Here is a 57671-nt window from a genome sequence, read left to right as displayed (position 1 = left end):
AATCCTTCTTTGAGTAGGCGCTGTGATTAGCATCATGCATAATGGAAAGGCCAATACCTGAAAGCCCCAAACCCATTACGACCACAGATAAGATCAATGCCAGCGTTCCAGTTACAACACCTGAAACGATTAAAGCATATGGAACAAAATAAAGCGAAAACATAAAAACCGTTTTTACAATCATTTCCCCGTTGGCATGTTTTGCAAGCTTATTTCTGGTGAAATACTCGTTAACACGCTTATTAAGCGTTGCTGCGAATTCACGTTGCGTTCCGGCGAAGGATATGGTCTTTAAAGCTGACATTCTTAATTGATTCTTGAGAATTACGATAGAAAGGGAGAAAACAGATGTGTATATACAACGAATATAATGGAACAAAATTGCATTTCTGTCATGACACAAATTTAAGCTATTGGCACCTTTTCTTACGTATGTTTAAATGTTAAGAAATTGTACCCATTCACTCTGATCGTATAAGATGGGTTAACAAAAAAATTACACAAAAAATTCAGTTGAGAAGCAGATGAATCTAAAGCAATGTGATGTCAATCCATCCATTGAGTCCATCCGAAGTCTTTATATATCTGAACTGCTTATAGGATGCGAGACCTTCTGCTGTTCCGGTCACAGTGCCGATGGGTACGGCTTGGCTGTCAGCTTCGGTCAGCAGAGATGCTGGATTTCTTATTACAAATTTGTTCCCCTTTTCAGCGGTGATCACTTTGCTTTTTTCAATGAACCCTTCCCGATTGTTTGCTGTGCTCACCCGATACCAATCGCCACTTTGTCCAATCACTCTCACGTAATAATCTTTTGATAAGCTTTCCCGGACTGCAAGTTTGGTGGAAGGTCCGCTATGAATGGAAGTAATTTTTTGCTTTGTCCTGAATACAATGGATTGAAAAGAGGTATCAGGAGCAAGTTCGTTGACAAGTTTTTCCATCGTCCTGATATAAGCAATTGGATTAATGCTTTTATTCTGAAAAACTCCGAAGTGAAGATGCGATGGTGTGGTGATTGCATTTCCGGTGTTGCCAACAGTTCCCAGAACATCACCCTGTTTTACTTTCCTTCCTGCAATTGCTATCTGTGAATCAAGGTGAGCAAAATAGTATGAGTGACCTCGTTTGGTATCATTCATCCAAACAGTTTTCCCGCCAAGCACACTTGAGCTTACTCTCGTAACAACTCCATCGGTGGGGGCAATCACAAATGTTCCTTTAGGAGCAAAGATGTCAATACCTTCATGCTTCCTTTTCCCTCCATCACGTGGATCGCCATAGAAACTTCCAATTGATTTATTGGAAGCACCCTTTACCGGATTCATCAGCACAGGCGTCACACTTAACGTGATGGAATAATAAATATTGACCAATAGTTCTGGCTGAAGACGAACGATGCAGCTTCCACTTTTTGGAAGTTCGTAGGTCAGGGAAAGTGAATCACTGTAGGCGACTGTCTCCCATTTATTTTCTTTAAGTAAGAAGACGTCAATAAATAATTTTGATTTTTCTTTCGCCTTAATGGCAGAGGTCAAAGTAAGCACCTGCCCGTCTTTCACATCAAACCGATAAAACCTTGCGGATGGTTCGGAAGAAGCAAAGTAACCAGTTTCCCTAAAAGGCAGCGTCACAATAATTGAATCGTGAAGCGCCACATCTCCGGCATTCATCCATGTCTGAGCTAAGGAAGATGAGAGAAGACCTGTTTTAGTCAGCGCGTTGACATATTTTTCTCTTGGAGAAGGGTTCATTGACGTGAACGTTTGTAAAGCATTACAGCTTCCCAGCACAATTGCAATGGATAGAATGATACTACTGTTAATCGATTTTTGAATTGCCATGAACATATTTGCGCAAACAGGATGCCACTTAAAACGCTGTTGTTTACTTATTTGTTGTAGAAATAAGTCCACGGTATCGCTTACAGGAATATTGGAAAAGGAATAATTTGATTAAAAGCTCATGGAACACTGTTATCTATATATGAATTGTAAAAAAATCGTTTTATGAAAGCAAATATTCCTTTACCAGCATTATTCCGCGCATTGATTTTAATGATCGCGATGACAGCTGTTTTTATTTTTGCTACTTCCTGCAGTAAAAAAGAAGATCCCGAACCAGGCTTGACTATTACAAGTTTTCTTCCATTAACAGGAACGACTGGAACTGTTGTAACAATTTCAGGCGCAAGCTTTGACGAGACAAAAGAAAATAATACTGTTTCCTTCAATAAATTTCCTGGCGTTGTTACAGCGGCTACGGCAACGCAACTAACTGTAACGGTTCCTGATGGAGCATCTAGCGGGAAGATTGAGGTTACGACGAACGGCAAAACAGTCACCTCCAAGGAGGATTTTACGATTACACCATAAGGCCGGAACATCGGAAATTCACCGCTTATAAATCATTCAAAAAATAGACTTCTCATCTGATTTCTATTTAACTTACCAGTCTGTCCACGTTGGTTAATACCCCGATCGCGTGTTTTCACATTAAACTGCGTAATGAAGATATTGATGCTTGGCTGGGAATTTCCCCCGCTTTTTACCGGAGGCTTGGGGGTGGCAACGTATGGCATCGTGAAGTCACTGAATCAATATTCTCAGATTCGACTGATCATACCAACAGCAGGCGATGCTTCTGATCTGGAAGATGTTAACATCATAGGTCTCAACAAGCTTACAAAAGAGGAAATTGATATAGAAAGTATTCAATTCGAAATTGAATTTGACAATACCCGTGTTGAAAAAATCCCTCTTCAGATAAGTCCTTATCATTTCACAAATGCGTCATTCAGTGGTTTTTTTGGTTCGAATGACCATCCGGAAAGCGATCAGAAAATCGATGTAATCAGGTCAATATTCTCCGGACGTGACATGTATGGATTTAACGTCATGCACAAGGTTCATTTGTTTGCATTGCTTTCAGCTGAAATCGCTTCGGATGGAGACTTTGATATTATCCATGCGCACGACTGGGTGACATATCCTGCTGCAGTCAGAATTAAAAAGCAAAGTGGTAAGCCATTGGTAGTTCATGTCCATGCTCTCGAAACAGATCGCGTTGGAGACACCGTTCGCAATGATATTTATTGGATGGAACGCGATGGATTGCTTGAAGCAGACTCCATCGTCGCTGTCAGTGAATACACAAAAGAGCAGATCGTTAAACATTATGAAATAGACCCGTCAAAAATTTCTGTCGTTCATAATGGAATTGAACCCATACCAGTAAAACGATCCGTTCATAAACTAAAGGATAAGCTTGTGATTTTTCTGGGAAGGATTACTTCTCAGAAGGGCCCTAATTTTTTACTGGAGACAGCTGAAAAAGTTGTTCGTGTCTATCCAAGAGTGAAATTTGTAGTGGCTGGTACGGGCGATCAGTTTGGGCATTTACTGGAATCAACTGCTTATAGAAAGCTGGGGAGTAAATTTATCTTCACTGGATTTTTATCAAAGACAAAAGTGAATGAATTACTCTCCATGGCAGATGCATACTTTATGCCTTCCGTATCAGAACCTTTTGGATTGACTGCCCTGGAAGCTGCGCATCATAAAGTTCCTGCTGTAATATCTTCTCAATCAGGAGCAGCAGAAGTAATGAAGGGATCCTTGCAGGCCGATTTCTGGGATACGGATAAGTATGCCAACTATATTCACGCAATACTTAAATACCCTGCTTTGGGCAAAATTTTATCAGACCGCGCAGCTCTTGAGTTGAATGATCTCACCTGGGATCATGCTGCCAAAAAACTAAGAAACGTTTACGATACACTTTTACAGGAATCATAATTCATTTTATATGCCTTCGATTTGTTTTTATTTCCAGGTACATCAACCATTTCGTCTCACAGATTATGATGTATTTAAAATAGGACACAATCATTTCTATGAAGACGAGTCAAAAAATGTTGAGATCCTGGATCGCGTTGCAAGAAAATGTTACCTGCCTGCGAATGAGACGATGCTGCGACTTATCGATCAGCATAAGGGTGATTTCAAAATCTCATATTCATTAAGTGGCGCTGTGATCGAGCAATTCGAAAAGTACCGTCCTGATGTGCTGCAATCTTTTCAGGAATTGGCAAGAACCGGCTGTGTTGAATTTCTTTCCGAAACATACTACCACTCATTAAGCTACTTGTACTCAAAGGCAGAATTCCTTCGTCAGATTGCGAGACACAGAGCCAAGATCAAGGATCATTTTAATCAAGAACCGGCAGTATTCAGAAATACTGAGCTAATCTATAATAATGAGATTGCCAATTTTATTTCAGAACAGGGTTACAAAGGAATTATCTGTGAAGGACTTGATCATCACCTCGGTCACCGAAGTCCTAATTTTCTTTACCATCCTCCGGGCAATCCCAATATTAAATGCTTATTGAAGAATTATAAACTCTCTGATGACATTGCCTTCCGATTTTCAAATAAAGCCTGGGATGAGTGGCCTTTGACGACTTCAAAATTTGCAAAGTGGGTTCATCAGGTTGCGGGCAATGGAGAAGTAATCAACTTGTTCATGGATTACGAAACTTTCGGTGAGCACCAATGGCCAGAGACAGGCATCTTCGATTTTCTTGCTCACCTTCCCAGAGAGATTATTCAGCACGGTGATTTTAATTTCAAGACACCTTCTGAAGTTATTCAGATGTACGATGCAAGAGGAGAGTATGATGTTCATCAGCTAAGTTCCTGGGCAGACATGGAGCGGGATCTTTCAGCCTGGTTGGGCAATGGTTTGCAGCACGACGCCATGGAAAGGATATATAAACTTGAGGAGGCTATTCACACAACAAAAGACGGAGACCTGATGGATCGTTGGGCGAAACTCACTACCTCAGATCATTTCTATTATATGTGCACAAAATACTGGAATGATGGTGACGTGCATAAGTACTTCAGTCACTACAACACGCCATACGATGCATATATTAATTATATGAATATCCTGACAGATCTGGAGCATACACTGGAAATTCATAATTCAGGGAATTGAAAGAATTTTGGGCATTACACAACCATCATAGCAAATAGTATCGTATGTCATTTGGGTGACACTAAAATACGCTCTGATTTTTCATTTTTGACGTAAACCTCCGAAATGCCGCTCCGAATAATATTTATTGTGTTATCAGTGATTTTGAGTTCGCAAGCGTTCTCACAGTCTAAAGCAGAAAATAGTCTTGATGCTACCATAGCATTTGCAAAATTTCAGGGTAGTGTGGCCATCCATTACTCTCATATGTGGAAACTGGGAAAGGCCCAGAAATTTTCAATGGGAGTGGGGGCCCGGTTTACATCCTATCTTGGAGCCAATCAATACTATGTAACAGCTCCAGCCGAACTTACATCTGAAAGTACAAGTCCTCTTATCTTTTTCAAGGACAACATTGAGAAGAATATGGACACTCTTTTGATCAGCTCGCCGCAGGTGAATATGATTAACATCAGTATAAATATGCAATATCAGGTTTCTTCAAGGATGTCAGCAGGATTTAATATTGATGCACTTGGTTTTTCTTTCGGTGGATCCAGGAATGGAAACTATATCAATGGCTATACTGGAAAGAATACCCAGGCAAGCCCCACAGCATTTAATGTTTTATTGATAAGTGACAATGATCGTGGAAGTCTTAACTCTGAGATTTTTGCAAAATATAAGGTGAATGATAAGTGGGGTATAAAGGCGGGTTTGCAGTTCCTGTTTACAGAATATACGACAGATACAAAGGTTCAGCAATTCCCTTCAGAAAATGATCGCTTTAGAGTTAAGTCGTTTATGTTTGGATTGGGAGTAAGTTATAAGCTTTAAAAATACACTATGAAGACAAGCTGCATTATAATTCTCATCGCTTTGCTCAGTGCATGTCAACCTGAACTCACGACACCTGTTAATCCTGCAGATGCATCCAATGTGGATCTTACAGGTCTTACTCCTCTGAAGTCAGGAATGTTTGTAGGTATTGGAGGACATACTGCAGCGGGCACTGTTCTTATTTATGAAAAGAATAGTAAAAAGTATATTGTTTTTGATCCGTACTCATCTCAGGCTGGTCCTGATCTAAAAGTCTATCTTAGTAAAGACGAGAATGCATCTGACTATATCAGAGTGGGTAAGCTTCAATCTACTACTGGAAGACAAACCTATGAAGTGGTCGGCAATCCTGAAATTGACCAATACCCTTTTGTGCACATCTGGTGCGAACAGTTTTCTGTTGAATTTGCCAGAGCTCCTTTGAATTAAAACACGCAAGTTCTCCTTGTTTCTTTCTGAATTGTGAATTCTCTTCACCAGGGAAATCGTATTCTTTTTGTTTGTATTTTTAACAACGCTGGAATTGAATAATCGATAGCGTTAACAAATGCCATACAGAAGTTCCGAATGGTTTGGGAAAAAGGATAAGATGGGATTCATCTATCGAAGCTGGATGAAGAACCAGGGTTTTCCGGAAGATATGTTTGATGGGCGACCTGTAATTGGAATTTGTAATACATGGTCTGAGCTCACACCCTGCAATGCTCACCTGCGTGACCTTGCGGAATCTGTTAAGCGTGGAGTGTTGGAAGCTGGTGGCTTTCCTGTTGAATTCCCAATTATGTCATTGGGGGAAACACTTCTCAAACCAACGGCAATGCTGTTTCGAAATCTCGCCAGTATGGATGCGGAAGAATCTATTCGTGGAAATCCAATAGATGGCGTTGTACTATTGACGGGTTGCGATAAAACCACTCCTTCTACATTAATGGGTGCGGCGAGTGTCGACCTGCCAACGATCGTTGTTCCTGGCGGTCCGATGCTGAATGGGAAATATCGTGGTAAAGATATTGGCTCCGGCACAGACGTATGGAAATTTACAGATGATCTTACTACGGGTAAGATGTCATATGAAGATTATGCTTACGCTGAAAGCTGTATGTCCAGAAGTCACGGGCATTGTATGACGATGGGGACCGCATCAACAATGGCGTGCATGGTGGAAGCATTGGGCATGAGCTTATCAGGTGCTGCGGCAATTCCTGCTGTGGATGCCAGAAAGAAAGTTCTCGCCCAGTTGTCAGGAAGAAGAATTGTAGAGATGGTGAAAGAGGATCTCCGGATTTCAAAAATATTGACACGTGAAGCGTTTGAAAATGCTATTAAGGTAAATGCAGCCGTTGGAGGATCGTCAAATTTTATAATTCATCTTACTGCTATTGCCGGTCGAATTGGAGTTAAGCTTGATCTTGAGGATTTTGATAAGCTTGGAAGTCGCATTCCCTTGCTGTTAAATCTTATGCCTTCCGGAAAGTTTCTCATGGAAGATTTTTATTATGCTGGAGGATTACCTGTTATCATAAATGAACTGAAGGCTCAACTTCATATGAACGCCGTTACAGTAACCGGCAGGTCACATGCGGAAAATGTTAAGGCAGGATGTGAATGCTATAATCATGAAGTTATTACTTCCTATGATCAGCCTCTTATCAAGGAGGCGGGCATAATAGTCCTTAAAGGAAATCTTGCTGTCAACGGTGCTGTTATGAAGCCATCCGCAGCAACGTCAGCGCTCATGCAGCATAGGGGACGTGCAGTTGTATTTGAAAATATCGAAGATTACCATGCGCGTGTGAATGATCCCAATCTGGACATTGATGAAACATGTGTGATGGTGTTGAAATCAGTAGGCCCTGTTGGCTATCCTGGAATGCCGGAAGTTGGGAATATGGCATTGCCTAAAAAATTGCTTGATAAAGGAATTACTGATATGGTCAGAATTTCTGATGGAAGAATGAGCGGCACTGCATTTGGCACCGTTATTCTTCACGTCTCACCGGAGTCTGCCATTGGTGGAGATCTTGCCCTCGTTAAGAATGGAGATATGATAGAGCTTGATGTGAAGAAAAGACTCATTCAACTTGATGTTTCGGAGGAGGAACTGGCAAGAAGAAGATCCTTATGGAAAAAATCTGAACAGGTGGTTGAGCGGGGTTATGTTAATCTTTATGTCAATCACGTACAGCAGGCAGACAAAGGTGCTGATCTTGATTTTTTGGTGGGCGGATCAGGAAGTAAAGTAACGAGAGACTCTCACTAAATATCTTATGATTGCAACGCTGGATATTCCTTTCGATTCAAATTCATCTTTTCTCAAGGGGCCTGCCCTTGCGCCTTCCAAAATTCGTGAAGCATTTCATTCTGACTCAGCAAATTATTTCTCAGAGAATTTTATTGACTTGAAGAGTCATTCTGGCGTAAAGGATCTCGGGCCTCTGAATTTTTCAGAGAATACTCATTTCTCTGATGTTATTACCAGTGCAGTTAAGGAAGTGCTTTCGAATTATGACAAAATTCTCTCCCTTGGAGGTGATCACTCCATTACTTACCCTATTATAAGAGGAGTTGCCAGCAAATACAAAGACTTAACCATTCTTCATATTGATGCACATCCCGATCTTTATGAGAATTTCGAAGGCAATAGATTTTCTCATGCAAGCCCTTTTGCCCGGATTATGGAGGAAGGACTTGCTACAAGATTGGTTCAGGTTGGAATTCGGACCATGAGTCAGCACCAGCGGGAACAGGCCGAGAAGTATGGGGTTGAAGTTATTCATATGAAAAATTTTAACCCACAGCATCGCTTTAACTTCAGAGGGCCGGTATATGTTTCCCTTGATATTGACGCTATCGATCCTGCTTTTGCGCCAGGAGTTTCTCATCATGAGCCAGGAGGACTTTCCTCGAGAGAGGTTATTTCCATACTTCAGAATCTTTCACCAACCGTCATAGGAGCGGATCTTGTTGAGTTTAATCCAATACGCGATCCATCCGGAATTACCGCAATGCTTGCTGCAAAACTTTATAAAGAATTACTCGATCTTTTGCTGCGCTCAGAGCAATAGGGTATTTTGCCTTTATGTCCCGAAGATTATTTTTCCTCTTAGTAAATCTTTGCAGTGGGGCAGCTTGCTTTGCGCAAACAATCGAATACGATTTAATACTCAGGCATGGAACTGTTTATGATGGTTACGGTGGAAATCCAATTGTAACTGACATAGCGATCAATGCTGATACAATCGCCGCCATTGGTGATCTGTCTTCAAAAAAAGCAAAAAAAGAAATTGATGCAACCGGACTAGCGGTTGCTCCTGGATTCATTAATATGCTGAGTTGGGCTGATGGAACCTTGCTGGAGGATGGAAAAGGTGTCAGCGACATTAAGCAAGGAATCACTCTTGAAGTTTTTGGTGAAGGATTAAGTCCAGGACCACGAAAGAGAAAGCCGGGAAGCAAACTCTGGACAACCCTCAATGGGTACTTTGAACATCTCGAAAAAGAAATGATTAGTCCCAACGTTGCATCGTTCGTCGGAGCAACCACAATCCGTGATTACGTTATTGGTCAACAGAACAGAAAGCCGACTGCTGTCGAAATGATTCAGATGAAGAATCTCGTGAAGCAGGCAATGGAAGAGGGTGCGATGGGGATTGGCTCTTCACTGATCTATGCTCCCGCTACATTTGCGACCACAGAAGAGCTGATTGAATTATGTAAGATCGCCTCTCAATATAATGGGATGTACATCACACACATGAGAAGTGAGAGTGATAAAGTTCTTGAAGCCATCAATGAGGTCATCAGAATTTCCAAGGATGCAAAACTACCCGCAGAAATTTATCATCTTAAGATCAATCAGCAGCGTAACTGGCCAAAGATCGATGCTGTTCTTTTTAAAATAGACAGTGCTCAGAAAAGGGGATTGAACATTACGGCCAATATTTATCCATACGCTGCAAGTGCTACTGGTTTAAAGGAAAGAATTCCAATATGGGCACAAGAGGGAGGAATTGTTGAACTCCGTGCAAGAATTCGGAAGCCCGATCTGAGGAAAAGAATATTATATGAAATGGAAAATGGAATTCCCTCAAAAAATTCTGACGCAAGGGATGTTATGTTATTGAATTTTAAGAAAGACTCACTTAATATTCTTTACAAAGGTAAGCGCCTTGACCAGGTGGCAATGCTTCATGGAAAGAATGCTGATGAAACGGTGCTTGATCTGTTGCTGGCGGATCAATCATCCATCGGTGCGGTTTATTTTCTTATCTCCGAATCAAACATGAACAGGATGCTGCAGCAGCCTTATGTGAGTTTCGGAACAGATGCCGGCGCCATTGCTTTGACACCAAATTTCACAGACAAAGGTACTCATCCCAGGGCATACGGGACCTTTCCACGAGTGCTTGGAAAATATGTTCGTGACGAGAAACTTTTGACTCTTCAGGAAGCAATCAGAAGAATGACCACTCTTCCTGCAGTCCATTTAAAAATAAAAAAGAGGGGAGCATTGAAACCTGGAAACTTTGGAGACGTTGTAGTGTTCAATCCAGAAAAAATTCAGGACCACGCGACTTTTGAAAACCCGCATCAATATTCCACAGGAATGATTCATGTGTTTGTTAATGGTATTCAGGTTTTAAAAGATGGCGAACATACTGGAGAAAAACCAGGTCGTGCGGTGAGAGGCCCTGGGTGGAAGAAAAATAAAAAATGAAAGACCTATTCTCAAAGCAAGCCAGCTGTTATGCCGCTTTTCGTCCGACATACCCAAAAGAACTTTATGATTTTATTCTCAGCAATGTAAAGCTGAAAGAATGCGCATGGGATTGTGGAACAGGCAACGGACAAGTCGCAAGGGATCTGGCACCATACTTTAAAAATGTAAAAGCCACCGACAGTAGCGTCAAACAGATAGAGAAGGCTTTAAAAGGTCCTGATATAGATTACTCAGTGTCAGCTGCTGAAAGAACTCCATTTAAAGATTCGGTTTTTGATCTTATTACTGTGGGGCAAGCTATTCACTGGTTTAATATTGATGAATTTTATAAAGAAGTTCAGCGTGTGGGAAAGCAAGACGCATTATTGGCAGTATGGGGATATAGTCTATTGAAAATCGACAAACCCATTGACGAACTTGTCCTGGATTTTTATGTGAATATCATTGGACCTTATTGGGATTCAGAAAGAAAGCTGGTGGATCAGCATTATAAAACAATTCCCTTCTTAAAAGATGAGATCAGTTGTCCAGAGTTTTCATTTAAATTCTCATGGACGATTTCTGAATTACAGGGATACTTGTCAACTTGGTCATCGGTTCAGAAATATGTCCAGGTCAATCAGATGGATCCGGTAGAGGATCTGATAAGAAAGATAAGGCCATTATGGAAATCTGAAAAAGTGGAAATTAGATTCCCGCTTTTTATGCGATGTGGCAGAATAAGAAAATAATTCAGATTGGTTTAAGCATAAAGAGCTTCCTTTTGCTCCGCGACTCTCTCGCTTTCAATATATTCATCGTAAGTCATCAGCTTGTCGATAAATCCATTGGGTGAAATTTCCACGATACGAGTGGCTACAGTCTGGGTAAACTCGTGATCGTGAGAAGTAAACAGCACAGTGCCTGGGAAATCTTTCAATGCATTGTTAAATGCAGTGATGGATTCCAGATCAAGATGATTGGTTGGTTCATCCAAAATTAGAAGGTTCCCCTGGGCAAGCATCATGCGTGAGATCATGCACCGCATTTTTTCTCCTCCTGAAAGTACCGATGATTTTTTGAATACTTCTTCTCCTGAGAAAAGCATCTTGCCAAGAAATCCACGAATATAAACCTCATCTTTATTCTCCTCGGCGGCAAATTGCCGAAGCCAATCCACAAGATTTTCATCTGATTTGAAATAGGCCTCATTGTTGGATGGAAGAGAAGCTGTTGTTATGGTTTGACCAAATTTAAATTCTCCCGCATCTTGTCTTTGCTCCCTGGAAAGGATTTGAAATAAGGCAGTTACTGCCTGGCTGTCTTTGCTGAGAACGGCGATCTTTTCACCCTTGTTTACAAAGAGATCAAGGTTTTTGAATAGTACTGACCCATTGCCAGAGGCACTCAGATTTTCAATCTGCAAAATCTGATCACCTGCGGTACGAGCTTGTTGGAAAATAATTGCTGGATATCTTCTTGTTGAGGCTTGAATATCATCAACATTGATCTTCTCAAGTAATTTTCTTCTGCTGGTTGCCTGTCTTGATTTTGATGCGTTTGCACTGAAGCGGGCAATAAACTCCTGAAGCTCCGCTTTCTTTTCAGTTGCTTTTTTATTTGCAGATGAACGTTGAGCCAATGCAAGCTGACTGGATTGATACCAAAAGGAATAATTTCCGGTATATAATTTTACTGCATTGAAATCGATATCAACTATGTGTGTACAAACGGTATCCAAAAAGTGACGATCGTGAGATACTACAATGACGGTGTTCTTGAATTCCAATAGAAAATCCTCAAGCCAGGTGATCGTCTTAAGATCAAGATCATTGGTAGGCTCATCCAGAATAAGAATGTCAGGATTTCCGAAAATAGCTTGTGCAAGGAGTACTCGCACTTTTAAATTTCCACTTAGCTCTTTAAGAAGTTTAGTGTGATCATCTTCTGTGATTCCAAGGCCACTTAAAAGTGCAGCTGCATCTGATTGTGCATTCCAGCCATTCATTTCTGCAAACTCACCTTCGAGTTCGGAACTGCGAATTCCATCGGCTTCAGAGAAATCTGGCTTGGCATAGATAGCATCTTTTTCCTGCATGATGCTCCACAATTTCCCATGGCCCATCATTACAGTATCCAGCACAGGAACTTCATCGAATTCATAATGATTCTGTCTCAGTACAGCCATCCTTTTTCCAGGGTCGATACTCACGCTTCCTCTGGTGGGATCAATGTCCCCTGCAAGGATTTTTAAAAAGGTCGACTTGCCGGCACCGTTTGCACCGATGACTCCGTAGCAATTTCCGTTGACGAACTTCAGGTTCACCTCATCGAACAGCACGCGTTTTCCAAACTGAAGAGATACGTTATTGGCAGCAATCATGGCTTTTTAAAGAAATTAGGGCGCAAAAATACAAAATTTTTCTCCTTTGATGTGATGGAATTGCGATGCGTCCTCTTCTTATTTTAACAGGGAATTTAATTGCCTAATTTTTCTTTCCGACAATCTCACGGAAGCTCTCTTTGCCTTCTAAGGTCTTCTTTAAATTCTCAATAAGCCTAATAGCACGGTCAATACGGAGCTGACTGACTTTGACCTGAGATACATAGTAAATGATGTATCTCTGCTTGCCCATTGGGAGCATATGAAACCGTCGGCTGCCTTCTTTATCCTGTTTCAGTAAACTTTTCAATTCCGCTGACATCTCCATGCCATACTTACTCTCATCTTTTACCAGTGTAACGTTGATCTCGGTTCCAACTTCGGCATTCAGTTCTTTTAATATCTTTTTATTGAGACTTATGTATGCACTTCCTTGTTTGAGAGCAACCAGTCCACATTGCCATGATACTGTTTTATTCACGGTACAGATTAGCCGAAGTTTAAAATTACCTCCAAGTTTTTCGACTATCGCTTTTGACACCTCTATGTAAGACATCTTTAAATGCTCAAGAGGCTTGATGCGTGTTTTGAACTTGACAGAAGATGGCATAGCACTAAAATTACATGAGCTTCGCGAATCTTCAAATCCTGAACCTTCAAATTCATTATAATATTCACTATCTTCATTCACCTCAAATGAATCCATATGAAACCTCTATTCTTGCTCCTTGTCTTAACTGTGATGTTCTGCTCCTGTCAAAAGAAAAAGTATGACCTTATCATAAAAGGAGGGACTGTTTATGACGGTTCAGGAAACCCAGGAGTCGTTTCAGATATAGGTGTTAATGCAGACACCGTTGCTTTTATTGGTGATCTGTCTGGCGCGATAGGTACGATAGAAACGGATGCGAGAGGATTAGCCGTCGCTCCTGGTTTCATCAATATGATGAGCCATGCAGAAGTTTCTCTATTGATCGATGGCAATTCTCAAAGTGATATTCGTCAGGGTGTAACACTTGAGGTGCTGGGAGAAGGATCAATGGGGCCGTTAAATGATAGAATGAAAAAAGATTACATGGATCAGATGAAAAGAAATCCTGACTGGAAGTTTGACATTGACTGGACAACGTTTGGTGAATATCTGGAATCACTTCAGCGAAGAGGCATAACACCTAATGTGGCTGCATTTGTAGGACTGAATACAATCCGTATTAATCAGCTTGCTTACGAAAATCGTGCTCCTAATCCTGAAGAGCTCGAAAAGATGAAAGAGCTTGTGAAACAGTCAATGAAAGAAGGTGCAATGGGAGCTACCTGTGCTCTGATTTATGCTCCCGATAATTATGCTACAACAGAGGAACTTATTGAGTTGAGTAAGGTAGCAGCTTCATATGGTGGTATGTATATTTCCCACATGCGAAGTGAAGGCAACAATATTCTTGCTGCGGTGGATGAAACTATTCGAATAGCAAGGGAAGCAAAAATTCCGGCTGAGATTTATCATTTGAAAATGGGAGGGAAGTCAAACTGGGGAAAGCTTGATTCTGTTATTGCAAAAATTGATAAAGCAAATAAGTCCGGACTTCGCATAACCGCTGATATGTATAACTATACTGCCGGGGCAACAGGTTTGGACGCATCTATGCCACCATGGGTTCAGGAAGGTGGTATTAATGAATGGATCAAAAGATTAAAAAACCCAACGATTCGTAAGAAAGTCCTTCTCGAAATGCGAACACCAACTGATCAATGGGAAAACCTACTGCTAAATGCAGGCAGTGCTGAGAGGGTATTGCTACTAGGATTCACAAATGATTCTTTAAAGCGCTATACCGGCAAAACTCTGGCAGAGGTAGCTAAGACATATGGAAAAAGTCCTGAAGAAACAGCGATGGATCTCGTGATCACGGACAGCACACGTGTAGAGACTGCCTATTTTCTGATGAGTGAGGAAAATATCAGGCGCCAGATTGCGTTGCCTTACCTGAGTTTTGGATCGGATGCTGGATCCCCAACGGCCGAAGGAATGTTCCTGAAGTATAAGGATCACCCAAGGGCATATGGAAATTTTTCAAGGTTACTTGCCAAGTACGTAAGGGATGAGAAAGTCATCTCCCTGGAGGAGGCAATCCGGAAACTCACATCGCTGCCTGCTGGAAATTTGAAAATTAAGAAACGTGGATTGTTGAAGCCCGGTTATTTTGCGGATGTAGTTGTTTTTGATCCTGCAAAAATTCAGGATCATGCTACCTTTGAGAATCCCCATCAATATAGTACGGGTGTTCAACATGTTTTTGTGAATGGAACACAGGTATTGAAAGAAGGTCAACATACAAATGAAAAACCCGGCATGATTGTTCGGGGTCCTAGTTATGCTAAGTAGTTCAACAAGTGATTAAGAAAGTCCGAACCTCAAGCCATGCTTCATTGCATGTTGATATTTCTTAGGATTGAAGCGATATAAGAATGGTGCTTTATGTGCGCCACCTTGCCGTTGTTCAGAGAGTCGTTCAAGAATGCCTAATGCAAGAATTTTTTTCTGAAAATTACGACGGTCAAGTTTTTTATCCAGAATCGTTTCATAAAGATTCTGCAAGTCGGGCATGGTGAATTTTGATGGCAGTAGTTCTTTTCCTACCGGAAATTCATTGAGATTTTGTTGAAGAGAGCTCAATGCTTTTTTTAGAATATCATTGTGATCAAGTACCAGCTGTGGAATCTTATCAATATTATGCCATTCGCATTTGCTTGAAAGCTCATCCGGTGAAGGCACTACCTTTGAAAACTCAACCAAAGCCCAATATCCAATAGTGATAAAACGTTCCAGAAACCAACTGTTCTCTTTTATTTTTCTAAGATTCTTGATTTGATGCTTGCCTCTTTCGCGATCGGGATCACCAAAAGTATGGAACTGCTGAAGGTGAATGTGATCTAAACCCGTTCTTGAATTTAGAATGCGATTAGCAGCTTCATCAATATGCTCGTCTTTATAAATAAAGCCGCCCGGTAAGCACCATTGTTTTGTATCCTTCCATTCTAATAAAAGAACCTTAAGCTGACTATCGTGGAATCCAAAAATTACGCAGTCAATGGATAGATGAGAAAGCAAATACTCGTGCCCTTTATCATAGAACGTTTGCGTATCCAGTGTAATTCGGGGCTTTTTCATTTCGCTAATATAAAAAGATAGGATGGGTGAAAGGCGTTTTAATTGAAAATGTTTATCATTGTGTCAGATTAACACAATGATAATATGAAACTGGTATTGGCCTTTATTTTTTTAATCGTGGTAACCCTTGCTATGAATTCTTGTAAAACGAAACCTGAGACTCCCTATCGAGATCTCAACAAGAATGGCAAAAAGGATGTCTACGAAGACATTACCCAATCTGTGGAAAATCGTGTGAGTGATCTTTTGAGCCAGATGAATGTTGAGGAGAAAGCCGGCGTGATGTTTATTTCTGGTGTTCGTATTAATGAAGATGGCTCTCTGGATGATATTCCGGGAAAAGGAATGTTTGCAAAAATGCCACAAGCCAATAAACTCCTTGAGGAGAAGAATATCAACAACGTTAATTTCTGGGTAGCTCCTAATACAAAAGCTCTGGCTACCTGGTACAATAATATTCAGAAGGCAGCTGAGAATTCGCGATTAGGAATACCATTTACCGTTGCCTCAGATCCACGACATTATTTCAGTAGCAATGTTTTTGCAATGGCTGCCAACGAATTTTCACAATGGCCTGAACAACTTGGCTTTGCTGCGATTGGTGATGAAAAACTGATGCGCCAATTCGGAGATATAGCACGTCAAGAGTATAAGGCCGTAGGAATAACAGAAGCTTTGCATCCCATGGCGGATCTGGCTACTGAACCTCGCTGGCCCCGCGTGAGTGGTACTTTTGGTGAAGATGCAGATCTTGCTGGCAGAATGGTTAAGGCGTACGTTCTTGGATTTCAGGGAGATCATCTTGATTCGAACGGTGTTGCCTGTATGACAAAACACTTCTCTGGTGGTGGTCCTCAAAAAGAAGGATTGGATTCTCATTTTGAATTTCATAAAGGACAGATCTATCCGGGAAATAATTTTAATTACCACATTCTTCCTTTTGAGGGAGCCTTTGCTGCTCACACTGCCGCGATGATGCCTTACTATGGCGTGCCAGTGGATCAGACCAGTGAGAATGTTGGGTTTGGTTTCAATAGAGACATCATCACAAAACTCCTTCGCGAAAAATATGAGTATGATGGAGTTGTTTGTACTGACTGGGGACTCATTACCGATTCGGATATGGGCTTTACGGTTTGGCCTGCACGCGCATGGGGCGTTGAAGGTCTAAGCGAAGAGGACAGAGTGAAGAAAGTGATTGATGCAGGTTGCGATCAGTTTGGTGGTGAAAGTCGTCCAGAGCTTGTTGTTAAGCTTGTTAAGGAAGGAAGGATCACGGAGCAGCGCATCGACGAATCTGTAAGAAGAATTCTTCGGTTGAAATTCACACTTGGTCTTTTTGATAATCCTTTTGTAAACGTTGAGAAAGCTACTCAGATTGTTGGAAAGCCTGAATGGAAAAAGCTAGGTGAAGAAACGCAAAGACGTTCACTGACTCTCTTGAAGAATGAAAACAATACTTTGCCTTTGAAAGAGGGTACGCTGAAAATTTATATACAGGACATTGATCCTAAAGTTGCTGCGTTGTATGGAACCGTTGTTGAAAATCCGAAGAGTGCAGACATTGCCATTATTCGTTTGAGAACTCCATGGGTGCCCTTCGATACAAAAAATCCAATGGCGAGAGGCTTTCATCATGGTGACCTTGACTTCAAAGGCACTAAAAAAGATAGCATCATTCAGTTGCTGAAAACTGTCCCTACGATCGTGGATATTTATATTGATCGCCCTGCAGTCATACCTGAAATCAGTCATTATGCAAAAGGATTGTTAGCCAACTATGGAGCAAGTGATGCCGCTTTACTGGATGTTGTTTTTGGAAAGGCGAAGCCGGAAGGAAAGTTGCCATTTGAATTGCCATCCTCCATGGAAGCTGTGCGTAATCAGAAGGAAGATCTGCCACATGATTCAAAGAATCCATTGTTTAAATATGGCTTTGGATTGAGTTATTGAAGCAGTATATTTCTTTAACCAAACGTACAAATCATGAAAAAATGGACTCTTTTATTCGTGCTGGCAATTTCTTTTCAATTGTCAGCTCAGGTGGTTCCTGATTCGCTGCTTGACTTAACATTATTCCAAAAGCGGACCTATGTGAATAAGGATGAAAAGATGCTTCCTTTCAGGATTTTGTATCCGGAGAATTATGATAAGAAAAAGAAATATCCTCTCGTTCTGTTTCTGCACGGTGCAGGAGAACGTGGAGATGATAACGAATCTCAATTGACTCACGGAGCGCGTTTGTTTCTGCGCGATGAGAACAGAAAGAAATTTCCTGCTATTGTTGTTTTTCCCCAATGTCCGGCTGAGAGTTTCTGGAGTACGGTGAGTGTAGATCGGTCAAAGATGCCAGTAGGTTTGGTTTTTAATAACAATAATCCGCCTAACGTCCCCTTGAGTTCTTCCTTTGAACTGGTAAAAAAACTGATCCTTGAGGAAGGGGCAGATGCTTCACGCATTTATATCGCTGGCCTTTCCATGGGTGGGATGGGAACCTTTGAAGCAGTGTATCTATATCCAAATATGTTTGCAGCAGCGATGCCTATTTGCGGAGGAGGAGATGCGGCAAATTATGATTCACGTGTTCTGAAAACTCCGTTCTGGATTTTTCATGGTGCAAGTGATCCGGTGGTGGATGTAAAAAATTCCCGTGAGATGGTTGACAAGCTGAAGAAACTGAAAGCAGACATAAAATATACTGAGTACCAGGGCGTGCAACACAATAGCTGGGACAATGCTTTCGCTGAACCGGATTTTCTTTCCTGGATGTTTTCTCACCAAAGGCGTTAATAGCAGATTAAAGACCTCCCAGAAATTCAAAGGCTCTCACTTCCATCCAGTTCTCGTCTTTTCCTGCCAGGGTAAATCCTGTATGACCTCCTCTTTCAGGTGTTTGTAAATAGACGTGCGGATGATCTTTTGCGATATCATAAGGATAGCATGCCTCTGGTAGAAAAGGATCATTGAGTGCATTTACAATCAGTGTGGGTGTTTTTATATGAGGAATGTGTGGCAGGGAGGCTGCTCTTTCATAAAAATCTGCAGCGTTTTTGAATCCATGAAGCGGTGAAGTGTACCGTGTATCGAATTCTTCAAATGATTTTATTTTGTCAAATCCTTTGTAAGAAACCCGATCAGGAAATTTTTCTGACTTCTGCTTAATCTTTTTACCAAGTTTCTTTAAGAATCGGTTGAGATAAAATCTCTTATTCGGTTTATCAAGCTCTTTTGCACTTGATCCCAGATGACAAGGGACTGAGAAAGCTGCCCCACCTTTTACAACAGAAGGTAAATGATCACCGTTTTCTCCAAGATACTTTAATGTGAGACTTCCGCCCATGCTGATGCCAACCAATACAATGGAATCATATTGATTTTTTTCAATCGCATGTTGAATAACTTCATTCAGATCTTCCGTCGCTCCATGATGATAGAATCTTTCCAGCCTGTTGATCTCTCCGCTACAACTGCGGCAATTCCATGCTAATGCATCCCATCCACGATTGAAAAAATAACTAGCCATTCCCTTTGAGTAATGGCGTTCACTATTTCCCTCAAGTCCATGAGAAACAATCATTAGTTTTTTAGAATCCTTTCGAAGCCAATCAAGATCGATGAAATCGCCATCGCTAAGTTCTAATCGCTCGCGTTCATAGTGAACACCTTTTATTTTCCTGAAGGCACTTGGAATGATTGTTTCAAGGTGACCATTAAAAAGATAAAATGGTGCTTTATAATCCGATGATGGAATGATGGGCATTTTAAAGAACGTCTGAGTATTCCTTCACCTTGTCAAATACAGATCTCGCGAAAGGGCAAAGGGGAACAATCTTGATATTGTTTTTCCTCGCATGCTCTACTGCGGCTGCAACTAGTTGTTTGCCTGCATTTTTTCCTCTCAAAACGTTATCTACCTGAGTATGACTAATGATAATTCTATCATTGCCTGCTTTTGAGAATTCCATAAATGCAACACGCTTGCCTTCCTGTTCGATATAGAAAGCTCCACGTGTTTCCGATTGTTCTAACTTGATTTCCATAGAATTGGTCTTGCAATATTATTCCTAACACCCTGTAGATCAAACTGGTTCCACCTTGAAAAGGTAACTATCTTTGACGTTGTAACATATTGCTATGAAAAAGTTCTTCTTATTTATCCTGATAGTAATCTCAGCTCACACTGTTCTATCCCAGAAAACTTCAGGCAATCCGCTTTTCCCGGGATGGTATGCTGATCCGGAAGCAATGATCCTTAATAATCAATATTGGATATATCCCACCTACTCTGACAAGTATGAGAAGCAGGTTTATATGGATGCATTTTCATCATCTGATCTTATTGTATGGAGGAAACATTCTCGTATTCTGGATACCTCAAATGTTAAGTGGGCAAAGCGGGCAATGTGGGCTCCATCGGTAGTGGAGAAGGATAAGAAATTCTATTTATTTTTTGGTGCCAATGACATTCAGAACAATTCTGAGGATGGGGGTATTGGGGTAGCGGTTGCTGATAGGCCGGAAGGTCCATTTATTGATTTACTTGGGCGTCCATTAGTGGACAAATTCTATAATGGAGCTCAACCAATTGATCAGTTCGTATTTAAAGATGGTGAAGAGTACTATCTGATCTATGGGGGATGGAAACATTGCAACATCGCAAAGTTGAACAAAGATTTTACAGGCTTTAATAATTTTTCAGACGACGCTACTTTTAAAGAAATTACCCCTGAAAGTTATGTGGAGGGTCCGTTTATGTTTAAGAGAAATGGAAAATACTATTTTATGTGGTCAGAAGGAGGATGGACGGGTCCTGACTACAGCGTGGCTTATGCTATCGCTGACTCACCGCTTGGCCCATTTAAAAGGGAGAGCAAAATACTTCAGCAAGATCTTAAGATTGCAACAGGAGCAGGACATCATTCTATTCTTCATCCAGTCAATAGTAACCAATGGTACATTGTATATCATCGACGACCTCTTACAGAAACGGACCGAAATGCGCGGGTGATTTGCATTGAAGAACTCTCGTTTGATGAAAAAGGACTTATTAAACCTGTTGTCATTACAAACGAAGGCGTGAAGGAATTCAGAATCAAATAAATCTTGATATAGAAGAATTATTTAGGCTTGTAATTCAAGCTTAGTGCCGTCATTAGCACAAATAGTCCGACGGCCAGAAGCAACGCCAATCTCAGGGTAAATTGTTCTGCCAGCAAACCAATTATGGGAGGGCCAAAGAGAAACCCTGAATATCCTACCGTTGTAACCATTCCAAGCCCAACTCCTGGTGGAAGATCTTTAGTGTGACCTGCAATACTATAAGCAATGGGAACAATAGCCGAAAGTCCGATTCCAACAATAAACAATCCAATAATCACAGTAACAGGGTCAATGAAAATGATCGCAATCATTAGTCCTATGGATGCAATGATTCCGCAAGCGATCATAAGAGGTCGGTCTCCGAAACGTATACGTGCACCATCACCAAATACCCGACCAATTGTCATAGCCAATGCAAATGCAGATAAGCCTAAAGGAGCCAGACTCTGATCGGCTTTCGCAATATTCTCCATGTAATTAGTACTCCAGTCTGCCATAGCTCCTTCACCGAGCATACTGCAAAAAGCTATAATACCAATGCTTACCATGGCTGCATTTGGTAAGCGGAATGCAGGACCATCGGAATCTTTGCTTTCAGGCCTATCGTGAATGAGGTAATATCGTGCAATGAGCACAACGATTACGCTGATCGCACTTACGGTTATAAAATGGATAAAAAGGCCAGTTGATATTTTTGAGAATAAAGATCCGCCAAGAGCTCCCATCATCATTCCTATGCTAAAGAGAGCATGAAATGAAGTCATAATGGGTTTGCCATATTGCTTCTCAACCATCACGGCTTGTGAGTTCATCGCGACATCCAGCATGCCTGATGAGATACCCAAAAGAAAAAACGTGATCATTAAGGGAATGAGGGTTGTAGTTGGTAGCCACGGAATAAACGGGATGAGTATGCAGTAAAAGAAGGCTGCAAAGAGCGTGATCCTTCTGCTTCCATTGCGAATGATCGCCCAACCTGTGAAGGGCATTGCAATCAGTGAACCAATAGAGGAGGAGAGTAATACAATTCCAACAATACCGTCATTGATGTGAAACTGGTCCTGAATTCGCGGCAGACGGGAAAAGTAGTTTGCGTGAACGAATCCATTCAGGAAGAAAATGATATTTACAGCAAGACGGGCTGACGGCACAGTTCTGATTTAATTAGATTACAAAATTAAACAAATGAAAGGGTGTTGAGTGCCCAGATGTAACATTATCTGGTATTATAGGCGCATCAATCGTTTGAGGAAAAGTGCTGCGTTATGGAATTAGCTAACAATGGAATCAATTCACTGCGGCAATGCAATCAATTTCCACAGCGCATCCGTAATGAAGAGGCCCACTGGGTACAATGATCCTTGCAGGGCGATGGTCTCCAAAAAATTCAGAATAAACTGTATTTACTTTCCCCCAGTCATCCATGTTGCTGATGAAAATGCTCACTTTCAATATACGGTTCAATGAACTGTTCGATGCATCCAGTATGACCCTGATCTTTTCAAGACATCGTTTTGTTTGCTCTTCAATTGAATCAAGAATCGGCTGCCCTTTGTCGTCGGTAGAGATTTGTCCTGAGACAAACACAAATCCATTGTGAACCGCTGCCGGGGAATAATGACCTTTTGGTCGTGAGGTTGAAGAAGGGTAAATAAAGTCCATAACGTTTTGTATTGGATTATTTATGAAAAAAGCTCCGATTGGAGCCCTTTCATTTTTTTTAATTCTATTTAATTATCAATTCTACTTGGCGTATGCTACTGACCTCATTTCTCTAATCACAGTTACTTTGATCTGGCCTGGATACTGCATCTCTTTCTCAATCTTCTGGGAAATCTCAAAGCTCAATTGCCCCGCACGTTCATCCGTTGCTTTTTCAGCATCAACAATTACACGTAGTTCACGACCAGCCTGAATTGCAAAGCACTTCTCGACACCATCAAAGCTTAGCCCAACTTGCTCCAGTTCTTTCAGACGACGAGTATATTGTTCAATCACCTCACGACGTGCGCCAGGACGTGCGCCACTGATTGCATCGCACGCCTGAACAATAGGAGAGATGATGCTGGTCATCTCAATTTCATCATGGTGAGCGCCGATAGCGTTGCATACGATAGGATGTTCTTTGTATTTCTGCGCCAGCTCCATGCCGACAATAGCATGGGGTTTTTCCAGTTCTTCCGGCCATACCTTGCCGATATCATGAAGCAATCCAGCGCGCTTGGCCTGCTTGACATTTAGCCCCAATTCAGTGGCCATGATTGCGCAAAGGTTAGCTACTTCACGTGAATGTTGTAGAAGATTTTGTCCATAAGATGAACGGAACCGCATCCGTCCTACCATCTTGATTAATTCAGGAGCCAGTCCATGAATGCCAAGATCGATTACCGTACGCTCTCCGATTTCCACTACTTCATCATCAATATTTTTGGTTGTCTTGGCCACTACTTCTTCAATGCGTGCAGGGTGAATGCGTCCATCCTGAACAAGTCTGTGGAGAGAAAGTCTGGCGATCTCTCTTCTGACGGGGTCAAAACCTGAGATGATAATAGCTTCCGGTGTATCGTCAACAATGAATTCAACACCTGTTGCTGCCTCCAATGCGCGAATGTTTCGCCCTTCACGACCAATGATCTTTCCTTTGATATCGTCACTTTCTATGTTAAAGATTGAAACGGAATTTTCAACAGCATGCTCGGTAGCGGTGCGCTGAATTGTTTCAATAACTAATTTCTTTGCGTCTTTGGTGGCTGTAAGTTTTGCCTGCTCCATGATGTCTTTGATGTAGGAATTAGCTTTTGATTGAGCTTCCTCTTTCATGGACTCTACCAATTGATCACGTGCCTGATCAGCTGTAAGCTTTGAGATACTTTCCAGGACTTGAACTTTCTGGAGGTTAAATCGGTCAAGTTCTTCCTTTCGGCTCTTTACAAGTTCGTGCTGACGGGCAAGGCTTTGACGTTCTTCATCCAGATCAGCCTCTTTGCGTTTTGTTTGCTCCAGCTCTTTGGACAGTTGTGCTTCACGTTGCTTGATCTTCTGTTCGTTGCTGATGATCTGGTTCTTCTTGCGATTGGATTCTTCTTCAAACTCCTGTTTCATTTTCAGGAATTTTTCTTTTGCTTCCAGAATCCGGTCTTGCTTGATCTTTTCAGATTGAAGTTCGGCTTCTTTGATGATCAGTTTAGCCTTTTCGTCATTGACAGATTTATTCCTATTGACTTTTCGTTTGTAGAGAAAACTGCCGATGAGAAGACTAAGAATAATGGTTAGAGCCAGGCTGGCCAATGCATAAGGGAGGAGTTCCATAGTTAGTCGTTAACGTTAAAAAATATCCCGTTGTATCGGGACCGTTAACAAAAGACTTTCTTTGAGGAGGAATTTACAGATATAGACTATAAAATAGCCTGCGAGACCAATTGATTCAGGTGAGAAACTTTCTCCACTACTGATTCATCAATGGCATGTGTGCTCTCGTCTGCTGCCAGTTTTTGAACCAGGCAATCAAAAGCGGTCATGGCCAATAGGTCTTGTTTATCGTCCGTTCCGAATTGTTCGCGGTATGATTTCAACTTTTCGTTGATCAGCTTTCCTGCAGCTCTTACACGCTCTTCCTCATGACGTTTTACCTTCATGGGGTATTCGCGGTCTGCTATTTTGATCTTTATTGAAAGTTCGTCCATCTACTGCTTATCGGCTTAAGTGAGCGATGCATTTATCTATCTCACGGATGTAGTCATCCACTGTTTTCCTCAACTCAGAAACGCTTCCGTTATCCGGGTGAATATTATCTACAATCTTAGTGATTTTAATCTGATTTTTAAAGCCTCCGAGCTGTTCATCGCGCTGACGAAGGTGCTGTTTTAGCTCTGAATTCTCAGATTTTAGCGTTGTGACTTCTTGTCTAAGGTTTTTGTGTTCGCTCAATAACACGACCAGCTTGCGTTCCAGGCCATTAAGATTCGTTTTGAGGGCTTCTTGTTCCATGTAGTTAGTGATTGGGTTTTTTGACCGCGGGTGATGCGGCTTGTTCTATTTCCTTATTATCGCTCCAAGCTTTTTTTCTAATTCGGTCATTAATCTCGTCATGGTCTTGTCAATCTCCTCGTCCGTTAAGGTTTTCGTCTCATCCAGCAATGTAAATCCTACAGAGTATGCCTTTTTTCCTGCTGGAATATTTTCTCCTTCGTAAACATCAAATACTGTCACTTCCTTCATCAATTTTTTCTCCGTTGCGATCACCATTTTTCTGATCTCTTCGAAGCTGACACTCTTATCAAGTACCAGAGAAAGGTCGCGTTTGACTTCTGGAAACTTCGGCACTTCCTGTACATCGAACTTAGGATTTGCGGATTGGAAAAGCAAATGGGTATCCATGTCCGCGTAAAAAATTTCCTGTCGTATGCCAAAATCTTTTGCCAATGCGGATTTTACTTTCCCTATCCGGCCAATTTCTTTTTGTTTATGTGAGAAACTCATGCAATAATCATACAATGGATCTTCGATCTTTAGCTGAACAATTTCACCAGCAGCGCATTTCTCCAGTATTTGCACCACTTGCTGGGCAAGGTCATGATACGTTACCAGTCTGGGTTTGGACTGCCAGTTTTCTGATTCAATATTGCCACCCAAGTATACTGCCAGGCGCTCTTGTTCAATATATTGATTATTGTCTTTGTAATAAATCTTTCCAAACTCATAGAACTTGACTTCCTTTTGCTTGCGATTAAAGTTATACGCAACGGCTTCAAGACCTGTGAACAACATTGTTTGTCTTAGTATACCCTGTTCTTCACTGAGTTTATTAACCACCTCTACGGGCTCGCCTTGAAACTGCAAAGAGTGCTTTTGCTGATAAGCAATATTTGTTAATGAGTTGGTTAAAAGTTCAAAAAATCCATTTCCAACCAGTATTTCGCCAATATTCCTCTTAAACTTATTAATATTCTGATCTGGGAAATGTGCCAGAAAATCTGTTCCGGCAGCTTCAACCAACTCAATTTTATTGAATCCATAAATGCGAAGAATCTCCTCAACTATATCAGCTTCCTGAATAACATCTACACGATAAGGGGGTACAGAAACAGTATAACTATCGGCTGTCTTATTGATCAATTCAATATCAAGACCCTTTAAAATGGCGAATATTTCTTCACGTGGTATAACTTTGCCAATCAGGCGATTTACATTTTTGTCTTTTACTGATATCTGCCTATTCTCAATCTTAACCGGATAGATATCTATAATATCCGATGAGATTGTTCCGCCTGCAATTTCTTTGATCAATAAAGCAGCACGTTTGACGGCATAGACGGTGTTCAATGGATCGGTGCCTCGTGAAAAACGAAATGAGGCATCTGTTTTTAGTTGATGATGATTGCTGGTCTTGCGTACATAATCTGCTGAGAAGCATGCTGCTTCCAGAAAAATAGCCTTTGTCTTTTCAGAAATACCGGATTTCGCACCTCCAAAGACACCCGCAATACACATTCCTTCCTCTGCATTGCAAACCATAAGGTCATTCGCAATCAAAGAGCGTTCTTTATTATCAAGTGTTATAAATTTTGTTCCTGCAGGCTGCGTTTTAACAATGATTTTATTTCCTGCTACCTTATCGGCATCATAGGCGTGAAGCGGCTGCCCGAGTTCGTGCAAAACGAAATTTGTAATATCTACTATGTTGTTGATCGATGTGAGTCCGATGGAACGAAGACGACTTTTAAGCCATTCAGGTGATTCCTTAATAGTCACTCCCGAAATGGTCACTCCCGAAAAACGAGGACATGCGATCGTGTTTTCAACTGCGACATCAATTATAAGGCTCTTTGATTCAACTTTGAAAGCATCAACCGATGGCCATTTAATATCCCTGCCTTTTGCAGCTTTGATATCACGAGCCACACCAATATGTGAAGCGGCTTCAGCTCTGTTTGGAGTCAAGCCAATTTCAATGATAGAATCAGATGTTACTTTATAGAAATCAGATGCCAGTGTTCCGTTAGGAACAGATGTATTCAATACGATAATTCCTGCATGGCTTTCGCCTAATCCAATTTCATCTTCAGCACAGATCATTCCTTCACTTTGCTCGCCGCGGATCTTTGCAGATTTGATTGTGAAAGAATCGCCCTTTGTTGGGTTCACTGTTGTGCCAGTCAAAGCGACTACCACCTTTTGCCCTGCGGCAACATTAGAGGCTCCACAAACGATTTGCAGTGGCTTGGGCTGACCTACGTCAACAGTCGTGATGGAAAGCTTGTCAGCATTGGGGTGCTTTGAGCAGGTAAGGACTTCACCAATCACCAAACCCTTTAATCCTCCCTTTACAGACTCAAAGGAATGAATGCTTTCTACCTCTAATCCCGTGTCTGTAAGTGTTTTTCCGATTTCCTCCGGCGATTCCGGTAAGTCTATATATTGGCTAAGCCACTGGTATGAGATGGTCATGCTGAAAAATGAACCCCAAATATATGAAATGCTATTGGCTTTTAACTTTTGGCGCTTGGCCCTGCATGTTCATAATGCTTTGCTGTTACGCTACTTTAAAAATCCCAATCCAGCCCTAGTTTATCTTTCAACTCATTGAGATATGGATTCTTTTCGGCGAGATGTTCGAATTTTTCTTTTGAGGTATAGATAATCCTTTTTCCTTCTGCTTGTTTTAGACGCGTGGTAATGGTTAGCTCTGAATTTTTCAGACGATCCCGAAGGAAAGCGATGCATTCATGTCTGAAATTTTCAATGAAAGATTCTTCAACCGGATTGGTAAGAATGACAAAGATTGTTGGATGATCGAATTCAAATTCACGTTTCAAAAGTTGATATTCTCCCACTTGATTTTTTCTCAATTCGGCATATTCATTCCATACTTCCTGCAATTCTGCAAGAACTACTTTGTGGTTAATAATAGCTTCTTTAATTTCTTCAATCTTTTCCTCAATCGCAGGGCCATCATTTTTCTTGTTGAGCCCGCTGAGATTGAATGAAGTCTTTGCTTTCGTTCCTTTGAGTGGAGTTCTTGGAATAGCAGGTTCCTGAGGTTGCTGTTTTTGGGTCTCTTCAACAGCAATCTTTGGTTGAGTAATAGGTTTCTCTAAAGACTTCGAAGTGGATTCTTCCGAAGGTCGTGGAACTTCCGCAATAACTTGCGGTTCTTTCGTTAATTCAATTTTTTTTTTAACCCTGCTTGCGCAGATTCGAGAAGGGGGGCAGGGCCGTTAAAAGTCGATTTGAAATGAGCCATTTTCATCAATGCCAACTCTACCAGGAGGCGTTGATTTTTGCTGGCCTTGTAATGGATGTCGCATTGATTAGCGATGCTTAACCAGGATAGCAGCAATGAATAAGGAGAAGCTTTTGACTGCTCAATATATTTTTTCTTGGTAACGTCAGGTACTTCCATAAGTTGAACAGTCCTGACGTCCTGGGAGACCATAAGATTGCGAAGATGTTCGCTTAGCCCCACTATAAAATTCTGTCCATCGAATCCTTTGCGCAGGATCTCATCAAAAATGAGAAGAGGAACTGTTGGATTTTCAGCAAGCAGCCCATCAACTACTTTGAAATAGTATTCATAGTCGAGGATATGAAGATTGTTGATAACATCCTGGAAAGAAACACCTTTTCCGGAGGAGAATGTTACCATCAGATCGAAGATGGAAAGAGCATCACGAAGTGCGCCATCTGCCTTTTGTGCGATCAGGTGAAGAGCAGCTTCTTCTGTTTTAATTTTTTCGCGGTCAGCGATCTTCTTCAACTGTTTTGCGATATCAGAAATCTGAATTCTGTTGAAGTCAAATATCTGGCAGCGGGAAAGAATCGTAGGAATAACCTTATGCTTTTCAGTCGTTGCTAAAATGAAAATCGCATATGAAGGTGGCTCTTCCAGTGTCTTCAGAAATGCATTGAAGGCAGCGTTTGAGAGCATGTGCACCTCATCGATGATATACACTTTGAATTTTCCGTATTGCGGAGGATAGCGAACCTGGTCTATGAGGCTGCGGATATCTTCTACCGAGTTATTGGATGCGGCGTCGAGTTCAAAAATATTCAATGAGTTGACTTCGGCTTTTTCTTCAAAGCCGTTGATCATTCTGGCAACGATACGTGCGCAGGTTGTTTTACCCACACCCCTTGGACCGCAGAACAAAAGTGCCTGAGCCAGTTTATTGCTGTCGATGGCATTTTTGAGTGTGGTAGTGATGTGATCCTGCCCAACAACCTCCTCGAAGCCGAGGGGGCGATATTTGCGGGCTGAAACAACGAAATTTTCCATTGACGCGAAGATATAGAACTGAAAATGAAGAATGAAAGTTTAAAAAAATTAAAAATGAATAGTTGAAATACTGGTAGTATCCAGAAGCTATGAGAATAAAGGAACATTCGGCATCAAAAAATCCTACTCTATGAAGTGGGATTTCTATTTTAAAATGAGATCAGGGAATTCAGCCCATCTTATTGTTTTTGCGATTTGTTTTGTTTGTATAAAAGATATTTTCTTCGAGAAAGATTCTGCAGGATTACCACCGCCTTCTACTTTACTTTAATTCCAGAATGATAAGAATCTTCATTTTAGAATTACTTGTCGAAAATATTTTTATCCCAACCTCTGAACTCATAATACTTTGATTTGGGTTCTCCCGTCCATCCATTGATTCCTTTTCTTGGCAGCATGATACCATGAATATAGATGATTGGAATAAACCATAGTCCAATAAAAATCAGAGCATACAGCCTGCCCACAAAAATTGAAATGCAGAGAACAAGGGCAAGTGTGATCAGATACTTCACTACTTTTCTTCCTTTCGGGCTTCGTTCTTCGAAGTGACTAAAATAGATGTTGCCCAGAAGAATAATGAAGGTTACGATTGAGACTTCAAACCAGAGAGTATCGGTACTCCACATAATAATGGGATTATATTTTTTCAGAAAGAATCGCGAGAAAAGTCTTCACAGCATCTATATAATTTCCTACACGAATGTTCTCATTTTCAGCATGCTGATTATTATCAGGATTCACTGTTGGAACAGCTACTGCCGGAATACCCAGTGTGATCACAAATGGTGAAATCGGAATTGATCCACCTGCTGTTCTTATTTTAATAGGGTCTTTACCGAAAGCTTTAACCATTGCCTTGCTTAGCCAGATTCCACATTCAGAATTAAAGGGAGTTTGAAAAGCTCCATAGGAGATGCTTGATCGCATAGAGGCGATCTTAGGATATTTCATTCGCTCGTCCTCTGTCGGTTCCTTTTCTACCATGTAATAGCCTGCATCAAGGACATGCCTCCTGACAAGGCTAATAAGTCGTGCTGGATCACTGCTTGGAACCAACCGAATATCAATCTCTGCGGTGGCGGTTGCTGGTATGAGCGTACGCGCTTTATCTCCAATATATAGTGAGTTCAGTCCCCGGATATTCAATGTTGGATACTGTAGACCTTCCTGAAAATTGTTTCCAACCCTGTCAGGTTCTGCAATACCAAGAAATTTATTAATCTCCTCTGCATTATCGGGAACCTGCGCTAAGATCTTTTTTTCCTCTTCTGTAATAATAACACCGTCATAGAATCCCGGGATAGTAACTTTTCCTTCCTCATCTTTCATGGATGCAAGCAAAGTGGAGAGACGTAATGCAGGATTAGGGGTGTAGTTTCCGTAATTCCCACTATGAACAGGAGTGCGGGGACCAAACGTTGTTAGGGTGATCTCACAAATTCCGCGTGCGCCAAAAGATAACGTTGGTTGGTTACTGATATGACGAGGTCCATCAAAGATGATCAGCATATCTGAGGCCAGTTCTTTTTTATAGGTCGCAACTGCCGCTGGTAAATTCGGTGACCCTAACTCTTCTTCAAAATCCATAATGACTTTGATATTGAAGTTTGGCTCTGTCTTTAACTCCTTTAATGCATCGAGTGAAGCAAGGAATGCCATTGCAGGGCCTTTTGCATCTGATGTTGCACGTGCAAATATCCTCCAATCTGGATTGATAGTCTTGGTAAGATTATCATATGGAATTATGTTCCAGTTACCCATTGCATCTTTCTCTTTCAGCACTGGCTTCCATGGATCTTCCTGTTGCCAGTCGGCCGCATTTACAGGTTGTCCATCAATTTGTAAGTAAATTAAAACTGTCTTCTTTGGATTTTTTACAGTCCGTTCTGCTAATAAAAGAGGAATGGTAGAGGTGGTGAGTCTTTTGGTTGAAAATCCTCTTTTCGAGAAAGCGACTTCGCACCACGTTACATTTTTTTCAAGGTCGGCAGGAATGTGCGCGTCATTCTTGAGGCTTAGCAGATCATAGAATTCCACAAACGAAGCGATTGCATGTTTTTTCGAAATGCTTTCGAGATCAGGACTGCTTTTTTGAGCAGTGACAGAAGCAGAAAGAAAAATTATTATGTATAGGACAGATTTCATTCAGCTTCTACTTCAAATATTTCTCCGGCAACGGATATCCCATACTTTCGGCACACCAGAATATATTGACAATATAATATCGCTGTCCGTCAAAGAACAACTGAATGCTATTGATCCCGCGATTTGTAACAGGCCCATCGGTTTTCTCTTTGGTTTCGTACGTGCTGAAGATATGCGTTACCGTACCATAGGTTTCTGTAGTACGATGCAATTCCTTTTCAAAAAAACCTGTAGATACTCTGGAGGAAAATAACTCCACGTACTCCAGGGGAGTAAGAGCCTGAAGTGTAAGTTCACCAGTCTTGCTTTTACGTGTAGGAATTAATCTCGCTTCCGGTTTAAATAGATACTTGAAACGCTCCCAATCGCGTGCTTGCCCTGGGTCGCCGGAGATAACACCATACAAGGCACTAATAATTGCATCTGTGGAGGCTACATCTTTTTCGTATTTACCCTGAGCGAAGGCCGGGATCATTGTAAAAGCGAGTATTGCTATTAATAAGATTCTCATATTGTTGATTTGAAGATTGGATTGAAAGATTAAGATAAAGAGTTTAATTTTCAAATCAATAAATCGCGTTTACCTTTGATTTATTCCATGGGTCAGAATCCTAAATATTCGGTAATAATTCCTGTATTCAATCGCAATGATGAATTAATGGAGCTGCTGGAAAGTCTGACACGCCAGACTTTTCTGGATTTTGAAGTGATCGTTGTGGATGACGGATCATCAATAACTGCTTCAAAAGTGTGTGAGAATTATTCCACCAGACTCTCCATCCAGTATTTTTATAAGCAAAACTCCGGCCCTGGTCCGAGCAGAAATTTTGGTTTTGATAAATCAAGGGGAATCTATCTGGTAATGTTTGATTCCGACTGCATTCTTCCAGCAACATACTTTGAATCAGTTGAAAAGTTTATGACGGCCCATCCAATTGATGCGTGGGGTGGTCCTGACAAGGGGCATGAGAAATTTACTATCGTGCAGAGAGCAATGGCATTTACCATGTCTTCAATTTTTACTACCGGCGGTATTCGTGGTGGTGAAAACCAGGTACATAAATTTCAACCCCGAAGCTTTAATATGGGAATGAGTCGTGATGTGATTGCGAAGACTGGTGGGTTTAAGTTTGATCGTCTTGCAGAGGATATTGAATTAAGCATTCGTATGAGGAAAGAGGGATTTCGGGTTTCTCTTATACCAGAAGCATTCGTTTTTCATAAACGACGCACAACGTTCAGGCAATTTTTTAAACAGGTACAGGGATTTGGAAAGGGAAGAGTCAGAGTGGGTAAAATTCATTCTGGAGAGATAAAATTGACGCATTGGTTCCCGACTGCGTTCATGATCGGGTTGATCGTAATAGCTCTTGGCTTGTTTTTTTACCGACCACTGGGTTCTGTGGGACTTGCGGGTCTATATACTTATTTGTTTTTAATTTTTATTGATGGACTTCGTGTAACACGATCTTTGAAGGTTGCTTTATTGAGTATTCCTTCAGCAATTATTCAGCTTGTAGGATACGGCAGCGGATTTCTAAGCGAGTATTTTAAAAAATAATCAAATCAGTTGAAGCAGAATTTCTTCATTGATCTCGTGTTTTCCCTTGAAAGTGATTTTCTCCGGTTGAATGTTCAGCTTTGCAGCGAGGGTGTCAAACTCAGCTATTCTTTCTAGCGTCACAAAATGATCTTCATCACCGACCACCATATAAGTTTTTTTTGAAGTCAGTGCTTTATGCCCTGCATCAAAATTCATATCGGGTGGAAAGAGTCCAGCCCACAGAATAAGTTTTTCAAATTTTATATTGCCGTGAGCTGCCCACCTGCAAACAGTTGCACATCCCTGTGAAAATCCCAAAAGTGTAACTTTTACATTGGGAAAGGACTTTAATTCAGTCTCATAAACGTGATCAAGATATTCAAGATAATTATCGATATCCATCAGACGATTTTCCCGCGTCATCCAGGTAGCACCTACTTTGTTATCAGGTCGGCCTTGTTGAGTGAGATCTGATAAATAAAATCGTGAGAGACCCTCTGGAGCAAGGATGCAAATGTCTTTCTCTGTCAGTTTTTGAAATTTCTTTATGAAGTATTGAGCCAGCTGACCATAACCATGAATGACGATCCATACCTGGCTAGTGGAGTTATTCAAAATCCCTGTCTTGTAATATCGTGCGTTAAACTGGAACGATACCTTTTTTTCTTCCATTGAATTATTCAAGACTGGATGCGCCAAAACTTAGTGGAAGGAGTGTTTCAGTTGAATTACCTACCATCCATTTCATATCAGGCGCAAGCATGACAATCTCTATTTTGCTTTTTTGGCGAGTTTCGTATTCAAACATCACCTGACGGCACGCCCCGCAAGCTGTAGCGCCGATAAGTTCCTTGTGTTTTCTTTTGTGCGCCACTACTGCAAGTTTTTTAATTTTCTTTCCGGGATGTTGAGACGCGGCCGCGTATAAGGCAACACGTTCCGCGCACATGCAAAGAGGATAAGAGGCGTTTTCCTGATTTGCTCCAAGCACAACAGTTCCATCTTCCAGCAGCAATGCTGCACCTACCTCAAATTTTGAATAAGGAGAATAGGATAGTTGAGTAGCTTCCTTTGCCTTATGAATCAAATATTTGGATTCAGCATCAAGGTCTTCCAGTTGATCAAAGAATGACAAGCCTTTCATAAAAACAGACTTTTTTTAAAGCCGGATAAGAAAGTTAAAGCATTCCGTTGAGAATGAAAAATCAATCCTAAATTCAGGATAAATTGAGGAAAATTTCAAAATGATGGATTCTATTCTGATCCTGGGTGCGGGACGATCTTCTTCCGTGCTGATAGATTATATCCTTAGGGAAGCATTGGTATCAAATTGGAAAGTTACGGTTGGAGATGTATCGCTCACGGCCGCCCAGGAAAGGGTTGGAAACTTCACAAACGGAAATGCAATTGTATTTGATATTAATCATGAGTCCTCGGATGAGATTATAAAGAAATCTGATATAGTGATTTCTCTGATTCCACCTTTCCTGCATCCACTGGTTGCGAGCAAGTGTCTGCAATTTGGCAAACATCTCCTGACAGCAAGTTATGTTTCGGATGAGATGAAATTGTTTGATCCTGAGGCGAATGAAAAAGGGCTTTTATTTTTAAATGAATGCGGGCTTGATCCTGGTATTGATCACATGAGTGCCATGCAGGTAATTGATCGTATAAAAGATGGTGGAGGTGAACCTTATTCTTTTGAATCGTTCACAGGAGGATTGATTGCCCGCGAAACGGATATAGAAAATCCATGGCGCTATAAATTCACATGGAATTCCCGCAATGTTGTAATGGCCGGTCAGGGCACGGCCAGATTTATAGAAAATGGTCAATACAAATACATCCCTTATCAGCAATTGTTTAAAAGAAAAACGCCTGTCACTGTTTCAGGTTATGGTGAATTTGAAGGGTATGCTAATCGTGATTCATTAAAGTATCGTGAAGCATATGGCTTGCAGAATATCAAAACCATGGTACGAGGAACACTTCGCAATGCTGGATTTTGTTCAGCATGGGATATTCTTGTCCAAATGGGATGCACTGATGATAGTTATAAGATGGAAAATGTTGAAAGCATGACCCACCGTGATTTCATGAATTCATTTCTGGAATATCATTCCCAATGGGCTGTTGAAGAGAAAATTGCCAGAAAATTTTATCTGGATCCCGCCGGGCCGGAGATGGAAAGATTGAAGTGGTCAAATTTATTCGATAAAACAATTATCGGATTGAGTGAGGGGACGCCAGTTCAGATTCTGGAATGTATACTGAACAAGCGATGGAAGCTCGATCCCGAAGATAAAGATCTGGTGGTGATGTGGCATCGGTTTCGATTCTTGCAAAATGGTTCTGTAAAAGAGATTCAATCTTCCTTGGTGGCAACCGGTGAGAATTCAATTCATACCGCAATGGCGAAGACAGTGGGACTTCCATTGGCAATTGCTGCTAAATTGTTAATGAAGGGAAGGATTCAACAGCGGGGTGTTGTAATCCCTGTTAGTAAAGAGATTTACGAACCGGTGTTAAAAGAACTCAAAGAATTAGGGATTGAATTGAATGATCAGATAATGTGAAGACTTGTATTTATTTATTCTCTTCATACCACACATCCGTTTCAAGGTCAAATCCCTGTGCTGCTGACACTGCCAATTGATCACATCGCTCATTTTCAGCATGTCCTGCATGACCTTTGATCCAAACAAATTCAGGGTGAAATTTTTTATGAAGAGGGATGTAGCGTTTCCATAGATCTGAGTTTGCCTTGTCTTTGAAGTTTTTCTTCTCCCATCCCCAAAGCCAGCCTTGCTTTACAGCCTCCACCACATATTTCGAATCAGAATAGACAGTAACAGGTATTCCGAGTTTTTTAATAGACTCAAGTCCTGCAATGACTGCCATCAGTTCCATACGATTATTGGTGGTCAAGCGATAACCATTGCTGAGTTCTTTTTCGTGACCGTTGAATCTCAGAATCGCACCATAACCACCAGGCCCTGGATTGCCTTGTGCGGCGCCGTCTGTAAATAATTTGATCATCCGAAAGAGACGTTGGTTTTAATGATCTTCACGGCAATCGCGAGAAGGATTACTCCAAAGACTCTGCGTAAAACAGCGAATCCTGATTTGCCTATTTTTAATTCAAGCCAAAGGCTGATTCTAAGAACCGTATATACGACAACAAGGTTTACAAAAATTCCGATGAGAATATTGATTTCCTGATACACGGCTCTTAATGAAAGAATGGTACTAAGCGTACCGGCTCCTGCTATAATCGGAAAAGCCAGTGGGACGATGGATCCTGTTCCCTTCGCATCAGGATCATTTTTTATGAGGGTAATTCCCAAAATCATTTCCATAGCAATGATGAAGATAATGATGGCACCAGCCACAGCGAAAGAGGCGACATCCAATCCAAAAAGATTTAAGATGGACTGACCGAGATATAAAAAGCTGACCATCAATATGAGGGAAATAAAAGTGGCAGCCTCTGCGTGGATGCGTCCTTCCCGCTGACGGATAAGAATAATCGAGGGTATTGCACCAAGAATATCAATGACCGAAAACAAGATAAGAGTTACAGAAAAAATCTCGGTGACATTCATAGGGGGGATTATTTATTCGAAAGTTAAGGATTTGGCACCTTCACCGTGTTACTGTTGCGGATAGAAGATCTTGAAATTTCTGGCCTTTCGGGATGATAAAGTTTTTGTATAGGATTCTATATATCTGAAAATCTGCCTCTTGAAGTAGAAAAAGCACCTATTAACAATTTTTTAAGAAGTCGGTTGAGTAAAACCCTTTATATTTGCCCCTGAATGAAAATCGTCCGGTTCATCTTCTATATAGTTTCGGTCCTCGTTATCTGCGAGGTCACCGGCCTAATATCACTATATCAAAAGGATGCGACTGTATGCTTTGTAAAAGACCAGCAAGAGTGTCCACTGGAAGAAGATGAAACAAGGGAATACGAGGAGGAAGAGGATTATTTTGTTGAATTATTTTCTAATACGGTCATTCCAGGTCAACAGATTTCGATCACTGCACCTGCTCTCTATTTTGAACTGACAGAACCTCTCCACGAGATTACTGTTCCACCTCCACAGGCATAATCTTATTGCCTTTCACTGCCGCCTGAGTTTCACTCATGGTGGGAAGATTTAACAATTCACATTCTAATTTTTTATTCAATCCTTTATGGAGGAGAAAACATCATTTCGCCCGATCGATAATTTATCGCATGACATACCCGCTGCGCTGGTAGTTTTTGTAGTAGCGTTGCCTTTATGTCTTGGTATAGCCCTTGCATCCGGCGCTCCACTTTTCTCGGGCTTAGTTGCAGGAGTAGTAGGTGGTATTGTTGCGGGTTTTTTAAGCAAGTCGCCCATCAGTGTTAGTGGTCCGGCGGCGGGTCTGACAACAATCGTACTGGCTTCCATTGCGGAACTTGCATCCTTTCAATTATTTCTAACAGCATTGGTCATTGCAGGTGCAATGCAGATTGCTCTTGGTTATGCGAAAGCAGGTACACTCGGACATTTTTTCCCTGTAGCAGTCATAAAGGGAATGCTTGCGGCGATTGGTCTCATCCTGATATTGAAACAAATACCACACGCGTTCGGATACGATGCTGACTTTGAAGGTGATGAAAATTTCTTTCAGCAAGATGGCCAGAATACATTTACTGAAATAGTATACTCCATTCAGAATATGAGTCTGGGTGCGGTTATTATCTGTGCCGTTTCGTTGGGGATACTTCTATTCTGGTCACAACCGGCGACAAAGAAAATCAGAGGCATCAATTATTTTCCTGCTCCTCTTGTTGTTGTCATCGTTGGGATTGTACTCAATATTGTGTTCCAGGGAATTCCTTCGCTGGCAATCAATGAAGCCCAGCGAGTAAACCTGGGGACATTTACAGGAATTTCTGAACTAGGAGCCTCTTTAAATCATCCGGACTGGAGTGGATTTACAGATCCAAGAGTTTATAAAATTGCTATTACTCTTGCTGTCATCGCGAGTCTTGAAACATTGCTAAGCATTGAAGCTGCGGACAAACTTGATCCATTTAAACGAATCAGCCCGCTCAATCGTGAACTCAAAGCGCAAGGGGTTTCCAATATGGTGTCCGGGATGATTGGTGGATTACCAGTCACTGCAGTAATTGTTAGAAGTTCTGCAAATGTTGATGCAGGAGCGAGGACAAAGGCTTCTTCTGTTATTCATGGAGTGCTATTGGCTGCAGTTGTCATCGCTATTCCAAATATTCTTAAGATGATTCCATTAGCATCGCTTGCAGGGATACTTCTTATAATTGGTTACAAGCTGACTTCGCCCGAGCTTTATCGTGAAATGTTCAAGAAGGGTAAGGATCAGTTTCTTCCTTTTATTGTTACCATCATTGCTATTCTTTTCACCGATTTACTCGTTGGAATTTTCGTAGGTATTCTGATCTCCGTCTTCTTTGTTTTAAAAACCAATTTTAAGTCGGCGATTATTATGGTCAATAATGACCATCAGTACCTTCTCAAGTTCACAAAGGATGTTTCATTTCTGCATAAGTCATCGTTGAGAAATGCTCTTGAAAAAATCCCTAACAATTCTTCTTTGATGATCGATGGTTCAAAAAGCCAGTTTCTTGATGCGGACATCATTGAAACAATAGAGGATTTTGTCAAGGGAGCTCAGGCAAAGAATATTGATATCGATATTAAGAAGACGGATGATGCATTGAATCCAATGTTTAAGAAGAATCCGGAAATGATAAAAGTGAATGGGGCAGTTAAGCATGTATAATTGAAAATCAGAATATGAAAACATACGAAAAATTACTTCTTGAAAATAAGGCATGGGCGGCCGAGCAGCTTGAACGGGATCCTGAGTATTTCTTACGACTCTCAAAAATCCAGACTCCGGAGTTTTTATGGATTGGATGTTCCGACAGTCGGGTACCAGCTAATGAAATCACAAATACGGCTCCGGGAGAAATTTTTGTTCATCGCAACATTGCCAATCTGGTGGTCAACACTGACTTGAACATGCTCAGCGTTTTACAGTATGCGGTTGAGGTTTTGAATGTTGAACACGTGATCGTGTGCGGGCATTATGGTTGCGGAGGTATTAAAGCTGCAATGACTAACAATGATCTGGGGCTGATCAATAAATGGCTTCGTAATATTAAGGACACCTACCGTTTCCATCAGGAGGAACTTGACAACATTGAGGATATGGAAGCACGTGCCAATCGCCTTACCGAATTAAGCGTGGAGGAGCAGGTGATGAATCTTGCCAAGACAACCATAATTCAGCATGCATGGAAGAAAGATAAGAAGCCAACCTTACATGGTTGGGTTTATGGATTGAGCGATGGTATCCTTCATGATGTTATTAAGATGGATTCAAAGACACAACTGATTGATCCTATTTATTTGTATAAATAATTTCTAATCAATAAAAATAATTCAAACAACAAGGTTAAATAATACAGTTTCTAAGTTGTTTGTTTTTTGGGTCGGGCCGGGAGTAGTTACCCGGCCCTTTTTTGTTTAAAAGAATATCTGGTACTGCAGAACAACTTGCCCTTTGCGATCCCCAGATGTAAAATCCGCATTATACGTAGGACGGTTTTGGTAATCCAAAGTAATTTTGCTCGTATGCCCTTTGATAAACCAGTTAATGCCGGCACTATAAACATTCATTGCTTCTGGAATTCGATCGAAGTTTGCGCTTTGTACTGTAACGTATGGCATCAACGTACCATTTCCTTCACCGAATAGATCTTTTTTCATCAGATATCCAAACTGACCATAGATTTGATTCCCTGTTCCAAACATCGGGAAAGCATTGCCTTGTGAACTTGCGGGATAAGGTGCGCCACCTGCCAATGCTGAACCAGGATTCATTGCATTATTATATCGTAAATATCCCGTACCGTAGTTTGTGCCAAAGTATCCGAGGTAAGCATTTATAGCTGTGCCTTTTTCCTTGTTAACAGGAGCATCATAAAACATAGCTACAGACCATAAATTCATATCCTGAAATCCAGGATTGACCGTTGGATTAATAGGATCAGGTCCGGCAACCCACATCGCATCTTTTTGAGTAATAAATCCAGCTTCAAGATTCAATACTTTTTTCTTTCCGAGATAAGTGCCGGTCATATACGGAGTAACATGAGATTCCTTGTCAAAGAAATTCCACATGAAAAAGCCCTGATATTGTTTGTTGTGACCAATTTGCGAAAACTGAGCATTGGAGCCAATTGCCGGTAATGTTGTTCCGTTTGTAGTAACAGGGAATGGATCACTGATTACCAACCTGTAATCAAGCTTCCCTAATTGACCTCTTGCATAGATGCTAAGCTTTCTTGAAAATTCATCTGTCTGATCCACTGTTGCCTGACCGAAAACGGGAACGTCCATGCTCATGATTGTACCAATGCTGGGCTGACTAAATCGGGACAGACCATTTGTAATGGTAAGGCCACCTCCAAGGATCAGCTTGTCATTCTTGGGTGAGAATCTATATTCCGCCAGGGCATCATGAAAAAAGACTTCAAGTTTTCTGTTGCCTGCATTCTGAGTCAGGTAATTAAAATTATTCTGACCAAATTGAAAATAAAAAGATACATGGTCCGTAAGCTGACCGTATAACTGAAGGCGTGTTCTTCGTAAGCCAATGTCAAACGTTTGGCTTTCGTTCTGGCCTAGCACCTGAGTGCCAGGATTGCTGTCATTGAATCTGAACCAAACCTGATTGAGGAAAGTAGCTTTAATAAAATGACTTCCGTCAGAATTCAGTTTAAGACGAAGCTCCTCAATTTCTTTTGCAGGTTCCCTGGCAGGTTCTTTTACTGGCTCTGATACGACTTGCTGTGCCCAGATTGGAATTACAGCAGTAACGAAAATTAGAATGGCGAAAAATTTCACTTTCATGATGTTTTTAAAAATTTAAAAATAATTGAACGCCAGGGATTCTCAAGTCTGAAAGATACAGCTTAAGGGCAATTCGGGATTATAGAAAATAATTAGAAAGGGGACTGACAATCAGCCCCCTTTAATGAGTTATAGCGCAACAGGCTGCTCTAATCTCTGTTTGATTACCTGTACAAACTCCTCAGCATATTTTTCAAGAAAATCTATTTCATGAGTATCGAGTAAATCAAGTTTCTTGTAGATCAATAATCTATGCTTATGGCACTCAATGTGGATCTCTTCACGATTTTCAAGGAAGCGAACTACAGACTCACTGAAAAATGATCGAACACCTGATTCTGGTTCGCCGCGCAGATAGTATTTGCTTGAAAACTCAGGAAACTCTGCAAAGTCGATATCCTTGCCACCCATTAACTCAGAAAACTTAGTTCCAAAGCTTTCTGGTTCCAGAGCAAAATCAGGAATAGGAAGATCTGTTTCTGAAATATGTACTACCGTAACATGGGTCTCTGATCCTGCCTGACCTGCACCCTGAATTAAAGTCATGTCAGCAATCTCTACTTTTCCAAAATCAGCATACTTCGAAAGAACATTCTCCTCAAATCGGATTTTGTTTCCGGCTTGAATAGGAAAATCTTTGTATTTGGAAGCTACTCTTACATGCTGAGAGTTGAAGTCATACTCATTTGCGTTGGCAAACTTCCGCAATGCAATCTGGCGCGGTGATAAACGAATCTCAATCTTGTCAGCGGCTTCTTTCATTACCTTTCTTGCTGCCAGTGGATGTGAGGACAATGCATTTAAATGATCCAGATTAGTTAATGATACGTGTCCTCCTGTCAAATGATAAGAATCTTCAAAATGGTGAAGCTGATCCATAAATGAGTGATCCACCAGTTTAGCCTGTTCGAAATTGAAGATGATATTCTTGCCAGGCTTCAATGTGCTCCAGAGTTTTTTGAATCCAAGAAAGTTTGAAAAAGTTGCAACACCTTTTACATTGATCAGGTAAGAATTTTCGCTTTCGGTTACTGAATAATCGGCTTTGAAAAGAGCCTTGATAGGCGCACCGTTAATAATATGAAAGAGAAACTTTGTAAGAATACCGGCGCCAACACCGAGGAGGAGATCTTCGCCTACCGTTACAATAATTGTTACTACAAAAATAACAAACTGCTCAGGGCCTACTTTGTACGTTCCGATAAATTCTTTTGGTGAAGCCAGACGATAAGCTACGGCAATCAGCATCGCGGCCAAAGCAGCAGTAGGAATCATTTCGATCAACGGTATCAGTACGATCATGGAAACCAATAGGAATAATCCATGAAAGAAATTCGCCCAACGCGTCTTGCCACCATAGTTAACATTTGCAGAGCTACGGGCTACTTCAGAGATCATCGGTAAGCCGCCTAACAAACCGGAAATCCCGTTACCAAGTGATAGTGCACGCAAATCTTTATTGTAATCTGATTGACGCTTGTAAGGATCTAGTCCGTCAATCGCTTTTACAGTAAGCAATGATTCAAGACTATTCACAAACAGGAACATCAGAACATATTTCCAGAAAACTCCGGTGCCAATGGCTGCAAAACTTGCATTGAATTTTACATTTCCCCAGAAGTCACCAATCGTCACAAGAGCTGCTGCATGATTTGTTTTGAAATCAAGAAATGCAGCCAAAGGGATCATAATGAGCAGAACGATCATTGGTGCAGGAATTTTTTTGAAGAATCCACCCAGCATTGGGAGACCAAAAATGATCACAAGACTCAGAAGACCTATCATTGCGATTTGAGGAGTCGCATTGGCAATGAAGATTGGAATATGGGTGTAAAGTTGAATAGGGGTAAGTCCCTTAACGAGATCGCCAGGAACACCCAGAAGAATTGGGAATTGTTTTGCGAAGATCAGAACGCCGATCGCTGCCAACATTCCATGAACTGCAGAGTGAGGAAAGAAATCGCTGAAAGAGCCAAACTTCAGCATACCAAATACGAATTGAATAACAGACATCACTACAATTGCACCGCAGGCAAGATTCACCGCGCTTACATTGTCCATCCCGAGGCCACCCAGATCTGTTACAGCGCCTGCGCAGACTGTGATCAATCCGGCAGCAGGTCCTTTGATGGTTAGTCTTCCACCTTGAAAAATGCTGACAACGATCCCACCGATCATTGCAGTAAGCACACCCATCGCTGCAGGAAAACCGCTGGCTTTGGCAATACCTAAACTTAAAGGGAGCGCCAGCAGAAATACTAAAAAGCCTGAAAGGGAGTCAGCTGTAAAGTTTTGTTTGAGGCCTTCAAGCCCGTCTTTAGGAATTTCGAGTGTTTTCATATTAAAATAAACCTTTAAAGAATGTTTTAGGAGTTTCGGTCATCTTGGTGATGATCCAGAAAAAGCTCAACAGGACTCAAAAAGACAGATTTCCTGATTGGGCATTAATAAAGCGGCGATGGCTTTATTTTATTAAGAAAGAAGTCAGATCCGGAGACGCCCTGTCAACATCAAAATGCGATGTCCGTTGGCTGAAATAGGCGAAAGAAATGCCTGAGGAGTAATTTTATTTAACTGAACAAATCTTGAATAAGAGGAAGAAATGGAAGGGATTTCGGATAGGTAAGCATGGCTCTTATCGCTCTTCTCTTCGTTCTCATTTTCTTCTATCAAAACCGAAAAGAAGGTGACATTTTCCTTCTTTGTAGAAACCTGTTCGGAAGGGGAATACTTTTCAAAAGTGGTCGTGATGACGGCATTTGCCACATTCTCCAGTGAGAACAGGAGTAGAAGTGAAATGGTTAAAATGCGCCTAAGCCGTGAGATCATTATTGAGTTTTGGGCATACAAATGTGTAAAAAAACCCAAATACTTTACCAACAAACTTTCACGAGGCATATTATTGAGAGAAGCCTCCTGGTAAAATGTCACATATTTAATACTGAAAATTCATTGCCATCGATTGAATTCGATTTTCAGCCAAGACTGAACTTTGTCATAAATTTTTACATTTGTCAGTAGATTTTATGAAGAGAGTGAATCAAATAAGGGCATTGACAGGACTTATCATAGTCTCCTTTTTATTCACATCCATCCTTTCAAAGGGTATAGATCCAACAGCATTTTTTAAGATCATCACGGTTTCCGATGTTTCGAAAAATGCCTCTTCACCAGTTAAATCAGACTCTTCAGACAATACTCAGTTATTCGATGAAGAGGAAGGTGGAGAGAAATCAGAAAGAGATTTTGGTGATGAGAAATTCAGCAAGTCGCAATTCGACCGATTTTCCCTGAATATCAAAAGTGAATTCGGGACATCACTTTTCTCACTTTCCTCATTAGTTTATCATACAGATCGTTCCGGATTTCCCGGGGCGTTAAATAAAATCCCGGTCTTCCTGTCGAATCACTCCATCCAGGTCTGAATTTCATCTTACTATCTGATCCTCGTCTATAGTCCGCAGGATTATAATGATCAGGGTGACCTAAGAAGCATTTACTGCTCTTAATTACAATTCGACCGCCTTTATTTTAACTGCTTTTCAGCATTTTATTAATGAAATCTAACGACCCAATTGGTTTTAATGAACATGAAGTTCTTCATGAGTTAAGACATTATTTACCCGAGCAATCTGCCCTTAAGGACTTTATTCATCAGAATACTCTCAACGCTTTTCAGAAAATGAAATTTCATGATGCTGTGCGCACAGCATCTGAGATGTTTGGTTATAAAGTTTCCCTTTCACTTGATGAATTCAGATCTCTTTATAAATCCGGAAAGATCCGCGAGGATATTATGGATAAAGCTATTGTAGACCGCAAAGGGTCTGCAAATCTTAGCGAGTGGAAAGAGAGGGTTATAAATAGAAAGTATGATACTTCTGCATCTTCCAGAATTGGATCGTTGCGATCACATTGGAAGAAAGAGTATCACATGGATATGGATTCCCTGGTGCATCCTATCCTTTTCAGAATACTGTGCGGATATCTTGATCAGGGAATTTCAATCTGGACATTTCCGGTAAAAGAAAAAAGTCTTCTTGCCTCCATTCGTGAAATGGAGCGCAATACATTTGCGAGTCTCTTTAGAAAAAGCAGAGCCCGTGACCTTCTTTTGAAAAGCAGTTGTGAGATTGCTGATCTTTTGAAGATCCTGGTAGGAGACGAGTCTCTGTACAAGCAATACCTTTTTGATCAACAGTTTTCACATCAGGGATGGTCGGGCATCGCTCAGGCCATTGAGATGCTTCCTGAAATGCTGCTTGATAGAAAAAAGATTACTATACATGATGTAATTGTTTTTGAATTATTGCTGGAGATCGACGCATTGGATTATCACAGTGGTAAAAACTGGAGGCCCCTTGCAAATGTGATGAAGGGATCAGCGGAAGATCTTTTTGCCCCTGTACCAGCAACAGAACTAAGTGAAGTGTATGCTCTCTGGCAAATTGCTTTTGATTGGAGTCTTTATGATGATGTTCTTGAAGGCATCGTGGAAGAGATGAAAGTGCAGAAACCTTTGGAAGATCCGGCAAAGACATTTCAGGCATTGTTTTGTATTGATGACAGGGAATGTTCTTTCCGTCGATATATTGAGAAGCTTGATCCGGATTGTGCCACATATGGTACTCCGGGATTTTTTACTGTCGAATTTTTCTTTCAGCCTGAAGATGGTAAGTTTTATACTAAGCTTTGTCCTGCTCCAGTAACTCCGAAGTATCTGATCAAAGAAGTTGGATCAAAGAGCAAACGTCAGAAAGATCTTTACTTTAATAAGCACTCACATTCGTTTTACAGTGGATGGTTGATCTCGCAAACTCTTGGTTTTTGGTCGGCTGTAAAACTGTTTATTAATATCTTCCGCCCGTCACTAAGTCCTGCAACAGCATATTCATTCCGTCATATGGACAAGTTCTCATCTCTTACCATTGAGAATAAGAGTTTGGACGATCGGGAAAATAATCTTCAAATAGGATTTACTGTGGAGGAAATGGCAAACCGTGCTGAAGCTTTATTGAAGAGCATTGGTCTTGTTAAGAATTTTGCTCCATTGGTTTATTTGATTGGTCACGGATCCAGTAGTGTAAATAATCCTCATTATGCTGCGTATGATTGCGGGGCATGTTCTGGAAGAGCTGGTTCTGTGAATTCAAGGACGATGTGCTTTATGGCCAATCATCCCAAGGTGAGAGAGATTCTTAAATCAAGGGGCATTGAAATACCAGAGACAACACAGTTTGTGGGTGGACTTCATGATACATCCCGGGATGAGATCATGTTCTTTGATGAAAATTCACTAACACCGCAAAATCTCCAGAATCATAATAAGAATGAAGTTGTTTTCTATAATGCGTTGGATCTGAATTCAAAGGAACGCGCCAGAAGATTTGAATTGATTGATTCACATCAAAAACCGGAAGTGATTCATGAGGAGGTAAAGCTCAGATCTGTTTCACTATTCGAACCGCGTCCTGAGCTAAATCATGCTACCAATGCATTGTGTGTTGTTGGAAGAAGACAGTTGACAAAGAACCTTTTCCTTGACAGAAGAGCGTTTCTGAACTCCTACGATTACTCAATTGATCCGGAAGGAACCATCCTTCTTGGAATCATGAGACCGATCGGTCCGGTTTGCGGAGGAATTAATCTGGAATATTTCTTTTCGCGTGTTGATAATCAGAAACTTGGTGCAGGAACGAAACTTCCTCATAATGTAATGGGACTTTTTGGGGTAGCAAATGGAATAGACGGTGATTTGAGACCTGGTCTTCCAAGTCAGATGATTGAGGTCCATGATCCAGTACGCCTGATGGTGATCGTTGAGCATTTTCCGGAGATTGTTTTAAAGACAATCCAGAAACAGCCTGAAGTTTATGAATGGTACATAAACGAGTGGATCAATATTGTTGCTGTGAATCCTGAGACGCGCGAATTATTTGTCTTTAAAGAGGGGGAGTTTATTCCATATCATCCTCTGAGAAACAAAATTGAAGTCGTGAGCGACGTCAATTCGTATATCGAAGGGGAACAAGAGAATCTTCCTGTACTTGTATTATCATAATTCCATCATGACTACGTTCATTCATATTTTCATAATTCTTCCCTTTGTCGGATTCTTACTTAGCGTGCTGATTTCCGACAAGAAAGAAACTTTATTGTCCAGAGCGGCTTTTGCAACAGTAGGACTTCATTTGTTCAGTGCTCTTGGATTTCTGGTGTACTGGCTTTACATGGGATCTCCTACATTGAATGTAAAAGATATTGTACTCTTTAGTTCAAGCAATTATGAGTTCTTCATTGATTTTAGCTTTGACAGGATTACAGCAACTTACTTATTTGTAGGTGCATTGTTGACATTCCTGGTAACGGTTTACAGTAGAGTATATCTTCACCGTGAAAAAGGCTATAAAAGATTTTTCAACACCATACTTTTCTTTTACCTGGGTTATAACATTATCATTTTTTCCGGTAACCTCGAAACATTATTCATCGGATGGGAAGTGATTGGTATCTCTTCATTCCTGCTGATTGCATTCTATCGCGATCGTTATCTTCCTGTAAAGAATGCTGTTAAAGTGTTTTCAATCTATCGGATCGGTGACGTGGGATTGATCCTTGCCATGTGGCTAATTCACCATCTTTTTCATGGAAATATAACTTTTCTGGAATTGACAAATTATGAAGTGGTGCACGAACACCTCCTGACTCACTCATGGATTGGTGTAACCATTTCCCTGATGATCCTGATCACGGCAGCCGCTAAATCGGCGCAACTCCCTTTCTCATCATGGCTGCCGCGAGCGATGGAAGGACCAACACCATCCAGCGCTATTTTCTATGGTTCGCTCGCCGTTCATTTAGGAGTTTTTCTTTTAATGAGAACCTTTCCTTTCTGGGAACAGCAGACGTCTGTTAGAATTTTGATCGGCGTGCTGGGACTTTCTACTACTATTATCACGACCGGAATTGCCCGAGTACAATCTTCTATCAAGAGTCAGATAGCGTATGCATCCATTGCACAGATTGGACTAATTTTTATTGAAGTAGCTGCTGGTTTTGAATTACTTGCGTTGATTCATTTTGCGGGAAATGCTTTCCTGAGAACGTATCAATTGTTGGTCTCTCCATCCGTAGTTACCTACCTGATCCGTGAACAATTCTATAACTTCTCACCACGCGAACGTTCCATTGAGAATTCTTTCCCAAAGAAAATCCAGTATTCACTTTACACATTGTGTGTGCAGGAATGGAATCTTGACTCATTCATGTATCGGTTCCTTTGGAATCCATTGAAATGGGTTGGAAATAAACTTGATTTCCTTACACTCAACAGAGCGGTTATTTTCTTTATCCCAACCTTCCTTATTGGATTATTCCTTCTGGAACATGAAGACATGATGTCTCCTTCCGTTGAACATTTTCTTCCTTTCCTTTTTTCAATGATAGGTTTGATCATGGTATTGAAGGCGTTTACAGAGCGAAAATTTGCGCGCATGAGCTGGGCAATGGTAATGATGAATCATTTTTGGATTGCGCTGGCAATATCTTTCAATGAACATTTCACGTATCAACATACGCTTCTTTATTTAAGCGGCGTTGCTGTCGCCGGCGTGCTAGGCTTCCTGTGTTTGCGGAGATTAAAGACGCTTGAAAATAATATTGATCTTGATCAGTTTCATGGTCATTCCTATGAGCATCCGAAAATTGCCTTTGTGTTTTTGATTTCCTGTCTGGGACTTGCAGGGTTCCCGATCACACCTACATTCGTTGGGGAAGATGTTATCTTCAGTCACATTCATGAAGATCAACCTATACTAGCATTATTTGTGGCGTTGAGTTTCATCATTGATGGTTTGGCGATCATACGCATCTACGCTCGGGTGTTCCTTGGACCTCACGTGAAGTCAGTGTATGATATGGCCTATCGTTCTTCTTAGGATAGTTTGTTAATCGTTCTTTGTGGATAATCACAAGGAGCGATTAACAATATGCTTTAAGGAATTTTCTAAGCTTTTTGATTTCTTTCGGTTTAATCGCAGGGAAATTGGCGATCCTGAAAGTACTGTTTTTTAATTCCCCATACCCTTCTCCAAGTAGCAAGCCTCTCTTTTTTGCGGCAATTTTTATGATGTCAATATGCATTGGCTCGCCGGCGATGGTAACTACAGTTTTTGACCGTACTTCATAATTCTTAATAAGAAGGTTAAGTTTCTTTGAGCTTTTAAAATACTTAATCCAATCTTTTTGTCTTTTAGTGATGACTAAATCGATGTTCTCGATACGATTCATTTTCTTAACTGCACGGTAAAGAAGATAGATGCCAAGAACATTTGGAGTATACGGTGTTTGCCATTTATCCATCATTTCTTTCATGAGCGAAAGACTGTTGTAATGATTTCTTTCTTTAATGTCCGACATTCGCTCAATAGCACGCGGAGAGCATAACATCACTGCGAGCCCGGCGGGGAGTCCAAAGCATTTCTGAACAGAAGCAAACCAAATGTCTGCAGAAGGGATATCAAGTGTAATTCCTGCCATGGACGAAGTGGCATCCACGGCAATCAAATGATCGGGATTATTTTTTTTTACCTGAAAAATAATCTTGTTACTGATCTGTGTTCCATTGGATGTTTCATTTTGTGTTAAGCCAATAAGATCACCATCGGTAAAGACTAGATCTTTCAAATCGGGTGAGGCTTCAACATCGAATGGAATGGATTGAGATTCCGGCTTTAATCTCTGAGTATAAGTATACCATTTCTCACCGAACGCACCATTATAAATATGAATGCTCTTGCTTTGGATCAGGGACTGCGCTATGATCTCCCAGCACTCTGTTGCTGAGGTTATGAAGAACACCGTATAATCTTTCGGAACAGAAAGTTTTTTTTTAAGGAGGCTAATTGTTTTTTTTGAAAGCTCAATGAATTCCGGGCTCCGGTGATTCATGCTTAAAATTCCTTTTTTCTGGGCAGATTTTGTCCACTCTGAAATTTCATCATGAACGCGGGAAGGACCAGGGTAGAAGGAAATCATTGGAACAAAAGATTATTAAACGTGGATTAAGGATTGCGATTGGCGAGATAGATAAGTGCCAATGCGTATCCCTGAAGACCGAAGCCGGTCATGAGCCCTGCGCATTTGGAGGTGATCAAGCTTGTATGACGGAATTCTTCACGTGCATACACATTTGAAATATGAACTTCAACTACGGGTGTTGCAATGGCGCCAATAGCATCGTGCAAGGCAATAGAAGTATGAGTGTATGCGCCAGCATTCAGAATGATTCCGTCAAAAGTAAAACCAACCTCATGGAGCTTGTTTATCAATTCACCTTCAACATTGGATTGATAATAGTGCAATTCCAAAGTCGGGAAGCTTGTTACCAGAGTTTGAAAGAAATTTTCAAACGACTGACCACCATAAATTTCCGGTTCACGCTTTCCAAGCAAATTGAGATTAGGACCGTTGATAATTTGAATGCGCATAATTTTAATTTTAGAAATGGAGAAGTGAAAATTAGTTATGCAGCAATATTCCGCGACTCTTCACTTCTTCAGGACATTAAACAAATGTCGCTAAATTAGCAGGCTAACAAAAAGTATGGCGGAAAATTCGTGGGGGCTTTATGGGAAGGAATTTACCAACTATTTGAAACTGGAGCGATCCCTTTCGGCAAATTCAATTGAAGCGTATGTGCATGATGTGACGCTTTTGGCGCAGTTTGTAGAAGTTTCAAAGCTCGATCTCTCACCCAAGTCGCTTACCACTAAGCATGTTCAGGGCTTTCTCAAGTATATAAATGAGTTGGGGATGAGTCCTCATAGTCAGGCACGCATTCTTTCCGGCATTAAGGCATTTTATAAGTATCTTCTGTCAGAGGAATTGGTTGATAAAGACCCGACAGCCCTGATTGAGGGCCCACGACTTGGGCGGAAGCTTCCTGATACTCTGGATTACAACGAAATTGAAAAGCTTCTGGAAGCTATTGATGTTTCCTCTCCGGAAGGAGGCAGGAATCGCGCAATGCTGGAAGTGTTATATAGCTCCGGTCTGCGCGTTTCTGAATTGGTAGAACTGAAGCGCGCCAATGTTTATTTTGATTTGGGATTTTTAAGGGTCGTGGGAAAAGGAAATAAGGAACGTCTGGTGCCCATCGGCAGGGATGCGATGAAGTATCTGACCATTTATCTGGAAGAAATCCGTGTTCATGTTCCCGTCCAAAAAGGTTTTGAAGGCTACGTTTTTCTCAATCGACGAGGAAAAAAAATCTCCCGGGTATCCATTTTTCTTATTATCAAGGCTCTTGCGGCGAAAATTGGTCTGCATAAAACGATCAGTCCTCACACATTCCGGCATTCTTTCGCCACGCACCTGATTGAGGGTGGGGCAGATCTGAGAGCCGTTCAGGAGATGTTGGGTCATGAATCCATCACAACCACTGAAATCTATACTCACCTTGACCGCGATTACCTCAAGCAGGTCATTCGAGAATTTCATCCCAGAAGCTGAAATTTTGAAAAGCAGTGATCGGTGAATCGCCTATCTTTGCTTCATGACACGCATTCTTTTTTTCCTTCTCTTTATCAGTTTCTGTTCAACCGGCCAGGATATTAAGGCTGAGTATGACAAGAACAGGGACCTTTCACGCTACAAGACTTTTAGCATGGGAGAAAGTGAGATTATCACTCCGAAAGATCAGATCCAACCGAATGAAGTACCTCTTCAGAAAATCGTCACGGAGGCAATTGAAGAAGAGCTTAAGGAAAAAGGTATGATAAAAGTTGATTCAGCGGGTGACTTGATTGTAACTTTTGTTGCAGGCTCTGAGCAACGTACCGACCTTGAAAGATTGGGACCTCTTGGAACAACTCCCGGAAATTCAAATCAAACGTGGTCCAGAGATTTTACGGTCGAAAGCCTGATCATTGATCTTAATGACAAGAACAACACCCTTGTATGGCGGGTCAATGCTTCCGTCAATGCTGGTTCACAGGATATAAAAAGTCTTGTTGATGAGATTGTGGCAGCAGGCTTTAAAAAATTCTCACTCAAGCCTAAGAAAAAGAAGAAATAGTTTTCATGTATAAATTTCTTCTCCGCCCTATACTCTTTCTCTTTAATCCGGAGGGAATTCATCATTTTACTTTTGGAATGCTAAGAATCTTTTCACCTATAGTAAAATTGGTGAGAAGTGCTTTTGTATTGGAACATCCCTCGCTTGAGCGGGAAGTGTTGGGTTTGAAATTTAAAAATCCAGTTGGTCTGGCGGCAGGGTTTGATAAGAATGCTCTTCTTATTGATGAACTGGCATGCTTTGGTTTTGGTTTTATTGAGATCGGAACATTGACACCAAAAGCGCAGCCTGGAAATCCAAAGCCCCGGCTTTTCAGATTGCCAAAGGATCACGGTCTCATCAACAGAATGGGTTTTAATAATGATGGTGTGGACGCTGCTGTTCAGAGATTGAAAAAGAAAAAATCGGATGTATTGGTAGGTGGAAATATTGGCAAGAATAAAATCACACCGAATGAGCAAGCCTTTGAGGATTATAAAATTTGTTTTGAAGCACTCTATCCTCATGTAGACTATTTTGTTGTGAACGTGAGTTCTCCCAATACTCCTGGATTACGTGATCTGCAGGAAAAAGAACCACTGAAAAAGTTATTGCTGGAAGTGAGGGCATTGAATCTTGCAAAGCAAAAGCCCAGGCCTGTTTTCTTAAAGATTGCACCAGACCTTACACAAGGTCAGTTGGATGATGTGATACAAATATTAAAAGAGACGGATACAAAAGGAGTGATTGCAACCAATACGACTATTTCACGGGAGGATCTAATTTCAAATAAGTCTGAACTTGATGTAATTGGGGCAGGAGGTTTAAGCGGTAAGCCTTTAAGAGAGCGGGCTACTGAGGTAATAAAGTATCTCAGAGAAGGACTTGGAAAGGAGTTTGCAATTATCGGAGTAGGCGGGATTATGGATTCAGCAGATGCAATTGAAAAAATAAAAGCAGGAGCAGACCTGGTGCAAGTATACACCGGATTTATTTATGAAGGCCCGGCATTGGCAAAGAGAATCAATCGGGAGGTTGTGAGACATTTCAGTTAATCTTTGCATTTCGCTTTAAGATTTCTGAGCGAACGTCACATTCACATAATATCTTTTTGGATTGGACTCGTCAATATACACATCGATCTTCCTTTGAGCTGAAATAAATGGAGTCGGATCAGCCCACATGTTCTCACTGGTAAATTTATATGCTATACTTGAAATGGGGTCGATCCATTCCGCATTGATTATATATGGATGTCTTCCGTTGATGGAATAGGATGTATTGTAGCCAACGAACGTAATTGGTAGTGATAACTTTTTTCCTCTTTGTTGTGTGAATAGCTCATCCTTTGCCTTCGATTTTTTCAATTGATACAAAACTCCAAAGATTCCGACGCCTCCAAATGCGATTCCAAACACTGAAAATATCAAAGGGAGGAACCACACGTTCATAAACGATTTATCTTCAGCCTGCTCCGGGTGGCCCGGAGGGAAATACACATCATAAGCCCTCAAACTTTTATCATCCGATCGGTAGAAAGATGTTATCTCGTATGACTTATCACCAACCTGGTAGGCTATAATTGGATTATCATTTCGAGTAAAGTCAATAATTTTCCCTTCTACCGTTTCCCACGTTGATAGCTGCTGAATACTGCTGTATGAGAAATATATCATCAACAAAAGAAATGGTATTCCAATGGCAGCGAAAATTATGAATATGAAATAGGGGCTTCTCATATTGGGTGCTTTAAGTGATACTAAAGCTAATCAAAACCAACAGAGAATTATTCAGCTGTGTTATGAGCTTTCTTTTTTCGGTGAGTTGCAAAGCCAGTAACACCGTAGAGACCGAAAATGATCGTAAAAATCCCACTTAGTAAAGGCATTGACCATAAATTGATAAATGTTTTTTCGGTTGCCATTTCCGGTTGCCCTGCAGGGAAGAGAACCTCTACTGAACGTTTTGTATGTTCATCTTCATCATGCTTACTGAATAATGAAAATTGATATGTCTTCCCATGGTATTCAAAGCTTACCAAAGGATAACCGTCATAGGTAAAATCAATGATATTACCCTCCACATGTTCCCACGTAATTACTTTTTCAATGGTGCTGTAAATGAGGTATGTAGTAAGAATTAATCCTCCGATTGCAAGAATGATTATCGTAATCGAGCGTGTGAGCGAATTGGGCACCTTGAGATTCCGGATTATGTAAAGAAGTTATTGGCTAAAAGTTTGAAACAGAATTCTCGTGGAATCTTAAAACAGAAGTCCGGATGCTCAGCATAATTTCGTTGGTAACAAATCTTGTTCCAACAGATCCATTAGTAGGTATTTCAAATGCATAGGACAGTCTGTACTTATCAAGAAAATCCAATTGAGCCAGTAAGCCATACGAATTAAGATTGCGTGTGTATGCCCCTACGGAATATTTTCTATTGAATATAAAATTGACATTTGCATCAGCAGAAAGTGGTGATCCGCTGACCGCTTTTAATAAAATAGAGGGTTTGAGGATGATGCTCTCTGAAAGAAAAAACAGGTATGAACCCATTAAATAATAGTGTTGCTGATACACATTTATGTTCTGACCTCCCAGTTCTACCGTACTATTTACCAATCGCGGTACCGAGAGCCCTAACAGAAATTTATCTCCTTTGAGTATAGCACCCACACCAACATTTGGTTTCGCCTGACTCACGGCAGCAAATGCCGGATCAGTCGGATCTTGCAGAATTAATTGTGAAGGATCTATTTTATAATTTATATAACCCGCCTGCATTCCAAAAGACAATGTTGTGCCGTCATTCACTCGAAGTTTGTATGCAAAAGAAGCAGAGATCTGATTGTTGGTATTTTCCCCAATCTTATCTCCAACAAACATTAAACCAACACCAAGTTTATTTTGCATGACCGACATGTGAGCACCTGCACTAATGGTTGATGGAGCGCCATCAAAACCCGCCCACTGATTGCGGAAAGAAGCAAATGCTGTAAGATTGTTATTGATCCCGGCATAAGCAGGGTTGATCACAAAAGGATTGTTCAGATACAATCCATAGAGTGGATCCTGCTGTGAATAACACGAGATCGATCCACAAAAAACGACCGTGAACAAGAGGAACCTGATACGTAGAGAATATTTCATATGTGTCGTTTCTTTATCGTTTTAAGGAGAGATAACCCGTCAATGTCTTGCGGCCGGATGCAAATTCAATTTTATAGAAGTATGTTCCGGTTGGCAACTCGCTCCCGCCTTTGCTGATTCCTGTGAAGACATGAGTTTTATTATCGTAATTATCAGTTTCAAAGACAGCATCACCCCATCGGCTATAAACTGAGACATGGTTAAGCCTTGTGTCATCCAATGCATCAATATAACGGATAAGCCAGAAATCATTTTGATTATTTCCATTAGGAGAGATTCCGGTATAGACTACGATATCACCGATAACTTCTACTGATATAACTTTTTGAGAACATACTCCTGAGAGATCACAAACTTCAATGGTAAGTTCATCTTTTCCTGCAAAAGATCTTCCTGCATAATTAATAGTTAACTTATGACTTGCATCAATCGTTGCAGTTGCTCCACTGGTTGGTTGCTTGGTGATCTTTAGAGTTGAGAAATCAATGTTGTTGTCAGAATCAGTGACCAGGCTGGTAAGATCGAACTCTACTGTACCCTCCACAATTCCACTAATGAGAGATTCTGTAATGACTGGGGCATGATTGCAAAAAGTAGCTGTAAACGTGGCGGGATCTGATAGGGGAGAATCACAGCCAAGGGCATCTCTTACAATTAATGTGTAACCGCCCGCTGACGATATTACAAGTGTCTGACCCGTTGCTCCGGTAGACCATGTATAGGTTGTGTATCCTGCGGGTCCTGATAGTGTGGCAGAAGTTGCAGTGCAGTTTGTAACCGAAATAACGGGCTTTGGTACAACATCAACAGTTGCAACAATCGATGTTCTGGAACTTTCGCAGATTCCGTTTCTTATAGCAACAAAATATGTAGTAGTAACTGAAAGAACTGGTGTATTGTAAGTAGCGTTAGTAGCTCCTGCGATTGCTGCTCCGCCGGTTGATACGGGATACCATTTGTAGTTACCGGGCGATCCACCAGTAGCGACTAATGCAAAACTTGTTGCGGAACAACTTTGTTGATTCGTTGTGCCGGGTGGTGATGGAATTGTGTTAATGAACAATCCCTGATCATTTGTAAATACGTCAGTCGCGAGGTCACCACTGATTCGGCAACGGTATCTTCCTGCTCCGAAATTTCCGGTAGTATTCACGGATAGAATTTTTGTGGTCACATTGGAGTAGCCTCCTCCATTAGCAATATCGTTGAACGGCCCCACGCTGGTAGTTGCATACTGCCAGTGATATGTAATATTCGTTGTCCCCGAGGCGTCGGTTGTAAACGTAGCGACCTGTCCATCACAAACTGTCGCATCAATGGGCTGGGTATTGATAGTAATCGTAGCGCCTGAGCCAACGATCTTATTATTATAAACCGAGATGTTATTATCCTGAGTATTGACAACAATAATTTCTGGTTTTCCATCGACATTCAAATCTGCTGTTGCAATAGCAATAGGTCTTGAGCCTGCTGCAAAATCAACGCGGGTAGCAATATCAATGTCACCTGGATTGCTTCTGTTTCTGAAAACGGAAATAGAATTGCCATCCATATTTGCGACCACTAGGTCAACTTTTCCATCACCATCAAGATCATCGATGGCAATATCCTGGGGATGTGCACCCGTATTCACACCAAAGCTTATTCTGGGCTCAAATGATATGGAGCCTGATGCAGAAGTGTTTCTCAGGATTGAGAAGTTATCATCCTGGTAATTTACGAATGCGATATCGAGCAACCCATCTCCGTCAAGATCGCCAACAGCAATGTTATAGGCGCCATTACCCGTGGAAAAACTTGTTCCGGTATCAAAAGATGTGGCATCAAGAACTCCGGGTGTTGAAATGTTCTTGAATACTGTGATCATTTTATCACTAAGGGTAGCCACCACAATGTCTGGTCTACCGTCCTGATTAAAATCAGCAATCGCAATGTCATTGCCTCCCGGAGTGGTTGTAAAGTCAACGCGTGCAGCAAATCCTCCAACCGTTATAGCTCCTTTTGGATTGTTATTTTTGAAAATTGAAAAATTATAATGATCTGGAGTTCCAACATTTGTCAAGCCGACAACATCGGGTTTTCCATCAGCATCAAGATCGGCAATGGCGATACCTGGAGAGGCACCGGCTTCCTGCAGGTCTGTTCTGCCGGCGAAAGCAGTGGGGCTGAAATCCAATATTGTGGATGCATTTTTAAAGATGGCAACCTTCTCACTATTATAATGCGATAATGCGATCTCTGGTTGACCGTCACCATCAAGATCCTGAATAGACATATGGTGTCCAAACGCCTGAGTGGGAGGGGTAAAAAAAGCATCCAATGATGTAGCATCGATAACACCAACAGTAGGTGTGTTTTTATATATCTGAACATTTGTGATCGTAATGGT

Annotated in this window: 55 protein-coding genes (2 of these 55 cut by a window edge); 24 read left to right on the top strand and 31 right to left on the bottom strand. The window is 41.1% G+C overall.

Translation table 11 applies throughout. The features are described 5' to 3' along the window. Together HOP08_05510 and HOP08_05505 are read right to left on the bottom strand one after the other, a co-directional pair. Positions 1-304 carry the 5' end (the start) of an acyl-CoA desaturase gene (locus HOP08_05510; protein ID NOT74367.1) on the bottom strand. It extends 791 nt beyond the left edge of the window, so the window shows 304 of its 1095 coding nt (coding positions 1-304); the start codon lies at positions 302-304; the stop codon falls past the left edge of the window. A 226-nt stretch (positions 305-530) separates the two neighbouring features. Further along, positions 531-1844 carry a M23 family metallopeptidase gene (locus tag HOP08_05505; protein NOT74366.1) on the bottom strand — a complete coding sequence of 438 codons (1314 nt, stop codon included), beginning with the start codon at positions 1842-1844 and terminating at the stop codon, positions 531-533. Between the two features lie 165 nt (positions 1845-2009). Between HOP08_05505 and HOP08_05500 the strand changes: the two genes are divergently transcribed. The 9 genes from HOP08_05500 (at position 2010) to HOP08_05460 (ending at position 11274) form a co-directional block, all read left to right on the top strand. Beyond that, a complete protein-coding gene (locus tag HOP08_05500) occupies positions 2010-2375 on the top strand; it encodes a hypothetical protein (GenBank protein ID NOT74365.1) in 366 nt (121 codons plus the stop codon). Positions 2376-2507: 132 nt separating this feature from the next. Continuing rightward, on the top strand, positions 2508-3797 hold the full coding sequence (locus HOP08_05495) for a glycosyltransferase (protein NOT74364.1): 1290 nt from the start codon (positions 2508-2510) through the stop codon (positions 3795-3797). Positions 3798-3807: 10 nt separating this feature from the next. Further along, on the top strand, positions 3808-5004 hold the full coding sequence (locus tag HOP08_05490) for a polysaccharide deacetylase family protein (protein NOT74363.1): 1197 nt from the start codon (positions 3808-3810) through the stop codon (positions 5002-5004). A gap of 105 nt (positions 5005-5109) precedes the next feature. Continuing rightward, positions 5110-5820, top strand: a complete 711-nt coding sequence (locus tag HOP08_05485; GenBank protein NOT74362.1) for a hypothetical protein — start codon at positions 5110-5112, stop codon at positions 5818-5820. A 9-nt stretch (positions 5821-5829) separates the two neighbouring features. Continuing rightward, on the top strand, positions 5830-6252 hold the full coding sequence (locus tag HOP08_05480) for a DM13 domain-containing protein (GenBank protein NOT74361.1): 423 nt from the start codon (positions 5830-5832) through the stop codon (positions 6250-6252). A 118-nt stretch (positions 6253-6370) separates the two neighbouring features. Next, entirely contained in the window at positions 6371-8083 is a 1713-nt protein-coding gene (locus tag HOP08_05475) for a dihydroxy-acid dehydratase (protein NOT74360.1), read from the top strand. A 7-nt stretch (positions 8084-8090) separates the two neighbouring features. Then, positions 8091-8888 (top strand): agmatinase, encoded by a 798-nt coding sequence (speB, locus tag HOP08_05470; protein NOT74359.1) that lies wholly within the window; start codon positions 8091-8093, stop codon positions 8886-8888. Between the two features lie 14 nt (positions 8889-8902). Beyond that, positions 8903-10540, top strand: a complete 1638-nt coding sequence (locus HOP08_05465) for a D-aminoacylase (protein ID NOT74358.1) — start codon at positions 8903-8905, stop codon at positions 10538-10540. Continuing rightward, positions 10537-11274 (top strand): class I SAM-dependent methyltransferase, encoded by a 738-nt coding sequence (locus tag HOP08_05460; protein ID NOT74357.1) that lies wholly within the window; start codon positions 10537-10539, stop codon positions 11272-11274. Before HOP08_05465 ends, HOP08_05460 begins: the two co-directional genes overlap by 4 nt. 11 nt (positions 11275-11285) lie before the next feature. Here HOP08_05460 and HOP08_05455 read toward each other — a convergent pair whose 3' ends face one another. Beyond that, on the bottom strand, positions 11286-12905 hold the full coding sequence (locus tag HOP08_05455) for an ATP-binding cassette domain-containing protein (protein NOT74356.1): 1620 nt from the start codon (positions 12903-12905) through the stop codon (positions 11286-11288). A 103-nt stretch (positions 12906-13008) separates the two neighbouring features. Beyond that, the gene (locus HOP08_05450; protein NOT74355.1) at positions 13009-13515 is read right to left on the bottom strand and encodes a DUF1905 domain-containing protein; all 507 of its coding nucleotides are present in this window, start codon (positions 13513-13515) and stop codon (positions 13009-13011) included. Between the two features lie 96 nt (positions 13516-13611). Between HOP08_05450 and HOP08_05445 the strand changes: the two genes are divergently transcribed. After that, positions 13612-15288 (top strand): D-aminoacylase, encoded by a 1677-nt coding sequence (locus HOP08_05445; protein NOT74354.1) that lies wholly within the window; start codon positions 13612-13614, stop codon positions 15286-15288. Between the two features lie 12 nt (positions 15289-15300). On the opposite strand, the gene HOP08_05440 is transcribed toward HOP08_05445, so the two are convergent. Beyond that, the gene (locus tag HOP08_05440) at positions 15301-16074 is read right to left on the bottom strand and encodes an NUDIX hydrolase (protein NOT74353.1); all 774 of its coding nucleotides are present in this window, start codon (positions 16072-16074) and stop codon (positions 15301-15303) included. Positions 16075-16206: 132 nt separating this feature from the next. Between HOP08_05440 and HOP08_05435 the strand changes: the two genes are divergently transcribed. Both HOP08_05435 and HOP08_05430 read left to right on the top strand, forming a co-directional pair. Beyond that, a complete protein-coding gene (locus tag HOP08_05435) occupies positions 16207-18027 on the top strand; it encodes a glycoside hydrolase family 3 protein (protein NOT74352.1) in 1821 nt (606 codons plus the stop codon). 33 nt (positions 18028-18060) lie between these two features. Next, the gene (locus HOP08_05430; GenBank protein ID NOT74351.1) at positions 18061-18864 is read left to right on the top strand and encodes a phospholipase; all 804 of its coding nucleotides are present in this window, start codon (positions 18061-18063) and stop codon (positions 18862-18864) included. 7 nt (positions 18865-18871) lie between these two features. On the opposite strand, the gene HOP08_05425 is transcribed toward HOP08_05430, so the two are convergent. Both HOP08_05425 and HOP08_05420 read right to left on the bottom strand, forming a co-directional pair. Beyond that, the gene (locus HOP08_05425) at positions 18872-19834 is read right to left on the bottom strand and encodes an alpha/beta fold hydrolase (GenBank protein NOT74350.1); all 963 of its coding nucleotides are present in this window, start codon (positions 19832-19834) and stop codon (positions 18872-18874) included. A 1-nt stretch (position 19835) separates the two neighbouring features. After that, positions 19836-20114, bottom strand: coding sequence for an N-acetyltransferase (locus HOP08_05420; GenBank protein ID NOT74349.1), 279 nt, complete (start codon positions 20112-20114; stop codon positions 19836-19838). Between the two features lie 94 nt (positions 20115-20208). Between HOP08_05420 and HOP08_05415 the strand changes: the two genes are divergently transcribed. Next, positions 20209-21174, top strand: a complete 966-nt coding sequence (locus HOP08_05415) for a family 43 glycosylhydrolase (protein NOT74348.1) — start codon at positions 20209-20211, stop codon at positions 21172-21174. A 17-nt stretch (positions 21175-21191) separates the two neighbouring features. Here HOP08_05415 and HOP08_05410 read toward each other — a convergent pair whose 3' ends face one another. The 11 genes from HOP08_05410 to HOP08_05360 form a co-directional block, all read right to left on the bottom strand. Further along, complete coding sequence (locus HOP08_05410; protein ID NOT74347.1) at positions 21192-22325, bottom strand: MFS transporter; 1134 nt, start codon at positions 22323-22325, stop codon at positions 21192-21194. A 136-nt stretch (positions 22326-22461) separates the two neighbouring features. After that, on the bottom strand, positions 22462-22836 hold the full coding sequence (locus tag HOP08_05405) for a RidA family protein (GenBank protein NOT74346.1): 375 nt from the start codon (positions 22834-22836) through the stop codon (positions 22462-22464). Between the two features lie 81 nt (positions 22837-22917). Then, positions 22918-24483: a ribonuclease Y gene (gene rny, locus HOP08_05400; GenBank protein ID NOT74345.1), complete on the bottom strand. Its 1566-nt coding sequence runs from the start codon at positions 24481-24483 to the stop codon at positions 22918-22920. 86 nt (positions 24484-24569) lie between these two features. Then, on the bottom strand, positions 24570-24857 hold the full coding sequence (locus HOP08_05395; GenBank protein NOT74344.1) for a cell division protein ZapA: 288 nt from the start codon (positions 24855-24857) through the stop codon (positions 24570-24572). Between the two features lie 7 nt (positions 24858-24864). Continuing rightward, positions 24865-25161, bottom strand: a complete 297-nt coding sequence (locus HOP08_05390) for a hypothetical protein (GenBank protein ID NOT74343.1) — start codon at positions 25159-25161, stop codon at positions 24865-24867. 45 nt (positions 25162-25206) lie between these two features. Continuing rightward, positions 25207-27621, bottom strand: coding sequence for a phenylalanine--tRNA ligase subunit beta (locus tag HOP08_05385; GenBank protein NOT74342.1), 2415 nt, complete (start codon positions 27619-27621; stop codon positions 25207-25209). Positions 27622-27716: 95 nt separating this feature from the next. Next, the gene (locus HOP08_05380) at positions 27717-28022 is read right to left on the bottom strand and encodes a hypothetical protein (GenBank protein NOT74341.1); all 306 of its coding nucleotides are present in this window, start codon (positions 28020-28022) and stop codon (positions 27717-27719) included. Between the two features lie 311 nt (positions 28023-28333). Then, positions 28334-29449 carry a DNA polymerase III subunit gamma/tau gene (dnaX, locus tag HOP08_05375; GenBank protein NOT74340.1) on the bottom strand — a complete coding sequence of 372 codons (1116 nt, stop codon included), beginning with the start codon at positions 29447-29449 and terminating at the stop codon, positions 28334-28336. Between the two features lie 302 nt (positions 29450-29751). Continuing rightward, positions 29752-30078 carry a hypothetical protein gene (locus HOP08_05370; GenBank protein NOT74339.1) on the bottom strand — a complete coding sequence of 109 codons (327 nt, stop codon included), beginning with the start codon at positions 30076-30078 and terminating at the stop codon, positions 29752-29754. 10 nt (positions 30079-30088) lie between these two features. Beyond that, complete coding sequence (locus HOP08_05365) at positions 30089-31597, bottom strand: M20/M25/M40 family metallo-hydrolase (GenBank protein ID NOT74338.1); 1509 nt, start codon at positions 31595-31597, stop codon at positions 30089-30091. Between the two features lie 7 nt (positions 31598-31604). Then, positions 31605-32108 carry a hypothetical protein gene (locus tag HOP08_05360; protein ID NOT74337.1) on the bottom strand — a complete coding sequence of 168 codons (504 nt, stop codon included), beginning with the start codon at positions 32106-32108 and terminating at the stop codon, positions 31605-31607. An 87-nt stretch (positions 32109-32195) separates the two neighbouring features. On the opposite strand from HOP08_05360, the gene HOP08_05355 reads away from it, so the two are divergent. Next, entirely contained in the window at positions 32196-33158 is a 963-nt protein-coding gene (locus tag HOP08_05355) for a glycosyltransferase (GenBank protein ID NOT74336.1), read from the top strand. Here HOP08_05355 and HOP08_05350 read toward each other — a convergent pair whose 3' ends face one another. Continuing rightward, positions 33159-33812, bottom strand: coding sequence for an alpha/beta hydrolase (locus tag HOP08_05350; GenBank protein NOT74335.1), 654 nt, complete (start codon positions 33810-33812; stop codon positions 33159-33161). A gap of 4 nt (positions 33813-33816) precedes the next feature. After that, the gene (gene cdd / locus HOP08_05345; GenBank protein NOT74334.1) at positions 33817-34284 is read right to left on the bottom strand and encodes a cytidine deaminase; all 468 of its coding nucleotides are present in this window, start codon (positions 34282-34284) and stop codon (positions 33817-33819) included. Between the two features lie 103 nt (positions 34285-34387). Between cdd and HOP08_05340 the strand changes: the two genes are divergently transcribed. Continuing rightward, positions 34388-35716, top strand: a complete 1329-nt coding sequence (locus HOP08_05340; protein ID NOT74333.1) for a saccharopine dehydrogenase — start codon at positions 34388-34390, stop codon at positions 35714-35716. 10 nt (positions 35717-35726) lie between these two features. Here HOP08_05340 and rnhA read toward each other — a convergent pair whose 3' ends face one another. Together rnhA and HOP08_05330 are read right to left on the bottom strand one after the other, a co-directional pair. Continuing rightward, on the bottom strand, positions 35727-36179 hold the full coding sequence (gene rnhA / locus HOP08_05335) for a ribonuclease HI (protein ID NOT74332.1): 453 nt from the start codon (positions 36177-36179) through the stop codon (positions 35727-35729). Then, complete coding sequence (locus tag HOP08_05330) at positions 36176-36745, bottom strand: MarC family protein (protein NOT74331.1); 570 nt, start codon at positions 36743-36745, stop codon at positions 36176-36178. Before HOP08_05330 ends, rnhA begins: the two co-directional genes overlap by 4 nt. Positions 36746-36958: 213 nt before the next feature. On the opposite strand from HOP08_05330, the gene HOP08_05325 reads away from it, so the two are divergent. The 3 genes from HOP08_05325 to can all read left to right on the top strand — a co-directional run bounded on the left by HOP08_05325 (position 36959) and on the right by can (position 39580). Then, on the top strand, positions 36959-37252 hold the full coding sequence (locus HOP08_05325; GenBank protein ID NOT74330.1) for a hypothetical protein: 294 nt from the start codon (positions 36959-36961) through the stop codon (positions 37250-37252). An 85-nt stretch (positions 37253-37337) separates the two neighbouring features. Beyond that, positions 37338-38936: a SulP family inorganic anion transporter gene (locus HOP08_05320; protein NOT74329.1), complete on the top strand. Its 1599-nt coding sequence runs from the start codon at positions 37338-37340 to the stop codon at positions 38934-38936. Positions 38937-38950: 14 nt separating this feature from the next. Then, positions 38951-39580 carry a carbonate dehydratase gene (can, locus tag HOP08_05315; protein ID NOT74328.1) on the top strand — a complete coding sequence of 210 codons (630 nt, stop codon included), beginning with the start codon at positions 38951-38953 and terminating at the stop codon, positions 39578-39580. A 105-nt stretch (positions 39581-39685) separates the two neighbouring features. On the opposite strand, the gene HOP08_05310 is transcribed toward can, so the two are convergent. From HOP08_05310 to HOP08_05300, 3 genes are all read right to left on the bottom strand, one after another. Then, positions 39686-41074 carry a hypothetical protein gene (locus HOP08_05310; protein NOT74327.1) on the bottom strand — a complete coding sequence of 463 codons (1389 nt, stop codon included), beginning with the start codon at positions 41072-41074 and terminating at the stop codon, positions 39686-39688. A gap of 129 nt (positions 41075-41203) precedes the next feature. Beyond that, the gene (locus HOP08_05305) at positions 41204-43414 is read right to left on the bottom strand and encodes a SulP family inorganic anion transporter (GenBank protein NOT74326.1); all 2211 of its coding nucleotides are present in this window, start codon (positions 43412-43414) and stop codon (positions 41204-41206) included. A 144-nt stretch (positions 43415-43558) separates the two neighbouring features. Continuing rightward, the gene (locus HOP08_05300; protein ID NOT74325.1) at positions 43559-43903 is read right to left on the bottom strand and encodes a hypothetical protein; all 345 of its coding nucleotides are present in this window, start codon (positions 43901-43903) and stop codon (positions 43559-43561) included. 182 nt (positions 43904-44085) lie between these two features. Between HOP08_05300 and HOP08_05295 the strand changes: the two genes are divergently transcribed. The 3 genes from HOP08_05295 (at position 44086) to HOP08_05285 (ending at position 49011) form a co-directional block, all read left to right on the top strand. Then, a complete protein-coding gene (locus HOP08_05295; protein NOT74324.1) occupies positions 44086-44499 on the top strand; it encodes a hypothetical protein in 414 nt (137 codons plus the stop codon). A gap of 131 nt (positions 44500-44630) precedes the next feature. Next, a complete protein-coding gene (locus tag HOP08_05290; GenBank protein NOT74323.1) occupies positions 44631-47135 on the top strand; it encodes a DUF2309 domain-containing protein in 2505 nt (834 codons plus the stop codon). Between the two features lie 7 nt (positions 47136-47142). Continuing rightward, on the top strand, positions 47143-49011 hold the full coding sequence (locus HOP08_05285) for a hypothetical protein (GenBank protein ID NOT74322.1): 1869 nt from the start codon (positions 47143-47145) through the stop codon (positions 49009-49011). Positions 49012-49054: 43 nt separating this feature from the next. Here HOP08_05285 and HOP08_05280 read toward each other — a convergent pair whose 3' ends face one another. Further along, on the bottom strand, positions 49055-50110 hold the full coding sequence (locus tag HOP08_05280; protein ID NOT74321.1) for an alanine--glyoxylate aminotransferase family protein: 1056 nt from the start codon (positions 50108-50110) through the stop codon (positions 49055-49057). Positions 50111-50136: 26 nt separating this feature from the next. Beyond that, a complete protein-coding gene (gene aroQ / locus HOP08_05275; protein ID NOT74320.1) occupies positions 50137-50562 on the bottom strand; it encodes a type II 3-dehydroquinate dehydratase in 426 nt (141 codons plus the stop codon). Positions 50563-50677: 115 nt separating this feature from the next. On the opposite strand from aroQ, the gene xerD reads away from it, so the two are divergent. The 3 genes from xerD to HOP08_05260 are packed head-to-tail and all read left to right on the top strand — an operon-like array spanning position 50678 to position 53185. Next, positions 50678-51586 (top strand): site-specific tyrosine recombinase XerD, encoded by a 909-nt coding sequence (gene xerD, locus HOP08_05270; GenBank protein ID NOT74319.1) that lies wholly within the window; start codon positions 50678-50680, stop codon positions 51584-51586. A 43-nt stretch (positions 51587-51629) separates the two neighbouring features. Further along, positions 51630-52151, top strand: a complete 522-nt coding sequence (locus HOP08_05265; GenBank protein NOT74318.1) for a DUF4136 domain-containing protein — start codon at positions 51630-51632, stop codon at positions 52149-52151. Positions 52152-52156: 5 nt separating this feature from the next. Then, on the top strand, positions 52157-53185 hold the full coding sequence (locus tag HOP08_05260) for a quinone-dependent dihydroorotate dehydrogenase (protein NOT74317.1): 1029 nt from the start codon (positions 52157-52159) through the stop codon (positions 53183-53185). Positions 53186-53200: 15 nt separating this feature from the next. Here the strand turns inward: HOP08_05260 and HOP08_05255 are convergent, their stop codons facing one another. The 4 genes in view from HOP08_05255 to HOP08_05240 are tightly spaced (at most 47 nt apart) and all read right to left on the bottom strand, a layout consistent with a single transcriptional unit that may run on beyond the window. Next, a complete protein-coding gene (locus HOP08_05255; GenBank protein ID NOT74316.1) occupies positions 53201-53869 on the bottom strand; it encodes a DUF3592 domain-containing protein in 669 nt (222 codons plus the stop codon). Between the two features lie 47 nt (positions 53870-53916). Further along, positions 53917-54327 carry a hypothetical protein gene (locus HOP08_05250; protein NOT74315.1) on the bottom strand — a complete coding sequence of 137 codons (411 nt, stop codon included), beginning with the start codon at positions 54325-54327 and terminating at the stop codon, positions 53917-53919. Between the two features lie 34 nt (positions 54328-54361). After that, complete coding sequence (locus HOP08_05245) at positions 54362-55282, bottom strand: type IX secretion system membrane protein PorP/SprF (protein ID NOT74314.1); 921 nt, start codon at positions 55280-55282, stop codon at positions 54362-54364. 13 nt (positions 55283-55295) lie between these two features. Next, positions 55296-57671, bottom strand: partial view of a T9SS type B sorting domain-containing protein gene (locus tag HOP08_05240; protein ID NOT74313.1) — the 3' portion only. Its footprint extends 459 nt past the window's final position; the window shows 2376 of its 2835 coding nt (coding positions 460-2835); the start codon falls outside the window, past its right edge; its stop codon occupies positions 55296-55298.

It is taken from the genome of Cyclobacteriaceae bacterium (assembly GCA_013141055.1).
Taxonomy (GTDB): Bacteria; Bacteroidota; Bacteroidia; order Cytophagales; family Cyclobacteriaceae; genus ELB16-189.
This window is presented reverse-complemented; position numbering and strand designations above follow the sequence as displayed.

Bases quoted from the DNA above. Each gene is read 5' to 3' on its own strand.
- HOP08_05505 (NOT74366.1), bottom strand. From the start codon at position 1,844: ATGGCAATTCAAAAATCGATTAACAGTAGTATCATTCTATCCATTGCA.
- HOP08_05500 (NOT74365.1), top strand. From the start codon at position 2,010: ATGAAAGCAAATATTCCTTTACCAGCATTATTCCGCGCATTGATTTTA.
- HOP08_05495 (NOT74364.1), top strand. From the start codon at position 2,508: ATGAAGATATTGATGCTTGGCTGGGAATTTCCCCCGCTTTTTACCGGA.
- HOP08_05490 (NOT74363.1), top strand. From the start codon at position 3,808: ATGCCTTCGATTTGTTTTTATTTCCAGGTACATCAACCATTTCGTCTC.
- HOP08_05485 (NOT74362.1), top strand. From the start codon at position 5,110: ATGCCGCTCCGAATAATATTTATTGTGTTATCAGTGATTTTGAGTTCG.
- HOP08_05480 (NOT74361.1), top strand. From the start codon at position 5,830: ATGAAGACAAGCTGCATTATAATTCTCATCGCTTTGCTCAGTGCATGT.
- HOP08_05475 (NOT74360.1), top strand. From the start codon at position 6,371: ATGCCATACAGAAGTTCCGAATGGTTTGGGAAAAAGGATAAGATGGGA.
- speB (NOT74359.1), top strand. From the start codon at position 8,091: ATGATTGCAACGCTGGATATTCCTTTCGATTCAAATTCATCTTTTCTC.
- HOP08_05465 (NOT74358.1), top strand. From the start codon at position 8,903: ATGTCCCGAAGATTATTTTTCCTCTTAGTAAATCTTTGCAGTGGGGCA.
- HOP08_05460 (NOT74357.1), top strand. From the start codon at position 10,537: ATGAAAGACCTATTCTCAAAGCAAGCCAGCTGTTATGCCGCTTTTCGT.
- HOP08_05455 (NOT74356.1), bottom strand. From the start codon at position 12,905: ATGATTGCTGCCAATAACGTATCTCTTCAGTTTGGAAAACGCGTGCTG.
- HOP08_05450 (NOT74355.1), bottom strand. From the start codon at position 13,515: ATGCCATCTTCTGTCAAGTTCAAAACACGCATCAAGCCTCTTGAGCAT.
- HOP08_05445 (NOT74354.1), top strand. From the start codon at position 13,612: ATGAAACCTCTATTCTTGCTCCTTGTCTTAACTGTGATGTTCTGCTCC.
- HOP08_05440 (NOT74353.1), bottom strand. From the start codon at position 16,074: ATGAAAAAGCCCCGAATTACACTGGATACGCAAACGTTCTATGATAAA.
- HOP08_05435 (NOT74352.1), top strand. From the start codon at position 16,207: ATGAATTCTTGTAAAACGAAACCTGAGACTCCCTATCGAGATCTCAAC.
- HOP08_05430 (NOT74351.1), top strand. From the start codon at position 18,061: ATGAAAAAATGGACTCTTTTATTCGTGCTGGCAATTTCTTTTCAATTG.
- HOP08_05425 (NOT74350.1), bottom strand. From the start codon at position 19,834: ATGCCCATCATTCCATCATCGGATTATAAAGCACCATTTTATCTTTTT.
- HOP08_05420 (NOT74349.1), bottom strand. From the start codon at position 20,114: ATGGAAATCAAGTTAGAACAATCGGAAACACGTGGAGCTTTCTATATC.
- HOP08_05415 (NOT74348.1), top strand. From the start codon at position 20,209: ATGAAAAAGTTCTTCTTATTTATCCTGATAGTAATCTCAGCTCACACT.
- HOP08_05405 (NOT74346.1), bottom strand. From the start codon at position 22,836: ATGGACTTTATTTACCCTTCTTCAACCTCACGACCAAAAGGTCATTAT.
- rny (NOT74345.1), bottom strand. From the start codon at position 24,483: ATGGAACTCCTCCCTTATGCATTGGCCAGCCTGGCTCTAACCATTATT.
- HOP08_05395 (NOT74344.1), bottom strand. From the start codon at position 24,857: ATGGACGAACTTTCAATAAAGATCAAAATAGCAGACCGCGAATACCCC.
- HOP08_05390 (NOT74343.1), bottom strand. From the start codon at position 25,161: ATGGAACAAGAAGCCCTCAAAACGAATCTTAATGGCCTGGAACGCAAG.
- HOP08_05385 (NOT74342.1), bottom strand. From the start codon at position 27,621: ATGACCATCTCATACCAGTGGCTTAGCCAATATATAGACTTACCGGAA.
- dnaX (NOT74340.1), bottom strand. From the start codon at position 29,449: ATGGAAAATTTCGTTGTTTCAGCCCGCAAATATCGCCCCCTCGGCTTC.
- HOP08_05370 (NOT74339.1), bottom strand. From the start codon at position 30,078: ATGTGGAGTACCGATACTCTCTGGTTTGAAGTCTCAATCGTAACCTTC.
- HOP08_05365 (NOT74338.1), bottom strand. From the start codon at position 31,597: ATGAAATCTGTCCTATACATAATAATTTTTCTTTCTGCTTCTGTCACT.
- HOP08_05360 (NOT74337.1), bottom strand. From the start codon at position 32,108: ATGAGAATCTTATTAATAGCAATACTCGCTTTTACAATGATCCCGGCC.
- HOP08_05355 (NOT74336.1), top strand. From the start codon at position 32,196: ATGGGTCAGAATCCTAAATATTCGGTAATAATTCCTGTATTCAATCGC.
- HOP08_05350 (NOT74335.1), bottom strand. From the start codon at position 33,812: ATGGAAGAAAAAAAGGTATCGTTCCAGTTTAACGCACGATATTACAAG.
- cdd (NOT74334.1), bottom strand. From the start codon at position 34,284: ATGAAAGGCTTGTCATTCTTTGATCAACTGGAAGACCTTGATGCTGAA.
- HOP08_05340 (NOT74333.1), top strand. From the start codon at position 34,388: ATGGATTCTATTCTGATCCTGGGTGCGGGACGATCTTCTTCCGTGCTG.
- rnhA (NOT74332.1), bottom strand. From the start codon at position 36,179: ATGATCAAATTATTTACAGACGGCGCCGCACAAGGCAATCCAGGGCCT.
- HOP08_05330 (NOT74331.1), bottom strand. From the start codon at position 36,745: ATGAATGTCACCGAGATTTTTTCTGTAACTCTTATCTTGTTTTCGGTC.
- HOP08_05325 (NOT74330.1), top strand. From the start codon at position 36,959: ATGAAAATCGTCCGGTTCATCTTCTATATAGTTTCGGTCCTCGTTATC.
- HOP08_05320 (NOT74329.1), top strand. From the start codon at position 37,338: ATGGAGGAGAAAACATCATTTCGCCCGATCGATAATTTATCGCATGAC.
- can (NOT74328.1), top strand. From the start codon at position 38,951: ATGAAAACATACGAAAAATTACTTCTTGAAAATAAGGCATGGGCGGCC.
- HOP08_05310 (NOT74327.1), bottom strand. From the start codon at position 41,074: ATGAAAGTGAAATTTTTCGCCATTCTAATTTTCGTTACTGCTGTAATT.
- HOP08_05305 (NOT74326.1), bottom strand. From the start codon at position 43,414: ATGAAAACACTCGAAATTCCTAAAGACGGGCTTGAAGGCCTCAAACAA.
- HOP08_05300 (NOT74325.1), bottom strand. From the start codon at position 43,903: ATGATCTCACGGCTTAGGCGCATTTTAACCATTTCACTTCTACTCCTG.
- HOP08_05290 (NOT74323.1), top strand. From the start codon at position 44,631: ATGAAATCTAACGACCCAATTGGTTTTAATGAACATGAAGTTCTTCAT.
- HOP08_05285 (NOT74322.1), top strand. From the start codon at position 47,143: ATGACTACGTTCATTCATATTTTCATAATTCTTCCCTTTGTCGGATTC.
- HOP08_05280 (NOT74321.1), bottom strand. From the start codon at position 50,110: ATGATTTCCTTCTACCCTGGTCCTTCCCGCGTTCATGATGAAATTTCA.
- aroQ (NOT74320.1), bottom strand. From the start codon at position 50,562: ATGCGCATTCAAATTATCAACGGTCCTAATCTCAATTTGCTTGGAAAG.
- xerD (NOT74319.1), top strand. From the start codon at position 50,678: ATGGCGGAAAATTCGTGGGGGCTTTATGGGAAGGAATTTACCAACTAT.
- HOP08_05265 (NOT74318.1), top strand. From the start codon at position 51,630: ATGACACGCATTCTTTTTTTCCTTCTCTTTATCAGTTTCTGTTCAACC.
- HOP08_05260 (NOT74317.1), top strand. From the start codon at position 52,157: ATGTATAAATTTCTTCTCCGCCCTATACTCTTTCTCTTTAATCCGGAG.
- HOP08_05255 (NOT74316.1), bottom strand. From the start codon at position 53,869: ATGAGAAGCCCCTATTTCATATTCATAATTTTCGCTGCCATTGGAATA.
- HOP08_05245 (NOT74314.1), bottom strand. From the start codon at position 55,282: ATGAAATATTCTCTACGTATCAGGTTCCTCTTGTTCACGGTCGTTTTT.